At 49.1% G+C, this 56372-nt stretch carries 58 protein-coding genes and 1 riboswitch (2 of these 59 running past the window's edge); of the genes, 36 read left to right on the top strand and 22 right to left on the bottom strand.

The genetic code is table 11. From position 1 onward, the window contains the following. The 12 genes from LEUMU_RS0107425 to LEUMU_RS0107480 form a co-directional block, all read left to right on the top strand. A protein-coding gene (locus LEUMU_RS0107425) for a YiiX/YebB-like N1pC/P60 family cysteine hydrolase (protein WP_022951651.1) crosses the window boundary here: on the top strand, nt 1–425 show its 3' portion. It extends 274 nt beyond the left edge of the window; 425 of the gene's 699 nt are visible here — the last part of the coding sequence; the start codon falls outside the window, past its left edge; its stop codon occupies nt 423–425. 32 nt (nt 426–457) lie between these two features. Then, on the top strand, nt 458–1339 hold the full coding sequence (locus LEUMU_RS0107430; RefSeq protein ID WP_022951652.1) for a PPK2 family polyphosphate kinase: 882 nt from the start codon (nt 458–460) through the stop codon (nt 1337–1339). Between the two features lie 91 nt (nt 1340–1430). After that, entirely contained in the window at nt 1431–2918 is a 1488-nt protein-coding gene (locus LEUMU_RS0107435; protein ID WP_022951653.1) for a B12-binding domain-containing radical SAM protein, read from the top strand. Nucleotides 2919–3066: 148 nt separating this feature from the next. Further along, nucleotides 3067–4308: a serine hydroxymethyltransferase gene (gene glyA, locus LEUMU_RS0107440; protein WP_022951654.1), complete on the top strand. Its 1242-nt coding sequence runs from the start codon at nt 3067–3069 to the stop codon at nt 4306–4308. Nucleotides 4309–4317: 9 nt separating this feature from the next. Then, nucleotides 4318–4791, top strand: coding sequence for a transcriptional regulator NrdR (gene nrdR, locus LEUMU_RS0107445; protein ID WP_022951655.1), 474 nt, complete (start codon nt 4318–4320; stop codon nt 4789–4791). A gap of 10 nt (nt 4792–4801) precedes the next feature. Then, the gene (gene ribD / locus LEUMU_RS0107450) at nt 4802–5953 is read left to right on the top strand and encodes a bifunctional diaminohydroxyphosphoribosylaminopyrimidine deaminase/5-amino-6-(5-phosphoribosylamino)uracil reductase RibD (RefSeq protein WP_022951656.1); all 1152 of its coding nucleotides are present in this window, start codon (nt 4802–4804) and stop codon (nt 5951–5953) included. After that, nucleotides 5954–6613 carry a riboflavin synthase gene (locus LEUMU_RS0107455; protein ID WP_022951657.1) on the top strand — a complete coding sequence of 220 codons (660 nt, stop codon included), beginning with the start codon at nt 5954–5956 and terminating at the stop codon, nt 6611–6613. 17 nt (nt 6614–6630) lie between these two features. After that, nucleotides 6631–7749 carry a bifunctional 3,4-dihydroxy-2-butanone-4-phosphate synthase/GTP cyclohydrolase II gene (gene ribBA, locus LEUMU_RS0107460; RefSeq protein WP_022951658.1) on the top strand — a complete coding sequence of 373 codons (1119 nt, stop codon included), beginning with the start codon at nt 6631–6633 and terminating at the stop codon, nt 7747–7749. A gap of 7 nt (nt 7750–7756) precedes the next feature. Then, nucleotides 7757–8233: a 6,7-dimethyl-8-ribityllumazine synthase gene (ribH, locus tag LEUMU_RS0107465; protein WP_022951659.1), complete on the top strand. Its 477-nt coding sequence runs from the start codon at nt 7757–7759 to the stop codon at nt 8231–8233. After that, the gene (gene nusB / locus LEUMU_RS0107470; RefSeq protein WP_022951660.1) at nt 8226–8690 is read left to right on the top strand and encodes a transcription antitermination factor NusB; all 465 of its coding nucleotides are present in this window, start codon (nt 8226–8228) and stop codon (nt 8688–8690) included. Before ribH ends, nusB begins: the two co-directional genes overlap by 8 nt. Before the next feature lie 20 nt (nt 8691–8710). Beyond that, complete coding sequence (thiL, locus tag LEUMU_RS0107475) at nt 8711–9661, top strand: thiamine-phosphate kinase (protein ID WP_026744576.1); 951 nt, start codon at nt 8711–8713, stop codon at nt 9659–9661. Next, nucleotides 9661–10176: a phosphatidylglycerophosphatase A family protein gene (locus tag LEUMU_RS0107480; RefSeq protein WP_245570689.1), complete on the top strand. Its 516-nt coding sequence runs from the start codon at nt 9661–9663 to the stop codon at nt 10174–10176. The genes thiL and LEUMU_RS0107480 overlap by 1 nt, the downstream gene beginning before the upstream one ends. A gap of 56 nt (nt 10177–10232) precedes the next feature. Here LEUMU_RS0107480 and LEUMU_RS25105 read toward each other — a convergent pair whose 3' ends face one another. Then, a complete protein-coding gene (locus tag LEUMU_RS25105; protein WP_022951662.1) occupies nt 10233–11231 on the bottom strand; it encodes a uroporphyrinogen decarboxylase/cobalamine-independent methonine synthase family protein in 999 nt (332 codons plus the stop codon). 107 nt (nt 11232–11338) lie between these two features. Here LEUMU_RS25105 and LEUMU_RS0107490 point away from each other — a divergent pair, with 107 nt between their 5' ends. After that, complete coding sequence (locus tag LEUMU_RS0107490) at nt 11339–12226, top strand: LysR family transcriptional regulator (RefSeq protein WP_022951663.1); 888 nt, start codon at nt 11339–11341, stop codon at nt 12224–12226. A gap of 39 nt (nt 12227–12265) precedes the next feature. On the opposite strand, the gene LEUMU_RS0107495 is transcribed toward LEUMU_RS0107490, so the two are convergent. The 3 genes from LEUMU_RS0107495 to LEUMU_RS0107505 are packed head-to-tail and all read right to left on the bottom strand — an operon-like array spanning nt 12266 to nt 15050. Further along, nucleotides 12266–13537 (bottom strand): bifunctional alpha/beta hydrolase/OsmC family protein, encoded by a 1272-nt coding sequence (locus LEUMU_RS0107495; protein ID WP_022951664.1) that lies wholly within the window; start codon nt 13535–13537, stop codon nt 12266–12268. Nucleotides 13538–13595: 58 nt separating this feature from the next. Then, on the bottom strand, nt 13596–14534 hold the full coding sequence (locus tag LEUMU_RS0107500) for a nucleoside recognition domain-containing protein (protein ID WP_022951665.1): 939 nt from the start codon (nt 14532–14534) through the stop codon (nt 13596–13598). A gap of 36 nt (nt 14535–14570) precedes the next feature. Continuing rightward, a complete protein-coding gene (locus tag LEUMU_RS0107505) occupies nt 14571–15050 on the bottom strand; it encodes a low molecular weight protein-tyrosine-phosphatase (protein ID WP_022951666.1) in 480 nt (159 codons plus the stop codon). 81 nt (nt 15051–15131) lie between these two features. Between LEUMU_RS0107505 and LEUMU_RS0107510 the strand changes: the two genes are divergently transcribed. The 5 genes from LEUMU_RS0107510 to LEUMU_RS0107525 all read left to right on the top strand — a co-directional run bounded on the left by LEUMU_RS0107510 (nt 15132) and on the right by LEUMU_RS0107525 (nt 20620). After that, nucleotides 15132–16112: a phosphotransferase gene (locus LEUMU_RS0107510; RefSeq protein WP_022951667.1), complete on the top strand. Its 981-nt coding sequence runs from the start codon at nt 15132–15134 to the stop codon at nt 16110–16112. After that, nucleotides 16109–16465: an aldo/keto reductase gene (locus tag LEUMU_RS29140; protein ID WP_051155984.1), complete on the top strand. Its 357-nt coding sequence runs from the start codon at nt 16109–16111 to the stop codon at nt 16463–16465. The genes LEUMU_RS0107510 and LEUMU_RS29140 overlap by 4 nt, the downstream gene beginning before the upstream one ends. Beyond that, entirely contained in the window at nt 16444–16809 is a 366-nt protein-coding gene (locus LEUMU_RS29145; protein WP_051155986.1) for an aldo/keto reductase, read from the top strand. Before LEUMU_RS29140 ends, LEUMU_RS29145 begins: the two co-directional genes overlap by 22 nt. 214 nt (nt 16810–17023) lie before the next feature. After that, entirely contained in the window at nt 17024–19807 is a 2784-nt protein-coding gene (locus tag LEUMU_RS0107520; RefSeq protein ID WP_022951668.1) for an aminotransferase class I/II-fold pyridoxal phosphate-dependent enzyme, read from the top strand. Between the two features lie 150 nt (nt 19808–19957). Beyond that, entirely contained in the window at nt 19958–20620 is a 663-nt protein-coding gene (locus tag LEUMU_RS0107525; RefSeq protein ID WP_022951669.1) for a GntR family transcriptional regulator, read from the top strand. 9 nt (nt 20621–20629) lie between these two features. On the opposite strand, the gene LEUMU_RS0107530 is transcribed toward LEUMU_RS0107525, so the two are convergent. Continuing rightward, complete coding sequence (locus LEUMU_RS0107530) at nt 20630–22012, bottom strand: NAD(P)/FAD-dependent oxidoreductase (RefSeq protein WP_022951670.1); 1383 nt, start codon at nt 22010–22012, stop codon at nt 20630–20632. Between the two features lie 213 nt (nt 22013–22225). On the opposite strand from LEUMU_RS0107530, the gene LEUMU_RS25115 reads away from it, so the two are divergent. Then, nucleotides 22226–23137: a sulfotransferase family protein gene (locus LEUMU_RS25115; protein ID WP_022951671.1), complete on the top strand. Its 912-nt coding sequence runs from the start codon at nt 22226–22228 to the stop codon at nt 23135–23137. Nucleotides 23138–23195: 58 nt separating this feature from the next. Here the strand turns inward: LEUMU_RS25115 and LEUMU_RS25120 are convergent, their stop codons facing one another. After that, entirely contained in the window at nt 23196–23897 is a 702-nt protein-coding gene (locus LEUMU_RS25120; RefSeq protein ID WP_022951672.1) for a hemopexin repeat-containing protein, read from the bottom strand. A 241-nt stretch (nt 23898–24138) separates the two neighbouring features. Here LEUMU_RS25120 and LEUMU_RS0107545 point away from each other — a divergent pair, with 241 nt between their 5' ends. The 3 genes from LEUMU_RS0107545 (at nt 24139) to LEUMU_RS0107555 (ending at nt 26197) form a co-directional block, all read left to right on the top strand. Then, nucleotides 24139–24603: a hypothetical protein gene (locus LEUMU_RS0107545; RefSeq protein WP_022951673.1), complete on the top strand. Its 465-nt coding sequence runs from the start codon at nt 24139–24141 to the stop codon at nt 24601–24603. Nucleotides 24604–24717: 114 nt separating this feature from the next. Then, the gene (locus LEUMU_RS0107550) at nt 24718–25653 is read left to right on the top strand and encodes a hypothetical protein (protein WP_022951674.1); all 936 of its coding nucleotides are present in this window, start codon (nt 24718–24720) and stop codon (nt 25651–25653) included. A 22-nt stretch (nt 25654–25675) separates the two neighbouring features. After that, nucleotides 25676–26197 carry a galactose-binding domain-containing protein gene (locus LEUMU_RS0107555; protein WP_022951675.1) on the top strand — a complete coding sequence of 174 codons (522 nt, stop codon included), beginning with the start codon at nt 25676–25678 and terminating at the stop codon, nt 26195–26197. Between the two features lie 181 nt (nt 26198–26378). On the opposite strand, the gene LEUMU_RS0107560 is transcribed toward LEUMU_RS0107555, so the two are convergent. Next, nucleotides 26379–26723: a RidA family protein gene (locus tag LEUMU_RS0107560; RefSeq protein WP_022951676.1), complete on the bottom strand. Its 345-nt coding sequence runs from the start codon at nt 26721–26723 to the stop codon at nt 26379–26381. A gap of 415 nt (nt 26724–27138) precedes the next feature. Here LEUMU_RS0107560 and LEUMU_RS0107565 point away from each other — a divergent pair, with 415 nt between their 5' ends. Continuing rightward, a complete protein-coding gene (locus LEUMU_RS0107565; protein ID WP_022951677.1) occupies nt 27139–29808 on the top strand; it encodes a cation-translocating P-type ATPase in 2670 nt (889 codons plus the stop codon). 72 nt (nt 29809–29880) lie between these two features. On the opposite strand, the gene LEUMU_RS0107570 is transcribed toward LEUMU_RS0107565, so the two are convergent. From LEUMU_RS0107570 to LEUMU_RS0107615, 10 genes are all read right to left on the bottom strand, one after another. After that, a complete protein-coding gene (locus tag LEUMU_RS0107570) occupies nt 29881–30684 on the bottom strand; it encodes an SdiA-regulated domain-containing protein (RefSeq protein WP_022951678.1) in 804 nt (267 codons plus the stop codon). Between the two features lie 71 nt (nt 30685–30755). Then, nucleotides 30756–32300, bottom strand: coding sequence for an ATP-binding protein (locus LEUMU_RS0107575; RefSeq protein ID WP_022951679.1), 1545 nt, complete (start codon nt 32298–32300; stop codon nt 30756–30758). 70 nt (nt 32301–32370) lie between these two features. Beyond that, nucleotides 32371–33009: a thiamine phosphate synthase gene (gene thiE / locus LEUMU_RS0107580; RefSeq protein WP_022951680.1), complete on the bottom strand. Its 639-nt coding sequence runs from the start codon at nt 33007–33009 to the stop codon at nt 32371–32373. A gap of 114 nt (nt 33010–33123) precedes the next feature. Beyond that, a complete protein-coding gene (thiM, locus tag LEUMU_RS0107585; RefSeq protein WP_022951681.1) occupies nt 33124–33939 on the bottom strand; it encodes a hydroxyethylthiazole kinase in 816 nt (271 codons plus the stop codon). Continuing rightward, nucleotides 33939–34613: a thiaminase II gene (gene tenA / locus LEUMU_RS0107590; protein ID WP_022951682.1), complete on the bottom strand. Its 675-nt coding sequence runs from the start codon at nt 34611–34613 to the stop codon at nt 33939–33941. Before tenA ends, thiM begins: the two co-directional genes overlap by 1 nt. A gap of 9 nt (nt 34614–34622) precedes the next feature. Continuing rightward, complete coding sequence (locus LEUMU_RS0107595) at nt 34623–35567, bottom strand: ABC transporter substrate-binding protein (protein ID WP_022951683.1); 945 nt, start codon at nt 35565–35567, stop codon at nt 34623–34625. A gap of 37 nt (nt 35568–35604) precedes the next feature. After that, nucleotides 35605–36402: an ABC transporter permease gene (locus tag LEUMU_RS0107600; protein WP_022951684.1), complete on the bottom strand. Its 798-nt coding sequence runs from the start codon at nt 36400–36402 to the stop codon at nt 35605–35607. Beyond that, nucleotides 36395–37150 (bottom strand): ABC transporter ATP-binding protein, encoded by a 756-nt coding sequence (locus LEUMU_RS0107605; RefSeq protein WP_022951685.1) that lies wholly within the window; start codon nt 37148–37150, stop codon nt 36395–36397. The genes LEUMU_RS0107600 and LEUMU_RS0107605 overlap by 8 nt, the downstream gene beginning before the upstream one ends. Then, nucleotides 37137–38057: a bifunctional hydroxymethylpyrimidine kinase/phosphomethylpyrimidine kinase gene (gene thiD, locus LEUMU_RS25125; protein ID WP_022951686.1), complete on the bottom strand. Its 921-nt coding sequence runs from the start codon at nt 38055–38057 to the stop codon at nt 37137–37139. The genes LEUMU_RS0107605 and thiD overlap by 14 nt, the downstream gene beginning before the upstream one ends. 75 nt (nt 38058–38132) lie before the next feature. Then, nucleotides 38133–38234: riboswitch (TPP riboswitch) on the bottom strand. Between the two features lie 82 nt (nt 38235–38316). Beyond that, nucleotides 38317–39165 carry an alpha/beta hydrolase gene (locus tag LEUMU_RS0107615; protein ID WP_026744580.1) on the bottom strand — a complete coding sequence of 283 codons (849 nt, stop codon included), beginning with the start codon at nt 39163–39165 and terminating at the stop codon, nt 38317–38319. A gap of 223 nt (nt 39166–39388) precedes the next feature. On the opposite strand from LEUMU_RS0107615, the gene LEUMU_RS0107620 reads away from it, so the two are divergent. Further along, the gene (locus LEUMU_RS0107620; protein ID WP_022951688.1) at nt 39389–39826 is read left to right on the top strand and encodes a T6SS immunity protein Tdi1 domain-containing protein; all 438 of its coding nucleotides are present in this window, start codon (nt 39389–39391) and stop codon (nt 39824–39826) included. A 129-nt stretch (nt 39827–39955) separates the two neighbouring features. Then, a complete protein-coding gene (locus tag LEUMU_RS0107625; protein ID WP_022951689.1) occupies nt 39956–41668 on the top strand; it encodes a hypothetical protein in 1713 nt (570 codons plus the stop codon). 94 nt (nt 41669–41762) lie between these two features. On the opposite strand, the gene LEUMU_RS0107635 is transcribed toward LEUMU_RS0107625, so the two are convergent. Both LEUMU_RS0107635 and LEUMU_RS0107640 read right to left on the bottom strand, forming a co-directional pair. Next, nucleotides 41763–42446, bottom strand: a complete 684-nt coding sequence (locus tag LEUMU_RS0107635; RefSeq protein WP_022951691.1) for a zinc metallopeptidase — start codon at nt 42444–42446, stop codon at nt 41763–41765. 84 nt (nt 42447–42530) lie between these two features. Then, entirely contained in the window at nt 42531–43133 is a 603-nt protein-coding gene (locus LEUMU_RS0107640) for a LysE family translocator (RefSeq protein ID WP_022951692.1), read from the bottom strand. 135 nt (nt 43134–43268) lie between these two features. On the opposite strand from LEUMU_RS0107640, the gene LEUMU_RS0107645 reads away from it, so the two are divergent. The 8 genes from LEUMU_RS0107645 (at nt 43269) to LEUMU_RS0107685 (ending at nt 51533) form a co-directional block, all read left to right on the top strand. Next, a complete protein-coding gene (locus LEUMU_RS0107645) occupies nt 43269–44654 on the top strand; it encodes an aminotransferase-like domain-containing protein (protein ID WP_022951693.1) in 1386 nt (461 codons plus the stop codon). 69 nt (nt 44655–44723) lie between these two features. Further along, nucleotides 44724–45347 carry a fumarylacetoacetate hydrolase family protein gene (locus LEUMU_RS0107650; protein WP_022951694.1) on the top strand — a complete coding sequence of 208 codons (624 nt, stop codon included), beginning with the start codon at nt 44724–44726 and terminating at the stop codon, nt 45345–45347. An 83-nt stretch (nt 45348–45430) separates the two neighbouring features. Beyond that, on the top strand, nt 45431–45763 hold the full coding sequence (locus LEUMU_RS25130) for a DUF3144 domain-containing protein (protein WP_022951695.1): 333 nt from the start codon (nt 45431–45433) through the stop codon (nt 45761–45763). Next, entirely contained in the window at nt 45760–47367 is a 1608-nt protein-coding gene (locus LEUMU_RS0107660; protein WP_022951696.1) for an NAD(P)/FAD-dependent oxidoreductase, read from the top strand. The genes LEUMU_RS25130 and LEUMU_RS0107660 overlap by 4 nt, the downstream gene beginning before the upstream one ends. A 21-nt stretch (nt 47368–47388) precedes the next feature. Next, a complete protein-coding gene (locus LEUMU_RS0107665) occupies nt 47389–48681 on the top strand; it encodes an NAD(P)/FAD-dependent oxidoreductase (RefSeq protein ID WP_022951697.1) in 1293 nt (430 codons plus the stop codon). 33 nt (nt 48682–48714) lie between these two features. Continuing rightward, on the top strand, nt 48715–49563 hold the full coding sequence (locus LEUMU_RS0107670) for a DMT family transporter (protein ID WP_022951698.1): 849 nt from the start codon (nt 48715–48717) through the stop codon (nt 49561–49563). Between the two features lie 167 nt (nt 49564–49730). Beyond that, nucleotides 49731–50327 carry a cysteine dioxygenase family protein gene (locus tag LEUMU_RS0107680; RefSeq protein WP_022951700.1) on the top strand — a complete coding sequence of 199 codons (597 nt, stop codon included), beginning with the start codon at nt 49731–49733 and terminating at the stop codon, nt 50325–50327. 45 nt (nt 50328–50372) lie between these two features. Then, on the top strand, nt 50373–51533 hold the full coding sequence (locus tag LEUMU_RS0107685) for a YbfB/YjiJ family MFS transporter (RefSeq protein ID WP_022951701.1): 1161 nt from the start codon (nt 50373–50375) through the stop codon (nt 51531–51533). Between the two features lie 166 nt (nt 51534–51699). Here the strand turns inward: LEUMU_RS0107685 and LEUMU_RS25135 are convergent, their stop codons facing one another. Further along, nucleotides 51700–53544 (bottom strand): ExeM/NucH family extracellular endonuclease, encoded by a 1845-nt coding sequence (locus tag LEUMU_RS25135; protein WP_022951702.1) that lies wholly within the window; start codon nt 53542–53544, stop codon nt 51700–51702. Nucleotides 53545–54046: 502 nt separating this feature from the next. On the opposite strand from LEUMU_RS25135, the gene LEUMU_RS0107700 reads away from it, so the two are divergent. The 3 genes from LEUMU_RS0107700 (at nt 54047) to upp (ending at nt 55828) form a co-directional block, all read left to right on the top strand. Beyond that, nucleotides 54047–54595, top strand: coding sequence for a GNAT family N-acetyltransferase (locus LEUMU_RS0107700; protein WP_022951704.1), 549 nt, complete (start codon nt 54047–54049; stop codon nt 54593–54595). 12 nt (nt 54596–54607) lie between these two features. Further along, complete coding sequence (gloA2, locus tag LEUMU_RS0107705; protein WP_022951705.1) at nt 54608–54991, top strand: SMU1112c/YaeR family gloxylase I-like metalloprotein; 384 nt, start codon at nt 54608–54610, stop codon at nt 54989–54991. 204 nt (nt 54992–55195) lie between these two features. Next, nucleotides 55196–55828 carry a uracil phosphoribosyltransferase gene (upp, locus tag LEUMU_RS0107710; protein WP_022951706.1) on the top strand — a complete coding sequence of 211 codons (633 nt, stop codon included), beginning with the start codon at nt 55196–55198 and terminating at the stop codon, nt 55826–55828. Nucleotides 55829–55913: 85 nt separating this feature from the next. Here upp and LEUMU_RS0107715 read toward each other — a convergent pair whose 3' ends face one another. Further along, complete coding sequence (locus LEUMU_RS0107715) at nt 55914–56219, bottom strand: chaperone modulator CbpM (RefSeq protein ID WP_022951707.1); 306 nt, start codon at nt 56217–56219, stop codon at nt 55914–55916. Beyond that, nucleotides 56216–56372, bottom strand: the 3' portion of a protein-coding gene (locus LEUMU_RS0107720) for a DnaJ C-terminal domain-containing protein (RefSeq protein WP_022951708.1). The gene runs 788 nt beyond the window's last position; the window shows 157 of its 945 coding nt (coding positions 789–945); its start codon lies off the right edge, out of view — the gene reads right to left on this strand; it ends in the stop codon at nt 56216–56218. The genes LEUMU_RS0107715 and LEUMU_RS0107720 overlap by 4 nt, the downstream gene beginning before the upstream one ends.

A 56372-nucleotide genomic window follows, 5' to 3' on the forward strand; every position in this document is an offset into this window, starting at 1 on the left:
CAGCGAAAACGGAATTTTATGCCGAAGGCGAGCAAATTATGATCCATGCCATGGCGGAAGGCGTGTTTATGGAAGACTTGCTCAACTTCTGTCGCTGTGATTACATACTGATACTGCGCTCAAAACACGTGACACAAGATAACGTCAACGAAATCTATAATCGTGCGCTCATGCGTCTTGGCACGCCTTACGATTTCAAATTCGACTTTGCGCAATACAATAATTTATCCTGTACCGAATTTGTGTATTTATGTCTGGAAGATATTCTGGAGCAGGAAGGTGTTAAGTTGCGAGACCGCCGCGCCCCAATAACACCACGCCCAACGTTGATCCCCGATGATTTTATCAATTCATCCCTTCAACAGGTTTGGCGGAGTAAAACAATACCCGATGGCAAGCTTGAAGCCATCCGCAGCAAGCCCTAATAACCGATAATAAATGACCCCAAGGAGCTTTAATGAGTTTTAGCGATCAGTCCAGTCCTTACCGCGTGCCTGCCGATGGCAAGTTTGATTTTTCCGAACTTAAAACCTCGCCAGGCGATGACGTTCCCGAAAAGTCAGCCCTCAAAAAAGCACTGAAAAAAGAAATCCAGAAAATCACCGAGCTGCAACATACTTTGTATGCCGAAGATAAGCGCTCTGTGTTAATGGTATTTCAGGCAATGGATGCGGCGGGCAAAGATAGCACCATCCGCGCCGTCCTCACTGGCGTCAACCCAGCTGGCTTTCAGGTGTTTTCATTTAAGCAGCCGTCCCAGCTGGAACTTGAACATGACTTCCTGTGGCGCACTCACTCACGCATGCCAGAGCGGGGCAGAATAGGGGTGTTTAATCGCAGTTATTATGAAGAAGTGCTGGTCGTTAAAGTGCATCCTGAATACCTGAGTAATGAGCGATTTGATTTGCCGGAGAATATGGATTCCTTCTGGGATGATCGCTATGAGTCAATTAATAACTCTGAAAAGCACTTAGAGAAAAATGGCACGGTCATTCTTAAGTTCTTTTTAAATGTGTCTAAGGATGAACAGAAACAACGTTTTCTCTCCCGCATTGATGATGAACATAAAAACTGGAAATTCTCCAGCTCAGACCTGAAAGAACGGGCGCTGTGGCCTCAGTATCAACAAGCCTATAAAGACCTGCTGGAAGTGACATCAACCGATATTGCACCGTGGTATGCGATTCCGGCGGATAACAAACCGTATATGCGCTTACAAGTGGCGACCATTCTGCGCAAAACGCTGGAAAATATGAATCCGCAATTCCCGCAGGTTGGTGACAATAAACTTGAACGTTTGCAGGAAGCTGAGCGCGTTTTAAATAACGAGAAAGACTAACAATTGATTGAACACAAAGCACTCGGGTAAATTATTACTAGCTTACTGATAATACTTGTGGGGCGGCTTATTTTAAGGTATTTCTTAAGCCATGAAATCAGCCCCCCATACCCCCGAACTGCTGTTTATCGATCTGAATAATTTTGCTGCGTATCCAACCTTAGCGGTTGGCTACCTGATCAGATCCCTTCGCGATGCTCAATTCAAAGTCAGGCTATTAAGCCCCTTGGCTTTGGGAGTACCTGCATTCACCCGCGACAATCCGGAAGGCTGGAAAGATCAGCTAATCAGGCGACTGTATTTTTCCGGTAATCCCATTATGAGTCGCAGCCGGGACTTCTTGCGAGAACAAGTCTCGCGCTGGAACTCAAGGCCGCACCCTGCGATGATTGCGGAGGTGGAACGCGCCATTGCAGCCAAACCTGCCGCCATCCTTATTTCTTCCTATTTAGATCACTATGAAATGTGCCGGTTTATTGGCGAACGCGCTAAAGCTGAAGGCATTCCCGTGTTATTGGGCGGGCCATTCTTCAACCTCAATCGCGTCACCGAGCAGTGGTTATCATTACCCGGCATTGCCGCCATTGTCGGTGGCGAAGTAGAGTTTGAGCTACCGCAAATGGTCAAGGCGCTATTAGCCGGTGATTCACTAAAAGGTCGCGCAGGCGTATTTACTCAAGACTCCGATGAAACCGTCAAACCACTACTACCTCTGCAAAACCTACAACGCTTACCCGTACCAGACTTTACGGACTTCCCATGGGAAAAGTACCCACACAAAATTATCCCACTGATGTCCGGTCGTGGCTGTGGCTGGGGTGCTTGTACCTTCTGCGGGGATGTCGTCTCAGCAAACGGTAGAACCTTCCGCTCACGTGGATTAGATGCTGTCTTACAAGAACTCAAGCAACAATCCGAAACCCATCAAAGCACCGACTTTATTTTTCTGGATATCAAACTCAACTCAGACCTTGAGCTCTGGTACGGCTTAATCGAAAACATACAACGCGTCGTGCTGGGTGCTCGCTGGATTGCCACCGTTCACGTTAACCACCTCGGTGATAATGGCTTAGACAAGGACACCTTATTAGCCGCCAGCAAAGCCGGCTTAACCCGTATCTCTTTCGGTTTAGAGTCTGGCAGCCAACGCCTGCTGGATACCATGAAAAAGGGCACCAAGGTCGAAGAAGCCGGTGACTTCTTAAAACATGCTTACGATGCTGGAATTAGCGTGCGTACTTCCATGATGCAGGGCTTCCCCGGCGAGACAGCGGATGACTTGCGGCTCACCGTGGAGTTCATAGATCAACACGAGCAATACCTGGATCGAATTCGCCTGTCACGCTTTAAACCCTTACCCGATACGCCGTTTGACCGCCTCTATCAAAAGCAACCCGAACGTTTCCCCTACATGAAGCATTTCAGCTGGGACTACAAACTCGCCCGCGGTTTATATCAGTACATGCCACCACGCGATAAGGAATACCGACAGCAGAAAAACCGCTTACTCAAACAGGTTTATCAAATTAATTGTAAGGCGCTAAGAGACGATGCCAGCAAGTTCAACGGGATGATGTAGTTTTACTATCGGCAATCTATTATATTTTTTGCTGGCTATGAAATTCCGCTTTCCGATAAACTGCCCGCTCTGTAACGATTACAGCCTAATCAATCCGTTTTAGTAATAGCAGTAAAATGTCAGGAGTAGTGACGTGTTTTCCATCAATATGAATATCGAAGATTACGATCAGGAACTGTATAACGCTTTGGCTGACGAAGCCCAGCGTCAGGAAGATCATATCGAATTGATCGCCTCTGAAAACTATACCAGCCCCCGCGTTATGGAAGCACAAGGTTCTGTGCTGACTAACAAGTATGCGGAAGGCTACCCTTCGAAGCGTTATTACGGCGGTTGTGAGTTCGTCGATGTCGCTGAAGATTTAGCTATTTCACGCGTTAAAGAATTGTTCGGTGCGGACTATGCCAATGTGCAGCCTCACTCCGGCTCTTCAGCTAACTTGTCTGTGTTTATGGCACTGCTTCAGCCAGGCGATACGGTTCTGGGTATGAGCTTGTCAGACGGTGGTCACTTGACTCACGGTTCTCACGTTAGTTTCTCTGGTAAAGTTTACAATGCGGTTCAGTACGGCCTGAAAGCTGAGACTGGCGAAGTTGATTACGATCAAGTTGAAGCACTGGCTAAAGAACACAAGCCAAAAATGATTATTGCTGGTTTCTCAGCATACTCTCGCATTATGGATTGGCAGCGTTTCCGCGATATTGCGGATGAAGTGGGTGCCATTCTGTTTGTGGATATGGCTCACGTTGCAGGTTTGGTTGCAGCGGGTATCTACCCATCACCAGTACAGATTGCTGATGTGACGACTTCAACGACTCACAAAACATTGCGCGGCCCACGTGGCGGTATCATTCTGGCTAAAGCTAATCCTGAAATCGAGAAGAAGCTGAACTCAGCGGTATTCCCGGGTACTCAGGGTGGCCCTCTAATGCACGTGATTGCAGCGAAAGCCGTTGCATTCAAAGAAGCAATGGAGCCTGGCTTTAAAGATTACCAAGTGCAAGTTGTGAAGAACGCACAAGCGATGGCCAATACCTTTATTGAGCGCGGCTTCAATATCGTGTCTGGCGGTACTGACAATCACTTATTCCTGCTGGATCTGATCGATAAGGGTCTGACGGGTAAGCAAGCTGACGCAGCACTGGGTAATGCCCACATCACGGTAAACAAAAACTCCGTACCAAACGATCCACAGTCGCCATTCGTGACCAGTGGTATCCGTATCGGTACGCCAGCGGTCACCACACGCGGCTTTAAAGAGCAGGATTGTGTTGATTTGACTAACTGGATCTGTGATATATTGGAAAACATTGAAGATCAATCTGTCAGCGACGGCGTTACAGCCAAAGTCAGTGAGATCTGCCAACGTCTTCCGGTTTACGCAGAGTAATAGTTTGTCATGCATTGTCCGTTTTGCAGTGCCACCGACACCCGAGTTGTGGATTCACGACTGGGTGCCGAGGGAGATCAGGTTCGCCGCCGCCGCAAATGCGGAAGCTGTGGTGAACGATTCACTACCTATGAAGTAGCCGACCTCAATATGCCGCGTGTGCTGAAAAGCGACGGGGTAGGGGAAGCCTTCAATGTGGAAAAGCTGCGAGCGGGTATGATGCTTGCGCTGGAAAAGCGTCCGGTCAGTATGAGTAGTATTGACCGGGCGATTCAGCAGATTAAGAAAAAAATTCTCAGCAGCGGCCTGCGCGAAGTCAAATCCCATTGGATTGGCGAGCGGGTCATGCACGAGCTGCGGGAGCTGGATGGCGTGGCGTATATTCGCTTTGCGTCGGTGTATCGCAGCTTTAACGACATCGATGAGTTTGTGGAAACCATCAACCTGATGGAACAAAAAGCGGCGACACAATCCGACAACTGAAGATTCTGCCATGCACTCTGACCAATATTCTCTGAACGCTACCACGCACCTGTCATTTATGGCACGCGCGATTACGCTTGCCCGCAAAGGTCAGTACACTACGCACCCCAATCCTCGGGTTGGTTGTGTCTTGGTTAAAGATGAGCAGGTCATTGCAGAAGGCTATCATCAGCGCGCTGGTGGCCCACATGCCGAAGTCGTGGCCTTACGCGCGGCTGGCGATGCGGCTAAAGGCGCAACCGCCTATGTCACTTTAGAGCCTTGCTCCCATACCGGTAGAACGCCGCCTTGTGCCGATGCATTGGTCCGTGCTGGCGTCAGTATTGTCGTGATTGCAATGCAAGACCCTAATCCTTGTGTTGCCGGTAGTGGCATTGCTCGCTTAAAAGCCGCTGGCATCCAAGTCATTTATGGCGTGATGGAAGCCGAAGCCCGCGCACTCAATCCGGGATTCATCCGGCGTATGGAGCATGGCTTGCCATTTGTTCGTCTAAAAATGGCGACCAGCCTAGATGGCCGTACTGCCTTAGCCTCTGGAGAAAGCAAATGGATTACGGGCGCCGCTGCGCGACGTGATGTGCAATTCTGGCGTGCCCGTAGCGATGCGATTCTAACCGGTATCAATACCGTTCTAGCCGATGACCCATCTTTGAATGTGCGCCTAAGCGCTCAAGAGCTTGGGATTGAAGGCGAAGTCATTCAACCGATTCGCGTGATTATGGATTCACAATTGCGCTGCCCGCCTGACATTAAACTCTTAAGCTTGCCCGGTGAAACGCTGATCTACACCAAGCGCTATAACTCCGATAAGGTTTATGAGTTAGAGCAGGCTGGCGCTACCGTCGTGGTATTGGAAAGTGCCGACCCAACCGCGCGTTTATCACTGGAAGCTGTGCTGCGCGACTTGGCAAAGCGCGAAGTGAATGAAATCCATATTGAAGCAGGCTCCATCCTTGCAGGCCAGTTACTGGAAACCGGCATGGCGAGTGAGCTATTATTATACATGGCGCCGAATATACTCGGCAGCGATGCCATGGGGGCCTTCCGATTACCCAACTTGCAGCAGATGCAGGACAGAATTAACCTGAAAATTCAGGATATTCGTGCAATTGGTGAAGATTGGCGTATCATAGCCGCCCTTGAACAAACACAGGTTGTATAGATGTTTACCGGGATTATTCAAGCCGTAGGTACCATACGCACACTCCGCGAAAAAGGCGGCGATGTCGCGCTACATGTGGGCACTGGCAAGCTCAAAATGAGCAATGTCGCACTGGGCGATAGTATCGCAGTGAATGGCGTTTGCCTGACTGCTGTGCAGTTAAGTGACGATGGCTTTGTCGCTGATGTCTCGCGCGAAACCTTATCGCTAACCTCCTTAGGCCAGCTCAGTACCGGCTCTTCTGTGAACCTCGAAAAAGCCCTGACCCTGCAAGACCATTTAGGTGGTCATTTGGTGAGTGGCCATGTCGATGGCTTAGGCATTGTCGAAGCGCGCCGTCACGATGCACGCTCCGAGTGGTTCCGCTTACAAGTCCCTGCTGAATTAGCAAAATACATTGCGGCCAAAGGCTCCATCACGATTGATGGCGTGAGCCTGACCGTCAACCGCGTGGATGGCTGCGCGTTTGAAATCAATATCGTTCCCCATACCTTGCAGGAAACCGTTATCGGCACCTATCAAGCGGGTACGAAAGTCAATCTTGAGGTCGATCTGGTAGCGCGTTATCTTGAACGCTTGCTGCAGGGCGACCAAGCTGCAATCAGCAGTTCAGGCCAAGGTGGAATCACCGAGGCATTTCTCGCCGAACACGGCTTCTAAAAAGCGTTAAAATCACTATGTTCAATTCCATAGAAGAAATCATCGAAGACCTCGCCAATGGCAAAATGGTCATTATTGTTGATGATGAAGACAGAGAGAACGAAGGCGACTTCCTGATGGTGTCCTCAAAGGTACGCCCGCAGGACATCAACTTTATGGTGACCCACGGTCGTGGCTTGGTGTGTATGACCATGCGCCGTGAGCGCTGCAAGCAGTTAGATCTGCCACTGATGGTATCTGCCACTAATGATGTTCATGGCACTAATTTTACGGTGTCGATTGAAGCCTCAGAAGGTGTAACGACGGGTATCTCTGCCTATGATCGCTCGCTGACCGTACACGCGGCAGTAGCACCGGATGCAACGCCGGCGTCGATCGTACAGCCTGGCCATATTTTCCCGATTATGGCGCAGCCTGGTGGCGTACTGACTCGTGCGGGCCATACGGAAGCGGGTTGTGATTTAGCGGCATTGGCAGGCTACGAGCCTTCTGCCGTGATTGTCGAAATCCTGAACGAAGATGGCACCATGGCTCGCCGTGATGATTTGGTTGGCATTGCTGAAAAGCACCAGCTGAAGATCGGCACCATTGAAGATCTGATTCGCTACCGTCTGGATAACGAGACAACGGTAAACCGTGTGTATGAAAAGACCATTGACACGGCACACGGCGAATTCAATCTGATTGCTTATCAGGATATTGCCAGCAACCAAACGCATCTGGCGTTGGTCAAAGGCGAGATCAGCGAAGATGATGAGGTGCTGACACGGGTGCATCTGGAAGATTCTGTGTGTGACTTGCTGTCGATGCGTGGCCCCGGAATGGGCTGGCCGCTGCAAGACGCAATGAAAACAATCAATGAAGCCGGCAAAGGCGTGGTTGTAATTTTACGCGAAGAGCGCACAAAGGTTGATATACTGGCACGCTTAGAGCAACTGGATGTGATTGCCGAAAGTCAGTCAGAAAAGCAACCAGAAGACAAAAAAGGCACGCCAGCAGAGCTACGTACCTACGGAATTGGTGCACAGATCTTATTGGATTTGGGCGTTCGCAAAATGTGCGTAATGAGTGCGCCGATGCACTTAAGCGGCATCGCCGGATTCGGGCTTGAGATAACCGGTTACAGACAGGAATAATTGAAATATGAGTAATGTTAAAGAATACGTTGGTGACTTCACACCCAATAAAGCGAAGTACGGCATCGCGGTCGCTCGCTTCAATGGCTTTGTGGTTGAAAGCTTGGTAGCAGGCGCAATTGACGCCTTAGTTCGTCACGGCGTTGATGAAAAAGACATTGAAATCACTCGGGTACCGGGCGCATTTGAATTGCCATTGATTGCTCAGCACATGGCTCAAAGCAAAAAGTACGATGCAGTGATTGCCTTAGGCGCAGTGATTCGTGGCAGCACGCCACATTTTGATATCGTTGCAAATGAGTCGGCTAAAGGCCTGTCGGCGGTTGGCTTACAGTCTGGCCTGCCAGTGGTTAATGGCATCCTGACAACTGACTCTATTGAGCAAGCTATTGAGCGTTGCGGCACTAAAGCCGGTAACAAAGGTGCGGAAGCGGCTCTGACAGCGCTTGAAATGGTATCTCTGATTAAGAAATTCAATGACTGAAATAACTCCCAATATGCAGCTGGTCACCCAGCGGCAGTTAGCCCGTAAGCTGGCGATGATCGCGGTTTACCAATGGCAAATGACCAACAATACGTATCAGGATATCTATCTGGCAATTCAGGACGATCGTGATTTGTCCAAAGATTTCCGTCGCTGTGACCCAGTCTATTTTCAGTCTTTGGTTCGCCATGTGATTGATAATACCGAAACTGTTGATGCGCATTTCTTGCCATTGCTGGATCGTGGTGTTGATCAGCTGGATCAGATTGAACTGGCGGCTTTACGCATTGGTATTACTGAACTTCAGCACCACCTTGAAGTGCCTTACAAGGTCGTAGTGAATGAAGCGGTAAACCTAACCAAGAAATTTGGTGCGGATCAGGCGCATAAGTTTGTAAACGGTGTACTGGATAAGCTGTCGAAGACACTTCGCGCAGCGGAAACCGGTCAATCGTGATCTGCGATTTAGGTATTTAAATGGCGGGCGAGTTTGATTTAATCGCCCGCTATTTTAGCTGGCCTGCGCACTCAGATAGCGTCAACCTCAGTGTTGGCGACGATGCTGCCTTATTGGATATATCCCCCAACCACCAACTGACCGTTTCGGTCGACACTTTGGTTCCCGGTGTACATTTTCCTGTTGATACCTCGCCTTATGATATTGGCCACAAAGCGCTCAGCGTAAATGTGAGCGATATCGCCGCAATGGGTGGTGAGCCTCGCTGGTTTACACTGGCACTGACATTACCCACTTATGATACTGCTTGGCTAGAAGGCTTTTCCGCCGGCTTACGCGCTGCTGCAGAAAGCTATGGCGTAGATTTAATTGGTGGCGACACCACCCGTGGCCCACAAACCATTAGTATCCAAATCATGGGTGAAACACCCGTCAGCCAAGCCTTACGCCGTAGTGCAGGTCAGATGGGCGATATTCTGTATACCACGGCAACCACAGGCGATGCAGCAGCAGGATTGGCTATTTATCTGGAACAACTTTCGGAATTATCAGCGCCGCAACAATACTGCCTGGATCGACTCAATCGACCTACAGCACGTGTTGCAGAGAGTCGTGTGATTCGTGACTATGCCAATGCCTGTATTGATGTGTCGGATGGTTTGTTACAGGATTTATCGCATATCCTGAAAGTTTCGGACTGCGGTGCGACCATTTACACCGATCAAATAAAATTCTCCCCAGCCTTAAAGCCGTTATACAATCACCAACAATGCCTGAGCTTTGCACTCACCGGCGGCGATGATTACGAGCTGCTATTTAGCGTGCCACAGGTAAAAAGCAAAGCATTTGAACAAGCCATGCAGCAATCCGGCTATACTTATCAGGCGATTGGTAAGCTGACTGCAAACAGTGGCTTGATTCGCGACCGACAAGGCAACCCATTAACCGCAACCGGCTTTCAGCATTTCTAATGACTCATTCAAATACACCAGCGCCACAAAAACCGACGCAAGCCGAGCTAGCCAGTATGGTTATGCGCAACCCCATTCACATTTTAGCGTTTGGTTTTGGTAGCGGCTTAGCGCCTTTTGCACCGGGTACTTTTGGAACAGTCGCAGCTGTCTTGCTATATCTGATGTTTCAATCGTTAGATGTGGTGACTTACTGCTTGCTAACGGCTGTAGTGTGTGTGGTTGGAATTTGGATTTGTGGACGCTCATCGGAGATGCTGGGCGTGCATGATCATTCTGGGATTGTATGGGATGAGTTTGCAGGCTACTTCATTACGATGATCGCTGCGCCCGCGGGCTGGGTCTGGATTATTATCGGATTTGCCTTGTTCAGGCTGTTTGATATTTTAAAGCCATGGCCCATCAAATGGGTCGACCAGAAAGTGCATGGCGGTTTAGGCATCATGCTGGATGACATTCTGGCTGGCTTTATTTCTTTGGCGATTTTACAGGTGCTGGCTTACTTTTTCGCTTAAGACCTTACCCATGACAAGCCTTGATTCGAATGGTGTATCAAGGCCTGACTCAACGCTTAAGCCACTTGCTTGGCAGGGCGCTTTACATCATCCGGACGGTTAGAGCGTGGCAAACGTACCGGCTGAGAGAACCCAGCTTCAGTTAGCGCCTTAGCCAAGGTATTTAACTCACGGATTTTCTGCAACACAAAGGCATTCTCAGCTGTTGCCGTGCCGGCAACTTCCGCATCCATATCTTCAACCGGCAAGTGCTGGAATGACAGATTAGTCGCTAACCATAAACGCTCTTTCAAGCGCTTAGCGAATGGTTGCAGGCGAGCTAATAAATCGCCCAAATCTGCTTTTACCAAAGACTCTGCACTGACTACGCCTAGCGATAAAATCTTATGGCGTGGCAACCAATCAATCACGCGCAATACTTGCTCTGGCGCACGACAAGCATCAATGTGCAGCGCCTGTACGGGCAACTGAGCGGCCAGCTGTAAATTCTTATTCAATGCACCAAAGCTACTAGCCACCATGATTTTAACCGGCGCACGCTGTAATCTGAAATAGCTGCTGCGGTAAGCATGCGTCCATTCACGGCTCAGCGGCTGCGATAACATTGGCTCATCCAACTGCAACCAAGGCAGTTTTGTTTCGCCTAGTTTGCTTAGCAATTTAGCGTATAAAGGCAGAACTTTATCTAGCAGCGCTAAACGCTGTGAATCATCCGTACACTCAACAGACCAGACCAAGCTAACCGGACCAAGGATAACCGCTTTGCACTGGTAGCCGGCTTTCGCCACGCGCTCAACCTGTGCCACTAACTCGCTGGCATCTAATGTCAGTGCTGCGTCATTAGTCATTACTGGCGCATTGTAATACTGCGTGCTATCGAACCACTCACGGCTCTTAGTTGCAGTCTGCTCCAAACCAAACAGGTGGTGATTAAACGCCAGCTGCTCGGTTACACTGCCAGCTTGCAAGGTTAACCAATCAGTGTGCACACGCTCATTAGCCGGGGCGAGTGTAGCGGCGGTATAAACCTGGCCTAATGTGTGTGTGGTAATCATAAATGGTCCTTAAATTTGCTGTCTGTTAGTCTATGATTGCAGTTTACAGCGATAGATTGATGATGAATAATGATAGTTACACAACTATCCATGAGCAGAACTAATCAATGATAGAGCGCATTCACTTACAGATCATTCTCGCTTTGCATCAGTACAAGACACTGACCGCCGCCGCCAGCTCACTAAATCTCTCGCAATCCGCGCTATCACACCAGATCAAACACTTAGAAGAGCGCTTAGGCGCTAAATTGTGGCAAAAAGAAGGGCGTCTATTGCGCTTAACCCAGCCCGGCGAGCAATTACTTAGCTGTGCGCAAAGCGTGATACCGGTATTGCAGCGGACCGAGCAGACTCTGCAAGCCTACGCAGAAGGGCGTCAGGGGAACTTGCGTATAGGCGTGGAGTGTTATCCCTGCTATGAGTGGCTAACGCGGGTAATTGCGGACTTTTTACAAGCCTCGCCAGATGTCGATGTGGATATTGTGCAGAAGTTTCAGTTTTCCGGTGTTGAGGGCTTACTGAATCACTCGGTCGACTTACTGATTACGCCTGACCCCTTTGAAAACCCATCGCTGATTTTTGAAGATTTGTTTGATTATGAATTGGTGCTGATGGTGGCTAAAGATCATCCGCTGGCTGATGTGGAGTATTGCACCCCGCCAATGCTATCTGATCAAACCTTGATATTATTTCCAGTGCCAATTGATCGATTGGATATTTACACCGAGTTTTTGATACCTGCGCACGTCAGTCCAAAAGCGCAGAAATTCACAGAGTCGATTGAAATGATGTTGCAGTTGACCGTCTGCCAGCGCGGTGTGTTTACGCTACCGCGCTGGCTGGCAAATCATTACTGTGAGCAATATCCACTTAAGCCCGTAAAACTGGGTAAAGAGGGCGTCTATAAAACGCTGTTTGCTGCCTTCAAAAAGATCGATATTGAAACACCGTATATCCATAGCTTTTTAGAGCTGGGAAAGCAAAAACAGCTTTAAGCCTATGGCTCTGTGCCTGCAAAGAAGCAACTTTAACAATTATTCCCAAGGCTGCTCGCGAGTACGAACCACCAAATCATTCTCCAACGTACGATGCACCGGACAACGATCTGCAATCTCAATCAACCGCTTGCGCTGCGCCTCGGTCAAATCGCCTTTAAGCTCAATATCGCGAGTAATGCGTTCGATTTTTCCGCTTTGGCCTTCACAGTCGGCGCAATCATCGGTATGAATACGCTCATGCTTTAGGCGCACATTGATATCTTCCAACGGGATTTTCTTGTGATTGGCATACATGCGAATCGTCATCGACGTGCAGGAGCCTAATGCCATTAACAGCAAATCATAAGGACTTGGGCCAAGGTTGCGACCACCAAAACTGACCGGCTCATCGGATAACACATGATGGTCTTCGGTATACAAACCACGCAGGAACTTTTGGTCCTTTTCAGTCACCAGTACTTCGCCATGCTCCAAGGTTTTCACCAAGGCTGGAACATTTTCAGACATGGTCAGCTGTACAGCCTCATCCGAATCCAGCGGCGCTTCATCTAAATAACGATCAGCCCAGCTAGCCAGCGTCTGTGCCACAAACTCAGCGTCAGCGGCTTTGGATAACATATGATCTGCATGATCCAGCGAAATAAAGCTCTTTGGATGCTTGGCCGCCTTGTAAATTCTAGCTGCTTCATCAACCGATACAATGTTATCAATCGGTGAATGAAATACCATCAGCGGGCGGCGTAGGTGGCCAATATGCTCAACATCAGCATGAGCGCGTAAATCATCCAGCAGCTGCTTTTGAACGTTAAATTTGCGTCCGCCAATATTGACTTCTGCTTTGCCATTGGCCTCCAGTTCACTCTGTGAGCCGGTAAACAAATGTTGTACGTGATCAGCGGTTGCTGGTGCGCCAATCGTCGCTAACGCTTTAATTGATGGCATACGATCAACTGCGCTTAGGATCGCGGCTCCACCTAGACTGTGCCCAATCAATAATTGCGGTGCTTTAAAGTCGCGCTCCATCATGGCAGTGGCAGCCAGCAAATCATCCACATTGGAGGAGAAGTTGGTGTTGCCAAAATCCCCGTCGCTATTGCCTAAGCCCGTGAAGTCAAAGCGAAATACCGCAATGCCATGCTTGGTTAATGCGCGTGAAATTCGTGAGGCAGCAGCGATATCCTTACCGCAAGTAAAGCAGTGGGCAAACAGCGCGTAGCTGCGAATGGCAGAACCTTCTGCGGGCGTTTCCATTAAGCCAGCTAATTGCTGACCTTGGGCGTTATCAAACGTGACTTTTTGGCGGGGCATAATAATTCCACTAGCTATTCGTGAGTGTTAATACGGTCGGCGGCTTATTTTAGATCAATTAGGCTGCAAGATAGTGTAATAGGGTGCGCAGTGCAATGGCAACCAATGCGCCATAAGCGGCAGGGCGGACCACGGATGCAACGCGTGGGCCAGCGCTCATTAGTATCGCCACGCCAGCTACATCAAATGGGGTAATCAACAAGCCCGCACTGATATGAAATTCTCGCAAACTAATAATATCTTGCTGCAAGTACTCGGTCATCACTCCCATCATGGCGGTACCGCCGGCAATCGCTTTGGTAATCAGTGGCAACAGCATTTCGGGAGATAAATCCAGCGCATTGAAGGTTGGGGTCAGCAGGGTTTCTATCCCGCTAATCATGCCGGACGAACGCAGAATATTAACCAGCAATAATGCCAGTACCAGCATTGGTAAGGAGCTTACTGCCAGATTAAACGCTTCGCGGCCGGCGCTATTAATTAACTCTAGTAAGCCGCGAGTGTCATTTGCGACCGGATGCTCAGGCAACTCAACAAAGGGTGCCTCGGCATCATTTAACCCACGACCAAACAGATAATAAGTGGAGGCCGCTCCAGCCAACGCACCAATCACCGAGATACCAATAATCAGCATGGTATTGGCACCAAACGCCGCCATCGGAAAGGTGACATTAGCTTGCGCTGCGCCAAATACCATCGCTAGCGTAGCTGCAATTTGCCGACGAGGAATCACGCTTTTATCCATCATTGCCAACGTGGCTAAGGGCGCAGCCACACCCACAAACAGCACTTGTATTAAGGCAAATAAACCCAAGCCCGGAATTCCAAATACACGTACGACTGGCGTCGAGTGCCTAACAATCCAATCCAAAATGCCGCGCGCTTCTAAAATGCGCATAATGGTTAGCATTACAATCATAATGGGCATCAATACAAACAATGCCAGCTCGACACCGGAACGCCCGGAGAGCAGTATTAAATCAGCAATTTCAGTCATGGTGTATCCGAAGCGGGATAGGTAAGAGGGCGGCTGTTAATCCGTTTGAGACAGGATATGATCCAACAAACCCTGCGAGGCTACTTCTACCATATCCAACACAGTTTCAAAACCCTGCGGACCACCATAGTAAGGATCAGGAACTTCGGTCTCCGGTCGCTGTGGCGCATACGACATCAGCAGGTGAACGCGTTGGCGCAGTGCCGGTGGCGTTAATTTTCGAAGTGCGCTCATATTGGCCTGATCCATCGCAATGACATAATCGAAGCGCTCAAAATCATCCACCGTAACCTGCCGTGCCCGTTGAGCAGACAAGTTATAGCCTTGCTTCAGTGCGGTGGATTGCGCACGTTTATCGGGCGGCTCGCCAACGTGATAGGCATGGGTTCCAGCAGAATCCACATGAATTTTATCACTCAGCTTATTGCGCTTAACCAATGCCTGAAATACGCCATGGGCGGTGGGTGAGCGGCAAATATTGCCCATGCAGACGAAGAGTACGTTTGTTTTACTCATGAATTGATACCCGAAAATAGCCTATGAAGAGTGCCGAACTTTGACATAATAAACGGCACCACTCAATGCAGGAATCCAAGCTTGAATCCAAACATAGACCCGCACTTAGCCACCATTATCCTTAACGCGACCGGCGCTAGTGAGTTATCGCTGGCTGGCACCATTCAAAACTTGTGGAGTGGTTATGGCAGTATCGACCGCTATCGTTTAACCGGCGGCGAACAAGCATCGGTAATCGTGAAGCACGTACGCCTACCCAAGCGCAGCGAGCACCCACGCGGCTGGAATACCAATCTCTCCCATCAACGCAAACTGCGCTCCTACCAAGTGGAAACTGCTTGGTATGCACAGTGGGCAGCCCGCTGCAATGAAGATTGCCGTGTACCGCATTGCTTATCGCTAGAGCAACGCGATGATGAGTTTCTAATGGTGATGGAAGATCTCGATGATAGCGGCTATCCCGCCCGCAGGGAGCAAGCCTCCCTAGCTGAAATCAATGTGTGCCTACATTGGCTAGCTAATTTTCATGCCACGTTTTTAGGTGAGAAGCCGCAAGGGCTTTGGGAGACCGGTACTTACTGGCATTTAGAAACTCGGCCTGATGAGCTAGCTGCTTTGCCTGAAGGCGCTTTAAAGCAAGCCGCCGCGAGCTTTGATCAACGCTTAAAAGACGCCTCCTTTCAAACCTTAGTCCATGGCGATGCCAAGCTGGCTAACTTCTGTTTTTCTGAAGATGGCACTGAAGTAGCCGCGGTTGATTTTCAATATGTTGGCGGTGGTTGCGGCATGAAAGATGTGGCGTACTTTATTGGCAGCTGCCTCGATGAACACGATTGCGAGCGGTTGGAAGGGCAGTTACTCGATACTTACTTTGCGGCGTTAAACACGGCCTTAGCCAAGCACCAGTCAACCATTAATCCACAAGCGGTTGAAGCGGCATGGCGACCATTATACGCCGTAGCATGGTCTGATTTTTACCGATTCCTGCAGGGCTGGAGCCCCGGCCATTGGAAAATTCACAGCTATAGCGAGCGACTCGCTAATGAGGTTATCTCAACATGACCACACACTCCCCAAATCCCGCGTACCTTGCCGACGATAAGCGCTACACGCAAATGACTTACCAGCGTTGTGGCCAGTCCGGCCTTAAGCTGCCTCGCTTATCCCTTGGCTTATGGCAAAACTTTGGCGCCGTTGATAACACCGTCAACTCACGAGATTTACTGCGCTGCGCCTTTGATAATGGCATTAACCATTTTGACTTAGCCAATAATTACGGCCCACCGTATGGCTCGGCAGAAGCTAATTTCGGCAAGTTGTTTCAAGCTGACTTCAAACTCATCAACCACGTTACAATCTGTTTGATCGCCGGATTGAAGAGGGCTTGTGTGAAGTGCTGGATGAGAGCGGAGTAGGTGCCATTGCATTTTCACCCTTGGCGCAAGGCGTACTGACTAACAAGTACTTAAACGGCATCCCTGAAGATTCACGCGCCGCCAACAAAGCCATTGTGCATTTAAGTGAGAATGATATTAGTGCCGAGAAAATTCGCAAAGCGCAAGCATTAAATCAAATTGCCGAAGCGCGAGGTCAGAACCTTGCACAAATGGCGGTGGCTTGGGTACTGCATAATCCGGCGATTACCTCCTGCCTGATTGGCGCCAGCAAAACCGCGCAGATTTTGGATTCGATCAAGGCGTTGGAGAATCTGACCTTTAGCGATGAAGAGCTTCACTCAATCCGTGAAATTATTAGCTAAATTGAGCCATCACAGGTCAAATACCTATAATTTTACGATAGCGTGGAATAGCACTACACAGAACGCCGTAGAAGTGATAGAAATAAGTGTGTTATTCGAAAACGAACCAATTCGCCAGATTTAGTGCTAATCCGGACGTTCATGTTCCGGCTGAAAACCCTCGCCGTCATAGCATAACCCCTGCTAAACGGTAAAAATGGAGTGAAGAATCTACATGGAAAAAAACAAAAGTCACAACAAGCTAAGCACACTGAAACGAACCAAACTTGATCATTACCACAGCCCGACAAAGTTTCGATTTGATACCTGGTACGCGCTGGAAGAATCTACTCAGCGCTTGCGTGACAAATACCGTCGGGGTGACAATACGGCGAAGGAGTTGGAGGCCACTCGCCAAGGGCTGGAAACCTTAAGCATTATCGAAGAATACACCGCGTTTCCATCGCAGGATGATTGCCAATATTTAAAGACCTTATTTGATGGCGAGGACTATTCCTTACTGGCGCAAACGGTCTCGTATATCGTGCGGGCTTTATCCAGTGAGCTGTACCGCACTCGCACTATCGACCTTGGCAATACCAAAGAACTGAACTCGCTGGATGCCATGAATGAGGCATCACGCCGTAATGATGATAACGTCAATAATCGTCACTATTTTGAAGTGCTGATTGTCGATGATGGCTCCGAGGAAGACACGGCGTCATTGCGCGACAGCCTGCGTCAGGTACGCCGTCCGGAAGATAATTTCATCTACGATGTGGTCATCGTACCGAGCTTGGAAGATGCACTGATTGCGGTGATGTTTAACTACAATATCCAAGCCTGCGTGATTCGCTATGGCTTCCCGCTGCACTCCAAAAATCATCTGGAGTTATTGCAGCAATACCTCACCAATATTGATGACAGCAGCTATGAAGACACGCCGGAGAAAGAACGTGGTCCGCTACTGGCTGATCTGATTCGCACTTTGCGCCCAGAGCTGGATTTATATCTGGTCACCAATACGGCAGTGGAAGATCTGGCCAGCCGCGTAAGTCGCCGTTTCCGACGCATATTCTATCGCCAAAAAGATCATCTGGAGCTGCATTTAAATATTCTGCGCGGCATACAGGACCGCTACCAGACGCCATTTTTCACCGCACTGCGTGAATACAGTCGCCAGCCAACCGGCGTCTTCCACGCCATGCCGATTTCGCGCGGTAAGTCGATTACCAAGTCGCACTGGATTCAGGACATGCTGCACTTTTATGGCATGAATATTTTCCTCGCGGAAACCTCTACCACGTCCGGTGGACTCGACTCCTTGCTGCAGCCACATGGGCCCATTAAAAAAGCTCAAGAGCTCGCCGCACGCGCGTTTGGCGCTAAGTGGACCTTCTTTGTCACCAACGGCACCTCGACCTCGAATAAAATCGTTGTGCAAGCACTGGTACGCCCGGATGACATTGTACTGATTGACCGCGACTGTCATAAATCGCATCACTACGGCATGGTGCTATCCGGTGCGCGAGTTAGCTATCTGGACTCTTATCCGCTACATGATTACTCCATGTACGGCGCAGTGCCGATTCGCGAAATGAAGGAACGCTTGCTGCAATATCGCGAAGCTGGCTTGCTCGATAAAGTGCGTATGCTATTGCTCACTAACTGTACCTTCGATGGCGTGGTGTATAACGTTGAACGCATTATGGAAGAGTGTTTGGCGATTAAGCCTGACCTGATTTTCCTATGGGATGAGGCCTGGTTTGCCTTTGCCGGTTGTGTGCCGACTTACCGTAAACGTACCGCCATGGCGACCGCAGCGCGCTTACTGAAAAAATACCGCACTGACGAGTACCGCGCGGAGTACGAAGCCTTTACCGAGCGCACCAAGGATATGAGCGATGAGGAGCTGCTCCATGAGCGCCTGATGCCCGATCCGGATAAGGTCCGCATTCGCGTTTATGCTACGCAATCCACTCATAAATCGCTGACCTCTTTACGTCAGGGTTCGATGATTCATGTCTACGATCAGGATTTCAAGCACAAGGTACGCCCATCGTTTACCGAAGCCTTTATGACGCATACCTCTACCTCCCCCAACTACCAGATTTTGGCCAGCTTGGATGTGGGTCGTCGGCAAGTAGAGTTGGAAGGCTTTGAGATGGTGCAGCATCAGCTGGAGCTGGCCATGGCCTTGCGCGAGCGGGTGGCAAAGAATCCATTAATCAGCAAATATTTCCGCTTCTTAGTCGCTAAGGATTTGATTCCGGCAGAGTATCGCCAATCGGGCATTGAGTCGTATTACAGTGTGGAAACCGGCTGGGCTAACAGCAGCATGGAGCAAGCTTGGGATCAGGATGATTTTGTCATCGACCCCACGCGCCTCACGCTGTACTTAGGTAAAACCGGCATCGACGGGGATACCTTTAAAAACGAATACCTGATGGATAAATACGGGATTCAGATCAATAAAACCTCCCGTAATACCGTGTTGTTTATGACCAATATCGGTACCACACGAAGCTCAGTCGCCTTCCTGTTGGAAGTGTTGGTACAGATTGCCACCGAGCTGGATCGGGACGCGGAGGATGCCAGTCAGGCAGAGCGCTTGATCAACCAGCGTCGGATTAAATCACTCTCTGAAGACTTGCCGCCGCTGCCAGACTTTAGCCGCTTTAGTCCGCAGTTTTTACGCGGTAAAGATGCCACTACGCCGGACGGTAAAATTCGTGATGCTTACTTCTTAGCCGCCGAACCTGATCAGTCGGAGTATTTCTTGCTGGATGATGGCAGTATCGAAGCGGAGATGGCAAAAGGGCGGGATTTGGTATCCGCGACTTTTGTGATTCCGTATCCACCAGGCTTCCCGATCTTGGTGCCGGGGCAGGTGATCAGTAAGGAGATACTGGACTTTATGCGCGCGCTGGATGTGAAGGAAATTCACGGCTATCAAGTAGAGCTTGGTTTGCAGGTGCTGACTGAAGAAGTGTTAGCAATACAAGCTAAGAAGCAGTAATCGCCTCAGCTTATCAGCCCGGTATTGGCATTTCGCCTTGCCGGGCTTTTTTAATGCAGACTGTAAAGGCTACAATTGCCCAAAAAATAGTATTTTATTGATAAGCATGCTATACAAAATAGACTATAAGCGCGGGAGAGCGTCGAAAAGATGCCAAAGCAAACTCTAGATAAATCATCGACCTCATTGTCGAAGCCAATCTATGACGCCTTAAAAGAGGACATCATTACCGGCAAGCTGGCGGCGGGGAAACCACTACGTCAGGACGAAATCGCCAAAGAGCATGGCGTGAGCAAAGTGCCGGTGCGTGAAGCATTGCTTAAGCTGGAGTCGGATGGCTTTGTGGTATTTCGCAAAAACTGCGGTGCGACGGTGCGTGAATTATCGATTGCTGAAATTTTGCATCTGATGGATATCCGCGTGGCGCTGGAGTGCAAAGCGCTGGAGCTGGCGATTCCGAACTTAATTCAAGCCGACTTGGTTGAGGCTAAAAGAATCTTAGACGAGTATACGGATGAGGATAGCCTGAGCTATTGGAGTAAGATGAATCAGCGTTTCCACCACCTGCTGTATGAGCCTTGTGGCAATGTGCAGTTGCTGGAGATGATCGCTGAAGTGCAGCGTAAAATGGGGCCAACCATTCGCTTACTGGTGACTGAAACAACCGGATTAACCAGACCGCAAGCAGAGCATCGGGACATTCTAAGCGCCTGCGAAGCTAATAATGTGGCTTTGGGCGTGGAGTTGCTCAAGCAGCACATTGAAACCACTAAAAAAGAAACCGCCGCCATGTTACGGCGACGGGATCAATAGACTGACCTACTACAAAACGCCTTTTGCACTCTCCAAAAGGCTTGTCATTAGCGCTGCATTCTCATAGCGTTGGAATGAGAAATCTGCCGCATACTCTGGCAACTCACCACCAGCTACCCAAGCCGCACACAGCTCGCCACCTGCGCAAGATGCCATCGTACCAAAGCCAGAATGGGCACAATTCATAAAGCTGCCTTCAGGGCCCATGGGGCCAATCAGCGGCCAATTCTCATCTGTCATTGTGTACCAGCCGCCGTAATGATGCATGCTGCGAGGCAGTTTGCCATAGTAGGCTTTAAGCGCAGGGTTAAGCCGTGCCGCACCGCGCAATACAATCTCAGGGAAGTTGTCGTTTAGCGGCGACTCCCACGTTGCTTGTTCTGGCTTTTCATTAAAGGCCCAGCCCATCTTTATCCAATTACCATGATCGCCACCATCAGGGCGACAATGAATAGAGCCAGGCATCACCTCTGCTAGCCAGCGGTATTCCGGGTCTTGCAGCATCATTTCGCGCTCATCATCAGCCCAGTCAATCAGCTGGCCATCCAAGTCGATAGAGAAAGGCATATTGCGCGGAATGGCTTTTTCCCGATCTTCAAACGCGATCTTTTGCTGGAAGGTGTTGTACAGCGGTAGTTTGACATCCAGCATGGCGGCGATTTTATCGGCAAACGGGCCAGCGGCATTCACCACTTTAAGCGCGTTTAGCTTTGTGGTTCCCGCCGTATTATTTGAAGCGCTGCTAATCTCTAATTGATAGCATTCGTCGGTCTTATTAATCGACTCCACCGAGCCGATGATGCGAGTAGCACCGTTTGCTTTTAGGTACTCAAGCATGTGCATACCCAACTGCTGACCGCTGATATCGCCACCCCGACGAATATGGATAATGGTTTGAATATCATCGGCGTAAGAGGGGAATGTCTTTCTAATCAGCGCTTGGTTACGCAGGATATCGACGCCGCGAGGGGCTGTTTCCCAGTCGGGCGCGATAGGTGGCTGATAGCTCGCTGAGCTGGCACTTTCATGATAACGAATTTCGTGCTCTACTTGCTCGCCAAGTCCATTATGCAGCTCCTGAACAATTTGATCGATATTGGTTTCCCGAGTCGCCAGGGAGTAGCCACGTCGATTCATATTGATGCGATTACCACTCTCGCGGGCAACGGCTTCGAGCAAATCAATTGAGCGATTAGTCAGCGCCACCATCGAAGGGTGCGGCCACCAGTTTCGGTAGTTTTCTCCAGATTGGGCAGAGGTGAAGTACATCGGCTGATCACGGTCGATCAATACAATATTGCGCACACCGTGGTTTTTAGTCAAGTAGTAAGCGGCTGCTATTCCGACGATACCAGTACCGATAATTGCAACATCGGTTGTCTTGTTTGCCATCTGAAACTCTCCTGATTGACGACCTGTTTGAGCGGGATAATGGATGAAAATATTATTGTATTCCATATATTTTAAATAGTATACGAAATGAAGTACTGGATACTGCTAAGCGCTGCGCTCACGGTCGCAAGACTTCAATTCAGCTTGCGATAAATCAAAACGCGCTTACAAAAAAGGCTAAGATGTGGAGTTTTAGTGGTAGTGATTTGCGCAATGGAAAAACCAAGTATTCAATTTGCCAATGAGCTGGCGGAACTGTTAGCGCCTTTTGAGCAGCCACTCAAGCTCATCATCCATGTTGGCACGCCCAAAACTGGCACCACCAGCTTACAAACCTACCTCGACAAACGACAACGCAAATTGCGAGGGAAGGGGATTCTCTACCCGCATAATTTTAAGAATATTAAAAACCCCAGCGCCCCCAAACACCAGTGGTTTGAGAAAAACCTAGTCTCAACACACTTGGAGAACTTCTTAGAAAACTTTAAGAATATTATCGCGCAAGTTAAGGAAGACACTCACACCCTTATCCTGTCATCAGAGGGGATTTATAATTATTGGTGGGATTTTCCGGGTGACTCCAAAGACTTGTTAAAAGCGCTAAGTAAGCTTTTCGATGTCGAGGTTTGGGTATGGTTTCGCGAGCCGCTGGCGTTTATTGAAAGTTATTACAAGCAATGCATTCGCAACCCGCAGCTTGAGAGTAACCCCTGTTACGGCAAGGACCTATCTTTTGCTGAGATGTTGGATATTGACTGGTTTGCTCAGCACTTGGACTATCAGGGCTTTGTTAATGAGTGCCAAGCGCTGTTTGGCGAAGATAAGGTTTCAGCGTTTAAGTATGAGGGAGATGTGGTGCAGGAAGTCATCCAGAAACTCGGGCTGGCAACGCCGCATGACAATCCAACTCCGAGACAGAATAGAAGCTTAAATACGGCCTCGATCGCCTTACTCCGAACGATCAATCGCTATGATATGACGGCTAAGGACAAGGAGCTGTTGATTCCCCATTTAAAAGCGATGAACGAGGTGCTTGAGGATTATGCGGAGGATACGGTGATTGATGAGGAGTCTCGGAAGCGGGTATTGCAGCTTGCGACTAGCATAGAAACAAAAATTAAGTGAGTGCCTCGCGAGGGTAATTGTAACAATTAATCGCGGGCACTCTTCTAATACCGGCTGCTCATTTCATCAACGGTAAGAAATAAGCTTTCCCATTTCCCCAGTTGGTTACGGCATCAACACCACGACTCCACACACCCGGCCATGTTTTTGAGTTAATTGGTTTTGGGTAGCCGGGGTCGGCTTTGTCAGTTTTTATGTCATAACGGATGTACTCAGCTCCCTTAAAGAAATAAGCCTTACCGTTTCCCCAGTTGATTGCTGCATCAACACCGTTTCGCCATACCCCAGGCCACGTTTTTGAGTTAATCGACTTTGGATAGCCTGAGTCAGCTTTGTCATCTTTTATGTTATAACGAATGTATTCAGATCCCTTGAAGAAATAGGCCTTTCCATTTCCCCAGTTGATTGCCGCATCAACACCATTACTCCATAGCCCAGGCCATGTTTTTTGGTTGATTAATTTTGGATAGCCAGAATCGGCTTTGTCGGATTTTATATCATAGCGGATATAACTGGATCCTTTAAAGAAATAGGCCTTACCATTCCCCCAATTAATTGTTGCATCGATACCGCTATTCCATACCCCAGGCCATGTTTTTTGGTTTATCAATTTTGGGTAACCCTGATCGGATTCATCAGATTTTATGTCATACCGGATGTATGAGTCAGCCGCCTGTACAGTGCTATATGTGAGAAAAATTGTGAAAACCATGACAATTGACGCAAGTAATTTCGATTGAACTGTATTTTTATACATCATTTTACATTTCCTCTCTGATGAAACTGGACTTCTTATTTTACTTAATTCTCATAATGCGCACATTGATATATATCAAAAAAATAGCAAGCCACTCATGAAAAACTTACAAATAATATTTAATATGAATTAAATTAAAATTTATTGATATTTAACGATTTAGGAATATTCTATAGATAAGTAATGAAGAAATTTACAAACAGTTTTTAAGTAGATAACCACTATTTTAACTAGGAGTCACATTGTGAATGGCCATATCAAAATTTACTCGGCAGTTCTTTTATCTATGTTTTTACTAACTGCTTGCGCCTCAAAAGAACTAGTTGATGAGAATCCAAGCAATGTCGTTAAAACTATCTCAACCAGCGAGAGCAATGTAAGCCTTCCTTATGGAAATACCACGACGATTAAGCTGAGTGACGATTTGGGCTTAAACAAGGTCATAAAAGGCCCTAAAGGGGATACGGTGGTTAATAAAACGGTAAAAATCAGTCAGTCACAGTTTGATGATCTAATCAAAAAAATTAAAAATATTGATATATCAACACTCAAGCCAATTGACCATCCTCCGCTTGTTGGTGGTCGGAGTGTTACTTTACTCATCGTAACTGACAAAGGCTCGTACAGCTTCCACGATAGCTACAGATCAGACTTTCCTCGCATTATTGCTCAGTTATATAGTGATATTGATCGACTGATACCTGACTAAACTGTGATGACTTTTCAGTGATTCAAAGCATTGACGAATGCCTACGGATAGAGTGATTTTATAGCCAATTACTGAACTGGCTTTAACGCATGTTAAAAACAGGGAAATGATAAAATGACCAAAATATCAGCGCCTCCTACACAATGGGAAGTCAATATTTCTATATTAAACAACCCGCTGCTCTGGTTTCAGTTATTTATGGTTGCTTTAATTTCCTCCTCTTACCTTGCTCTGCTACTGGTCGGGTTTAATCTATTTGAGCATGCTTGGGACGATATTCCAGTATCACTTAGTATTGGCTTACTGATGGCGGGAGGCTTATTTGTAGCCTTTAGCTTAATTCTATTCTTAATGTATTGGCGAGGCGTACCAACTCGATATGTGCTGCATGATGGCTATATTGAGCAACATACGCTTGCAGTTGGAAAGAAAACCTCAACCCTTTTGAGTCTCTTCGGATTACTCTCTGGAAAAAGTACTGGATATGCAGCGGCTGGTGCTACTTTACTGGCACGCTCCAGGGAGCAAATAGCGGTTAACTGGAAAGAGGCTACAAGTATAAAAGTATTTCCTAGGCGTCATGAAATACAGCTTTACAATGAGTGGCAAACCATTATGCAAGTCGTTTGCCCTGAAGATCAATTTGACAACATTCTTAACTTTATTCAACAACAAACCGAAAATAAACAACCTACTGGGAATTTTAGCAACAGTAGAGAAATGCCTTTTTCTAAAAAAATCATTATTAGTTTATTTTCACTAATCTTTGGTTTTTTCTTATTTCCACGATTACCCATTCACTATGTAGGTATCTTCTCCATTGCCACAATAGGCTTTGCTTTTATGGCTTTGTGGTCAAGTGGACTAAAACAAAGAATTTTTGGAGGGATTCTTACAGTACTACCAATACTAGGCAGTGCACTTGCTTATTTTTATGGCGAGATAGATATGTCTCAACAAGGGGCAACTTATGCCTTGCTCATTGAGCTATTTATATTTTTATATTTCACACTATTAGGAGTTACAGTTGCATTAAGACTTATTCGATAACACCAAATCATGGAGAACTAACATGAAAAAGCATCTTATTTTCATTTCATTAATGGTACTTTTATTTACCAATACATTCAGTAGTGCAGCAGGTACTTCGGCATCGGGAATAAATATAGCTAAAGGCAAACCAGCTAAACAATCTTCGACTGGATGGGGTGGTAGCGCAAGCCGTGGGGTCGATGGCAATCCAAATGGACAATACAATGCCAACTCCGTCACGCACACCAATCAAGATCAAAATGCGTGGTGGGAAGTCGACCTGCAATCAGTTCATGTTCTGAATTCAATCAATGTCTACAATCGCACAGATTGCTGTGGTGAGCGTTTAAATGGCTTTCGGGTTATTACTTCCATCAACCCGCTACCCAACAAGCCGTTAAGTAATAGCGAAGTCAATGCACTTAGGCATTGGGATGTAAAAACAGCGGGGAAGGTCAGTCGTATTAATCTTGGCAATGTTTCAGGGCGTTATGTTCGAATACAGCTGATCGGCCGAAACTACCTGTCTCTGGCAGAAGTTGAAGTGTTTGGACAGCCCTAATAATCTTAAAGGTAGGAGGCTGTAAACCCTATTAAATACCTATTAAGACGCGGCTTATAAATGTCATCCAGATTATACGACAGTCAGCCTTAGCAACTAACAGGAGCTCTACATCATCCGTTTGATTAAAAACGGGGTACCAATCAGATGTAGAAGCTCCTGTTAGGCCTTATTGCCGGCTTTATTTAGCGGCAATAATAATAACTTCTACCTTATAATCCGGTGTTGCCAGCTTCGCTTCACCGCATGCTCTGCCAGGTGTATGGCCTTGAGGTACCCAGCTATCCCACACCGCATTCATCGTTGCAAAGTCAGCCATATCCGCAACCCAAATAGTCGCTTGCAGAATCTTAGTTTTGTCGCTGCCAGCTTCAGCCAGTAGGTGGTCAACTTTTGCCAGCATCGTGCGCGTTTGCTCGGTGATGTCGCCCGTAGGGTCGCCAACTTGGCCAGCAAGGTAAATCGTTTCGTTGTGTATGACCATCTGGCTCATGCGTGGGCCAGTTTCGAATCGTTGAATTGTCATGTGCTTGTCCGGTTAGGGTTGAATGTAAATTTACTGATAATGGTTAATGCTGCTTAAGGCCAGCAGACCTTGCCCCGCATACTACGCCCACATGCATCAATAAAACATGCTCAGATACATCAACGAGGGAATACCTTTCTCCGACGCCGTACCATCAAACGACTTATCTGCAAAGAATGCCGTAACTACTGAGTCTCAGCATTAATTGGAGGGCAGTTTGTTATTGCACAGCCATGGGCCAAGTTTCTCCTAGTGAATAATCACTTGATTTGAATCAAGAAACAGCAAACAGAGGAGATATAGACTGTGAAGCATCTAAGTTGTTATTGGCCTATACCCTGAACCTTGCCAACTTCAACAAAAACTCTGCAGCACGACCTCGCCTAAAATGGATCTTACTCAAACCAAAATCACTATGAAAAAACCATCAGAGAATAATCAGCATAGCGATTGGCACCGTATTGATATTGATTTAACGGCTCAACAGATCGATGTCGACGTTGCTTCTGGTTTGAGTGGACAAGAGGCTAAGGCGCGACTTGAAAGTCATGGCCCGAATGAAATCTCCAGCACCAGCAAGCGGAGTCCATTTGCCTTATTACTATCGCAGTTTAGTGATTTTATGATTCTGGTGCTCATTGCTGCCGCTGCCATTTCCGGTTTCCTCGGTGAGCCGACTGATGCACTAGTCATCCTGGTCATTCTCATTCTTAATGCAGTCATTGGTTTCGCACAGGACTTTCGGGCAGAAAAGGCGCTGGAAGCATTAAGCCAAATGGCTGCCAGCCATGCGCTGGTGCGTCGCGATGGTGAGTATCAGGAAGTCCCTGCCGCTGAGTTGGTGCCGGGTGATGTGGTGCTGGTTGAAGCGGGCAATATTATCCCTGCTGATCTCAGGCTGATAGAAGCCGCTAACTTACAAGTGAACGAGGCATCGCTCACGGGGGAGTCCTATACGGTCGAAAAGCAGTCCGCTACCCTCGAAACGGACACTCATGCCTTGGGAGACCGCACCAATATGGCCTACAAAGGCTGTGTAGTGAGTAATGGGCGAGGGGAAGGCATCTGTGTGGCGACGGGCATGGATACCGAGTTTGGTAAAGTTGCCAAGCTTTTGGATAACAGCGATAACAATAAAACGCCACTTCAACAGCGCTTGGGACGCTTTGGTAAACGACTTTCCTTAATCATTCTGAGTGTCTGTGGCCTGATCTTTGGTCTCAGCTTATTGCGGGGTGAAGACCCGGGATTAATGTTTCTGACGGCGGTCAGTCTAGCCGTCGCCGCGATTCCCGAAGCCTTACCCGCCATTGTCACTGTTTCGCTGGCGCTGGGTGCTAAGCGCATGGTTCAGTCGAACGCACTGATTCGACGCTTGCCGGCGGTTGAAGCATTGGGCTCGGTCACTTTTATCTGCTCGGATAAAACGGGCACCTTGACTCAAAATCGCATGTCGCTTGAAGCAATACAGGCCGGTGGCACACGCTATGAATCGCTCCCACCAGCGGATGAGTCGGAATTTTGGCAGACCTTCGGGCAAGCTCTGGCACTGAATAATGATGTCCAGACGGGTGCTCAAGGTCAGTTACTGGGTGATCCCACTGAAGTTGCGCTGTATGAGGCAGCTACTGCTGCTGGCTATAACAAGCTAAAACTAGAGCAAGCCATGCCACGGGTTGGGGAAGTCGCGTTCTCATCTGAGCGTAAATGTATGACGACAATGCATACTCACGCCAACGCCATCATTGCCTTCACCAAAGGTGCGCCAGAAGCCATTCTGGAACGCTGCTCTAAACAAATGTCAGTTGATGGCAGCAAAGTGCCACTAGATCAGCAAGCGATACATCTGGCCGCTGAAGACATGGCAAAACAAGGCTATCGCGTATTGGCTATGGCCTCTAGGCACTGGGATAGCAACCCCGCTAACCAAACGGAAGATCAGATAGAAAGTGAGCTGTGTTTTCTGGGACTGATTGCCCTGATTGACCCACCACGTGACAGTGCCAAAGAGGCGGTTGCCCAGTGTCATGATGCCGGTATAAAAGTGGTGATGATTACTGGTGACCATCCTGCAACCGCATTGGCGATTGCTCAACGACTCGGCATAGCCAGTGAGCACGATAAGGTGATTAGTGGCGAGGACTTGGAAGCCTTGTCGGATGAAACGCTAAAAGCATCGATTCTGGATACAACTGTTTACGCACGCGTGAATCCTGAGCAGAAGATTCGTATCGTCGAATCACTGCAATCCCATCAACAGTTTGTTGCCATGACAGGCGACGGGGTTAACGATGCTCCGGCTCTCAAGCGTGCCGATGTGGGCGTGGCTATGGGGAAAATTGGTACGGAAGTTGCACGCGAAGCCTCTCAGCTGGTGTTGCTGGATGATGAGTTCAAAACAATTGTGACGGCCGTGAAGGAGGGCCGACGCATCTTTGACAATATTCGCAAATTTATCAAATACACCATGACCAGTAATACGGGGGAGATTCTGACTTTGCTCCTTGCTCCATTGTTAGGAATGCCTATCCCGTTGCTACCGATTCATATTTTATGGATCAACCTCGTCACCGATGGCTTGCCGGGCCTCGCCTTGTCGGTAGAGCCTGCGGAGAAAGAGGTGATGAAGCGTCCACCCAGACCTTCCACTGAAAGCATTTTCGCCCACGGCATGTGGCAGCATATGCTGTGGGTTGGCTTTCTGATTGCCGCACTATCATTGTCACCGCTTGTTTGGGCCGACTTACAAAGCTCTGAGCACTGGCAAACGATGGTGTTTACAACGCTGACTTTTTGCCAACTGGTTCATGTGATCGCTATTCGTTCGGAAAGGGAATCGCTATTCTCAATTGGGTTTACTTCTAATCCCATCTTGTTGATTACCGTTGTGCTGACCGTCGGTTTACAGTTAATTGTTATCTACACGCCTTGGCTGCAATCCATATTCAAAACGCAGCCGCTTAGCCTGCAAGAGCTCGGACTGTGTATGCTATTGTCATCCGTGATCTTTTTTGCCGTGGAAATCGAAAAATGGTTAGCAAGGCGAGGTCTTATCTACGCGACTGTTAAAGCGTCCGTAAATTAGATTTACGCAATGAGCCGATAGTCTCTTTTGAATTGGATAAACGATCGGATGCCTTACGTCTGTTTATCAGGACTAACGAATACGCCACTGATAGAGACTAGCCTCGCTATCGCTAACCACATATAAGTGATTACCATCGGGGCTGACAACCACACCTTCCGCCTTATCGATCGCTTTGCGCTTGCCTTTACGAGTGAGCCGGTAAAGTGGCAGGCTTTGGGTGACTTTGCCAGCCTCAAGATCGTAGAGAAAAACTCGTGCAGCCTGATCACTTACAATCCAGAATCGCTTGCGTGTCGCATCATAGCTCAGGCCAGAAAAATCAACAGCAGCCTTGGGCTTGTCTGAATCAACAAAGCCTTGATCGGCGGTTAACTGTGTTGATGACAGAATGCGCTTTAAGTCAGCCGAGATTTCTACGAGCAGACCCGGTGGACCTTCAAGCAGGGCAAACAGGCTTTGGCGCTCCGGATGCCAGGCAATTCCTTCAAAACCATTGTTGTTGCCGGCGGCTTTGACGGTATCGCGGATTGCTGAATAGCCTTCCATGTCCTGAATTTTTTCGCGCTCAAGTCGCTTGCCATCCGCCATTGAGAAGCTGGCGATGCGCCCCTTGCTTTCATTGATGGTGTAAAAGGTTCCGGCTGTTTCGGCTAGGGTAATCGCCTCCATTTCGGACTCTTTGATGGACAGGGTGGTAATCGCTTCCGGGTCGGTTGGAGAAAATCGGAAGACTGCGGAAGTATCATCGCTGATCGCCCATAGCTCACCGGTGCTTGCTGAGATTGTTAGGCCTGATGGCTCGTCTAAATCCTTGGCGATATCGTTGAGCTTGGTGCTGCTGATGTAGTCCAGGGAGAGGGTGGGCTCTGCCATTAGTGGACATCCGGAGAGTTGTAGGCAAATGATCAGAGACAGCCCGCTAAGCATTGGTAATTTTATTTGCCTCATAAAGAGCTAACCTCAAACGCCACCACATTGCGAGTCTCTTTACTAAACTCCACGCCAATCAAGTGTATCGCCTGACCTGTTTCCTTAAATTTATCAGCATAGCCCTTATCTTTAATCTGCTGCAGGGCTTGGCCTTCTGGTGCTAACTCCACCACTTTAAATTCAAAAATATAGACCTGATCATTGAACAATAGCGTCATATCAATACGGCCAAGATTGGTTGCATCCTCCACCGTTACCTGTAAGCCTAACGAGGCAAAGTACGAGTAAAACACGCTGGCGTAAAAACCTTCAAACCGTTGAATGTCGTTATTGGTATACCAGTTGTAAGGAATGCTGGAGAAGAAGCGCTGAAATAGGGCTTTCAAACCCTCAAAATCATTGGCTAGCAGTAACTGGTAGAGCGCCACGCTGTTGTGGCTTTGCGCACCTTTATCTTCCACCATCAAGGAGAGCAGGCTTTCATTGAGGCTTTGGAGCACTTCCTGATTGGGATAACCCAAGGTGTAGTAGGTTTGCCCGCCGACCCGCTGGCTACTTTTAATGGTCAGGTAGCCGGTTTGGAACAGTAGCGCCTCAGTATCCATACGTCCCACATCGAAGCTGGAAAGCATTGCACTGCTGCTGAGTAGGTTGTCCAGTTTGAGACTCGGTACCTGACGCTTGAACAATATATCGACCAGAAAAGAGGGCGTACCGGTTTCAAACCAGTAGTTACTAAACTCGCGCTGATCAAATAACTGGAGGATATCGAAGGGGTTGTAGACGCCTTCTCCTAGCCAGTTATAGCCGTTATACCAGCGACGAACTTCATCTCGGTCTAAGCCATCAAGCTCGGCGGCAAACACCGTATCAATATCGTGATCGGTGTATCCGCATAGCGTGGAATAGCGACGATCGAGCGTAATGTCTTTGAGGTTGTTAAGACCTGAGAAAAGACTGACTTTTGAAAACTTACTGACGCCCGTTAGAAAGCTAAACTTGATGTGTGCATCGTAATCTTTAATCGCGCCATAAAAGCCACGCAAGAAGTCGCGATTTGCTTTAGCGGTTTCAGGGTCTTGAAGTGCATCGAGGATGGGCTTGTCATATTCATCAACGAGTATCACAACAGGTAGCTGGAATTTTTTATGTAGTTGAACAATCAGATCGGCAAAGCGCCCGCTGGAGTAGTCGAACTGTCTTGTTATCTCAAACTTCTGTTCTAAGTGGCTTAGCTGCGTATCAATAATATTCGCCAAGCCATTAGGGTCGAGAAATTTTTCACTGCCAAAGCTGATTCTCAATACCGGATATTTAATCGACCAGTCCCACTGATCTTGTGCAGCCAAGCCCTGGAATAATGGCTGATTGCCTTCAAATAACTCTTTGATGGTATCCAGAAACAGGCTTTTACCGAAGCGCCGTGGGCGGGAGAGAAAGTAACTCTTTCCGCTATTAATTAGCTCCAGCATCAACCCGGTTTTATCCACGTAGTAGTGATCATCCTTCCGAATTTCACTGAAGGTTTGGATGCCAATCGGTAATTTACGTCGTTCCATAGTGTGTCAAATAGTGGGTGGCCAGAGACTCAAGCTTAGCATGAAATGGTGTTAGGAAAATGCTCCATCATTAGCGCATCGCCTCAACAATCCCCCGCGCCGCCAAACACGGATCATCCGCATGGCAAATCGCTGAAACCAGCGCAATGCCATGCACCCCAGTAGCCGCCACTTCCCGAATATTCCCCTGATTAATCCCACCAATCGCCACCACCGGCAGCGCTGTTTTTTGCAGGGTATCGACCAAGCCATCAAGCCCCCAATGCATTGAGGTATTGGTTTTGGTTGGCGTGGCAAAAATGGCGCTCAAGCCAATGTAATCCAAGTCCAGCTGCTGCGACTCGGCCAATTGCTGCGGCGACTCAATCGACAGGCCCAGAATTTTATCCGGACCAATCAATTGTCGTGCAAGCGCTGCTGGCATATCCGACTGTCCCAAGTGCACACCGTCGGCATCAACGGCAAGCGCCACATCGACCCGATCGTTGATAATGAGCGGAACACCAGTGCCTACCAAAATAGCTTTAAGCGCATTGGCCCGCTCGATAAAGGCACGAATATCGCCGTGCTTTTCCCGCAGCTGAACCATCGTGACGCCACCTTTTACCGCCTCCGCAACCACGTGCATCAGCGTTGCTAAGTCTTGCTGATCATCCGTGACCAAATAGAGTTGGTAAGGGTTGCTTGTTTGCGGTGTTGGTCTTGTCACGATGTAAGCCTCTTTATTTGCTTTAATGCCTGTGCGCCTGTTGGCTATGCGCTAATTGCCTAGCGGTTGATTGGCTAGGTGTTTTATTAGCTGGCCGTTTATTGACTAGCTATTTTAAATGTTGACGACGGATAGTTTTAAACGCTCAGCAAGGGTGTCTACATCTAAAGCATACAGGGTATCCAATAGCGCGACTTGCAAACTGCCAGGGCCATTTGCTTGCTCGGCGGCAATCTCACCCGCTACACCCATCACGGCTGCGGCGGCTAAACCGGTGGTTTCACCGACAGCAGCAAAGGCTCCGGTCAGGGCGGTTAGCGAGCAGCCCATGCCAGTAATCAATGGCATCATCGCGTGGCCATTATCCAAGGCGATAATCGTAACTTCCAGCGTCTCAGGGTCTTTACTAACGATGTAATCCGTCTCACCAGAGACCACAACATTACACTGGTAAGTCTCTACCAACGAAGCCGCCGCGGTTAACGCGGCCGAGCTGCTATCCTGTGCATCGACGCCTTTGCTTTGTGAAACCTCACCGGCTAACGCAATAATCTCCGAGGCATTGCCCCGAATGATTAAGCGCTTGGCCAATGCCGCAAAGCGACGCGAGGTATCGGTTCTCAAGCTGCTAGCACCACAGCCAACCGGGTCCAGAATCACCATCTTCTGATTTTCATTAGCCTGCTCAATGGCAAAGGCCATGCGCTCAATCCAGACACTATCCAACGTGCCAATATTGATTACCAGCGCTCCGGCAAAGCTCATCATCTCTGCCATTTCCAAACGTGAGTGCGCCATAATCGGCGATGCGCCCACGGCTAACAGGGCATTAGCGGAGTTATTCATGACCACGTAATTGGTGATATTCACTACCAACGGCTTTTGCTCACGTAAGGTCGTCAGCGCATCGGTTATCAGTTTAGTGTGCATTATGCGTTCTCCGTTGAAGCATTGAGGCCTTGCTGCCAAAAGGCAACTTCCATGCGGGTTGCTGTGCGAAACACGTCGATTAAGCGTTGTCCGCGTGGGCTGTTGATCTCAATGTCTTTAAGTAGTTGGTTAAAGTATTCCGCACTGTCCGCTGCGCCACGTTGGAATTCATCGCCGCCGTATAACTGCACCCAACTGGCGAAGGGGTTGCCGTCAGTCACGGTATCGGGCGCAGTAAGGAGCTGCTTGCCAATCACCGCATAGCCAATGGAGCAGGGGGCCAACGCGGCATATAAATCCACCAGATCGCCACTCATTCCGGCATCTAATACATAGCGGGTGTAAGCGACGGTGCCGAAATCTTCGGTTTCCGCTTCCATGCTTTGCTCGCTGATTCCCCACTGCTGGCAGTAGGCAATATGGTGACCCATTTCGTGAGTCAGTAGCGCTTGCACATGGGGCAAAGCTTGGCGCATACCTTCCAGCGTTTGTGCTTTGTAAATCGCTAGCGCATAGGCACGGGCGTATTGCTTTAGAAACAGAAAATCCTGCTTTAGATAATGCAAAAAGCAGTCTTGATTGAGTGTGCCAACGGCTAACTGCTGTACAAACTCATGCTCGGTATAGGCCTGCCACTCGGTCTCGCACGCGGCAATTAAGTCTTGAAACTGCATGTTATCGCCTCAGTTTAGGGTCGGAATGTAATCTTTAGCCGCAGGTACGGTGGAGATAATACCGTGATCCAGCATGAACTGGCCGTAGTCGTCATAACGCTTAAGATCAATCGCGGATGGGCGCAGGGCAAAGCGGTTTAAAGTATCTCTCCATGCGCGTTTGTTTAGTTCATTATCCAGCGTATCCGGTGCGTATTTGATAAACTCTTCCCACGCATCGGCGGGGTGATTGGTGATGTACGTGGTGGCTTTTTCAATGGCGGCGTTAAAGCTATTAATGGCGGCCTTTTCGTAGGTTTTTGCATTAGCTACAAACACCAATTCATCATAGGCTGGCACGCCATTTTCTTCCGGGAAAAAGGCCTTGGCTTCAAAGCCTTCCAGCGCTAATTGGTTGGTTTCAAAGTTGCGCAAGCCGCCCCAAATCGCATCCACCTTGCCAGAGGCCAGCGATGAAGACAGCGCCCAACCCACATTAACAATACTCACGTCGGAGTACTTGAGATCGACTTGTTTTAGCATGGTGCTGATAATAGCTTCTTCATTACCTGCAATCGCGATGCCGATCTTTTTACCTTTTAAATCAGCCAGCGTTTTGACCTTGCCGTCTTTTAACACCATTAAGGTATTGAGTGGGGTAGCAATCAATGTCGCTGAGCGAATCAATGGCAAGCCAGCGGCTACCGAGATGGTGAGGCTGGGCTGGTAAGAAATCGCTAAATCAACCTTGCCAGTGGCGACCAACTTAGGTGGCATATTCGGGTCGGCTGGCTCTTGAATATCGACCTCTAAACCTTGGTCTTTAAAGTAGCCACGTTGCTTAGCGATCACAATTGGGCCGTGGTTTGGGTTTACAAACCAATCCAGCATTAGGGTTAGTTTTTTGGTTTCAGCCTGTGCAGGTAGCAAGCCTGACAACAGGGTAAGCAATAACGCGGCAATGACTTTTTTCATGGGGTTCCTTTTGGGGGGGTAGGTAAAAAATTAGGGATTACAAATCCCAGGGGATGAGTTTTTTAAGCAGATAGTCCGTCATGAAATACAAAACGACGGAGAGCATGGAGAGCAGAAATAGGGCGGCGAACATTTCATCGATCATCATGCGCGCATTGGCTTGCAACATGAGATAGCCCAAGCCTTCGCTGGAGCCCACCCATTCACCGGCTACTGCGCCGATCGGGGCTACGACCACTGCCACCCGAATGCCGGAGGCCAGCGCGGGCAATGCAGCAGGGAGTTGAATGTGCCGTAACCGTTGCCAGCGACTGGCTTGCATGGTTTGCGCTAGATCGAGAAAGCCTCTGGGCGTATTGCGCAGCCCGTCATAGCAACAGGTCGTCACCGGAAAGAAAATAATGATGGCCGCCATCGCCACTTTGGAGGCCATGCCATAGTCCAGCCAGAGCATTAGCACCGGCGCAATGGCAAATACTGGCACGGCCTGACTGGCGATCAGCACCGGTAGCAGCCAACGTTTAACCGGTTTAAACAGCAGCATTTGCAGGGCAAACATCAGCCCTAAGCTCAGGCCCAACACAATCCCTAGAATAATTTCCTGCCCCGTGACCCAGCCGTGATAGAGCAGTACGTCGTAGCGCAGTATCAAGCGCTCCAGCACGGCCAGCGGCGTTGGCAAAATAAACGGCTGCAAATCGAACAGCAGAATTAAGCCCTGCCAAACACCCAGCAATACGGCAACCGTAATAGCTAAGCGCAGTAGGGTTTGTGGCAGCGAGCTACGCTGCTTTAGCTTGAGGCTTGGCTGCGCCAGTTGAGTAAGCTCAGTCATAATCGTCCTCCAATAGCTGAAAGATCTGCTGTTGAATGGCGGCGGACTCTGCGGATAACTCACGCGGCGGCAAACTCTCCGGCAGCGCGATGGACTCCGCCTGTGCGGGACTGCCTTTTAAAATATATAAGCAATCGGCTAAGCGAACAGCTTCTTGTGGGTCGTGCGTAATCAGCACTACCGTTTTGTCTTTAAGCAGTTCAAACGACAGGGTTTGTAGCTTGTGACGCGTCACGGCATCGAGCGCGGAAAATGGCTCATCCATTAATACCAGCGGTTTATCCTGCATTAGCGTTCTGGCTAGAGCGACGCGCTGACGCATACCGCCGGATAAGGTTTGCGGCAGGGATTGGCTATGCTCTGAAAGCCTGACTTGCTGCAGTAATTGTTGTGCTTTTTGCTTAATTGCTGGGGTGATGGCTTGGCCGCTGAGTCGATAACTTAGGCACACATTTTCCTCAACCGTTAGCCATGGCAGTAGCAAATCCTGCTGCGCCATATAAGCAATGCGGCCCGCTAGCGATTGCCCACCACTGACTTGTAGCTCACCTTGCCAATGCACTTGCTCATCCAATAAGCCGGCCAAATAGCGCAGTAGGGTGGTTTTACCGCTACCGCTGCGACCGAGTAATACTGTCCACTGCTTCGCTGGAATCGCCATGGAAAAGTCTTGCAAGGTTGGACTGGTGGCTTGCTGGTATTGCAGCGTTGCGTGGTTAATGGCGATGCTGATATCAGCGTGGGGCATGAGTGGCTTCCAACTCAGCATCTAGGGCATGTTCAGGCAGATTATTGACTGCAATATCCGCGCAATTGTCTTGGGAGCTTTCCACAGAATTTCCAAGCGCAAAGAAGTGGTGCACCGGGCCATGGCCTTGGCCAATATTTAAAGTATCAGCCTGAGCGAGCGCCGCATGCAGATACGCTTTAGCTTTTGCTACGGCATCAGTCAGGGATTCGCCTTGCGCCAGATAAGAGGCAATCGCGGAAGATAAAGTACAGCCTGTGCCATGCGTATTTTGGGTATCAATGCGTGTAGCACTTAGCCGCTCCACCTTATTCGCCGTAATCAACAGATCAACACTCTCCGGAGAGTCGCTTAAATGGCCGCCTTTTAGTAGCACTGTACGCGCACCCAGTTGGCGTAAGTCATTCACCATTTGCATCATTTCGGCTTCATTGCGCGGTACAGGGCGGCCAATTAGCAGGGCGGCTTCAGGCAAGTTCGGCGTAATCACATCAGCCAGACCAAGCAACTCACTTTTAAGGCTGCTAATGGCGGATTTCTCAAGCAGGGGATCACCGCTGGTGGCGACCATTACAGGGTCTAGTACAAGAAACTTGGGTTGGTACTGGCGTATTTTAGCGGCCACCACCCGAATAATATCGGCATCGGCCAACATGCCAATTTTAACGGCGCTGACGTGAATATCGCTAAACACCGCATCCAGCTGCTTTTCAACATGCTCCAGTGGTATCGGGAAAATGGCGGACACGCCAAGGGTATTTTGTGCGGTAATCGCGGTGATTACCGAGCAGGCATAGCTACCGGTTGCCGAGATGGCTTTGATATCGGCCTGTATACCGGCACCGCCGCCGCTATCGGAGCCTGCGATGGTTAAAACAATGGGAGTGGAAATGGGCTGGTGTAACATGTGCGCTCCTCGACTGATGCGGGAACGACAATTATCGAGTGGGCAGACCCCATGGGGAGTCTGGGGCTAATGACCGCGTCGATAGTGCTAGTTCCCTACGTCAGTATTAACTGAATCAGGTTCAACGGGTCTCGCAATGCGCGATCTCAGCAAATGAATGCTCCCCGACTATGTGGTGCAGTATAGCCAAACTTCAGTGTGATGAGCAATGCTCTATATTACTCATCTTCACCCACTGGCTATGTCTACTAAAAAGCAATCAATACCGACTTAGAAACGCCTGAACATCATTATAGCTACTACTTAAACGACGCAGCGGTGCCGCCAGACTCGCCACAATTCTCACATGATCAATCCCAGGATAAAAACGAGTCGTTACCGGATTACCCGCATTCTGCAATGCCTGAGTAAAGCGCTGCGTGTGAAATGGCAATACCCGCGTATCAGCTTGCCCATGTAGCAATAAGGTTGGTGGCATACCCGAATACACATTGGCGGTCGGCTTGGCTTTTTGTGCAGTAGCGCCTGCAAAAATCGGCTTCACTTCGGCATCATTCAGCGGTAAATCATAAGGCCCTGCCATGGCAATCAGCCCCACCGAGCGCGCTCGAACACCACGCTGATTCAGATAGCTGCGATCAGTCGCTAACAAAGCGGCGGTGTGCGCGCCCGAAGAATGCCCCATCAAAATAAAGGCGTTCATCGGCTTACCCAATACGCGGGTAGCATTGGTTTCGGTATAGCGAATGGCATCGGCCACATCATTCACAAACGCCGGAAAGCGCACTGCAGGATATAGGCGATAGTTCGGCACAATCACGGTATGGCCTAAGCCGGTTAAGGCATGAGCAACAAACTCATAATCTCGCTTATCACCTTGCTTCCACGCGCCGCCATACACAAACACAATGGGCGGTTTATTGCTCGCTTGCTTGGGCTGGTAGACATCGAGTGACTGGCGCTGATCGCTGCCATAAGTGAAAGTATTAAGCGTGTAGCTATCGGATGGAATCATTGAATTCAACACGGCAGCAGGCTTTAAACTGCTGCAACCAACCGCAAATACCAGTAGCACGATTGGCAATATAATCCATAGTAACTTATTCATAGTTTTCCCCTGCAAACACGTTTTGTGTGAACCAGCCCAGTGCGATAAGCATAAGCCTTCTGATGCCGGCATCCAGCATCCACACATTCTCTATGTCTACGCAGGGGAGGCGCTAAGTGGATTCTATGGGGCACATTTACGGCTGAAACACACCCAAAACAATGACCTTGAAACCTTAAAGCGCGTTACCATAGTTCATATTTTAATTAATTTAGGTAAAACAATGGATATTTTAAAGGAAGTCAAAGATGCGTGGGGATGGACCGGTGTTGAGCCAGTGGAAGTCGTCACCGAAAATGACTTTGGCAATCTAATCCTAAAAGATGCGAATAACCACTTTTGGAGGCTGTGCCCGGAAGATGTGTATTGTGATGTCATTGCAAAATCCATTGAAGAGTACAATGCATTGATCGAAGACCAAGAGTTTGTTGATGATTGGTTTATGGACCCGATGGTTGCCGAGGCAAAGAAAAAGCTGGGTGATTTAAGTGCGAATAGAAAGTACTACCTGGTGACGCCTGGGATACTGGGTGGTGACTATGACGCGAGCAATATTAAGATTTCAACGCTAGCAAAAATCATCCGTTTCTCCGGAGAGTTGGGGAAACAGGTGAGCGATTTACCGGATGGCGCAGAAGTGGAGATCAACGATATTCGCTAGCCATTACCATCGGCGCACAGATACAGCCATCCAAAAAATTAGTCAGATACCCAGATCGCTTTAATCAGATTGTCATCTGACTACTTTATGCTCACGCTTTTGGCATACGTCTGGCGGCGAGGATTTGATGTGCAACTGTTTCTGATTGATGGGATTGGTCCGTTTTTCAAAGGCTATCGTCGTAAGAAAATTAATTGGTCGAAAATTCCGTTTGCGCATATCAAAACCGAAGGGCCCGAACGTCACGAGCAGTTCGCTGAGATTCGCAAAGATCTCACAGAGTTTGCCGAGCGGGTAAGCCAGCAAGGTTATAATGCGGTTTCACTGGATGATGTCACGCATCTGGTACCGCACCTTTGGTACGAGCCTGAGCTTAATGCGCGCATTGAGGTACTGCGTGAGGAGTACCTCGCCTTATTTGAGATTCTTAGCGCGCGGGGCTTGGCTATTTATCTCACCATGGATATGTTTTCCACCACACCTGCTGTTCGCCAAAAATTGGGCAATTCGCCGCAAGCCATTAATGATTTTGTAAAGCAATTGCTGGATCGCTTTTTGCGTGATTTCCCGCAAGTGGCCGGCGTGATTGTGCGCATTGGCGAGTCCGATGGCTTGGATGTGGCCGGCGAGTTTCGCAGTGAGTTACAAATTCGCACCCCCAAAATGCTTAACCGCTTTTTGCATCGCGTGCTGCCGGTCTTCGAGGCGCATGGCAAAAAAATGATTCTGCGCACGTGGACAGTGGGCGCATATCCGGTGGGCGACCTAATCTGGCATCGCGGCACCTTAGCTAAAGCCATTGAGGGAATCGACACCGACGCCTTTATTCTCTCCATGAAATATGGCGAGTCGGATTTCTTCCGATATTTACCGCTCAATAAAAGCTTCTTCCGCACCAAGGTTCAAAAGCTGATCGAGCTGCAAGCACGTCGCGAATACGAAGGTGCAGGGGAGTTTCCCGCCTTTATTGGCGAGGATTACGCACACTACGCTCAGGAGCTACAAGGCGCTGAGAATATGGTTGGCATTAGCGTGTGGTGTCAAACTGGTGGCTGGCTGCCATTTCGACGCTTGGCTTTTATTGGTGACGGCTCGATCTGGACGGAAATCAATGCGGCGGTGACATTGCGCCTGTTTCGAGACAATTGCACCGTCGCCCAAGCGCTCAAGCAAAGCTATCCTGACTTAAATACTGCTGAGTTAGGCAAGCTGCTGCGCTTATCCGAAGAGGTGATTCACGAGCTGTATTATCAGGAGGAATTTGCCCGTCAGAAATTGTTTTTCCGGCGGGTACGCATTCCACCATTGGCAGGGGTGTATTGGAATACGATTTTTATTAATCATTCGCTGCGTAAGGTGTTGCGCTATTTTGTGCACGACCCTGAGGCTAGTGTAAAAGCAGGTTATGCGGCGCTAGGGAAAATGAGTGAGATGCGCAACTTAGCCCAGCGCTTAAATTTGCCCGACGATGATATTGAATACATGCAACACACGCTCGGCATTTTGGCGCTAGCTCGGGAGTACTTTTTCCAGCCTTTCGAGCCAGAGGTGTGTGAGCGCATTAAAAAAGCCAAAAAGCGCTATAAAAAACGGTACCCCAAAGGCACGCGCTATCGCTATGCCATACGAACTAATTTCGAGCCGTTTAAACTGCGGCGAAGGTTTTTAAATTGGAGTCTGGCGATATTGTTACGCCGCAAACGTGGCTATCGCTTGGTTGATCAGATATTTACGATTCATTTGTTATCGCTGGGGTATCGGCTGATCAAAACCCATCGCACGCGCTTTATTCCGAAATTTGCCAGAAAAAGTGCAATGGGCGTTGATGCGATATTGAAATGATCTTAGCGCTAACCGTTGCTACGACTTTGGAAAGATTTAGTGTAAGCCCGCCGCCAGTTACCAGTGGCGAGCAGTTCGGTTATCCGAATGGTTATTAACGGCGCAGCAATAACATCAAATAACCAATGTTCAACATACTGGAAAGCGCTGCGGCAAAATAAGTAAACGCAGCAGCAGTCAGTATTTTTCGCACGGCGGGCATTTGCTCTGGGGTCACATAGCCTTCTTCCAAAATCGGCAGGGCTTTACCAAAGCTGGCATCCCATTCTTCTGGCAATACGATGAGATAGGTCAGGGCGGCAATTAGCTGCATCACTACGCTAATAATAATGGGCAAGGCCATTGCGATGGGGGTACGCAAAAAGATCGCCACCACAGGCGAGGCCCACAATACATAGATCCCATATTGGCGTAGCTTAATCGCTTGTGGAATATACTTTTCACGAAGTTTGAAGACTTCTTCTTTACGGGAAAATTGAATGGCATGGCCAACTTCATGCGTGGCAACCGCAATGGCTTTCAGCGAGCGGCCATTATAATTAGTCGGGCTTAAGCGCACCATTTTGTCGGTCGGGTCAAAGTGATCACCATTTTCTTCAGTGACTTCCACCCCAATGCCGCTAAGCCCAAAACGTTCGATCAGGTGTTTGGCCAGCTCGCCGCCGGTGCCTTCGATGCCCGGTAGATCCTGCGAGTGTTCGCGCATCACTTTGCGAATCCACATTTGCGGTAGATAGCTCAGGATTATCAGTAGGCCAAAAATTACGATCAGGATCATGCGGGGCGGTCTCTGCGAGGGTTGGTGCTTAGTATAAGGCTAAATCCGCCGCCGCGTGGAAATAGCCTCATACTTCTCAACGGATTAGTCCATCCAGATAAAGCCCACACACAGCGCAGTTAGCACTGCCATGGTGATATTAAACAGCCGCAGAACATTCTGCTGGCCTAAAAACTGGCGCATATATTGCCCAAACCCCGCCCAAACCATAATGGATGGCGTGCCCACTACCGCATAGATCGTGGTAATCATCAGCACCGACCACCAATAGCCATCACCCATTAACGAGAAGCTGGCATTGGCTGAGATCACCATAATCCACGCTTTCGGGTTGATGTATTGAAAGGCCGCCGCTTGTACCAGCGAGAAGGGCTTACCTTCGGCTTTCTTATCACTAATCGCGGAGAAGGACAGCAGTTTGTAGGCCAGCCATAACAGATAAGCACTCCCGACAATGCGCAGCACCTGCTGTAGTACTGGGAACTGGGTAAATAGCGCGCCTAAACCCAAGCCCACTGAGACATTCAACAAACCCATACCGGTAATAATGCCGGCAATGTGTGGCAGCGTGCGTTTAAAGCCGAAGTTAGCGCCCGAGGCGGTCAGCATAATATTATTGGGGCCCGGTGTAACAGAGGTTACAAAGGCGAACAGAGTGACTGCGAGTATCAGTTCCAGAGAAATCATAATGGGTGTTTCCATAGCGTAGCAATGACAGTTATACGAAATTGTCATGGTGACAATTATTGTTTTACACCGCTTTAATCGGTACAATTTATTCTGTAATGCCCTGATATTTTAGTCAATAAGAGTATTGTACCCATGACAATGTGGACGCCGGACCTATCCAATTATAAGAATGCACGCTATCAGGCGATCGCCGATGAAATAGAGCGTGGGATAAAACAAGGCAGCTTAAATGCCGGTGATAAGCTGCCGACGCATCGTGCGTTGGCGGATCAATTAAGCGTTACCATTGGCACCGTCACGCGGGGTTATGCCGAAGCTGAAAAGCGTGGTGTGGTGACTGCAAGGGTCGGACGCGGCACCTTTATTCGCTCCGATGAGCAAGATCGCGGCTTTGCGATTTTGGCCCGCGAGCAGCGCAACCGTATCGACTTCACTCAGAACTTACCCATACCAATGGATACCGATCGCTACTTGCAAATGGCCCTACGCGAGGTCGCCGAGGATGTCCCCAATCTCGATCTGGTGGGTTACCAACCAGAGAAAGGCGTAAACCATCAACGCGAATGGGCGGCGCAGTGGCTGCAAGGTTTGGGCGTTAATTGTGTTGCCGAAGACTTAACCATTACTTGTGGTGGGCAACATGGCATTTCATTGGCACTGGCCGCCACCTTACGGCCTGGCGAACATTTGTTATGCGAAGGACTGACTTACCCCGGCTTAAGCGCCATCGCTGCGCAAATGGGTGTGAAGCTCACGGGTGTCGAGCAAGATGAGCAGGGGATTATTCCCGAGTCACTGGAAGAGCATTGCAAAGCCGGTCATTTTCGGGCGCTGTATTGTACACCAGTGGCGCAGAATCCAACCAATAGCTGCATTACCGCCGCGCGTCAGGCGGCAATTGCTGAGATTGCCGAGCGCTATCATTTGTGGATTATTGAAGATGCGGTGTCGGCGTATTACTGCGATGACAAACCACCCAGCTTCTACAATCTGAATCCTGAGATTAGCCTGTACATTAATAGCCATTCTAAAATGTTGGCCGGTGGTTTACGTGTGGGCTATCTGGTCACGCCGCCACGGCTTAAACAGCAAGTCGCGGCGGCCATTCGCTCGCATTGCTGGTTTACCTCACCCATTACGGTCGAGGTGGCGCAGCGCTGGATTAGCAGTGAGCATTATGCTCGTTGTGAAACTAATATCCGGGCAGAGCTAGCCTCTCGAATCGCCGCTGCACGACGCATTTTAGCAGGCTGTAACTGCCGGATACTGGATGGCAGTTTTCATGTTTGGCTGGCCTTACCAGAGCCATGGCGGGCGGCAGACTTTGAAGCAAGGCTTAATGAAAAAGGCGTTGGATTACTCAGTTCAGAGCCATTTGCGGTTGGCCGATTTGCGGCGCCGCAAAGTGTGCGGATTTGCCTGAGTGCGCCGGTCACACTGGCCGATGTCGAGAACGGTTTGGAGATAATCCGTGAAGAATTAGACAGCGGTGTGAGCAACAAACTTTATGTATTTTGATGGATAGCATTTGTTAGCACCTCAGGCCTGCATTAGAATAGGGGGTATTTCCCAGCCTTTGGTATCCCCATGCAGACCTTGTTTGTTAACGATAACGCCATCACTCCCTCCAAAGTAGTCTGCGTTGGCAGAAACTACGCCGACCATATTGCTGAGCTGAATAATGAAGTGCCCAGCGAGCCGGTGATATTCGTTAAACCAAACTCTGCGATCGCTACCGAGCTAAGCGCCGGTAACGAGCAGGGCGACGGTGAAGCGATCCATTATGAAGGCGAGATCTCCTTTTTAGTGACAGATGGCAAACTATCCGCCGTGGGCTTTGGTTTGGATTTAACCAAGCGCGCTGTGCAATCACGCTTAAAAGCTAAAGGTTTGCCATGGGAGCGCGCCAAAAGCTTTGATGGCTCTGCGGTGTTTAGTGGCTTTGCCGCCTTTGAAGGCGATAGCAGCGAGCTCAGCCTTGAGCTTTATATCAATGATGCTTTGATTCAGGAAGGTGGCTACCCGCTAATGCTGCATAAGCCTGAAGCTTTGCTAGAAGAAGTGCAGAGCTTTATGAGCTTTGAGAATGGCGATGTACTGATGACCGGCACGCCAGCAGGTGTGGGCATTGTGAATCGTGGCGATGTATTTCACGGGAAAATTCTGCAACAAGGCAAGTTGATTGTCGAAGCGCGCTGGACAGCCGCCTAAGCTTAAGCCGTGTAATTAGAGCGGGCATCGGTTACTCTACCGCTGTTTAAACCCAATCAATTGACTTAAGACCAGAGGACCAGATGGCAAGCAAAGATAATAACTCCGAAGCGCAGAATAAAGAGCAGCCGGACGCGGCATTTTTCAAGCGTGCCGATGCGCATATTGATCTCTCAAATTCGCAAATGGGCAAAGATGCCAACAGCGGCCAAGTGAGTGCTTCAATGATGTTTTCACTGGCTCGCTTCAATGCCTGGCTCACCGCTGCCAGCAGTGGCAATGTGATCCAGATGCTGGACAGTAAAGAAGATGCAATCGAGTATTTTGTGGCGGAATACAAGCAGATGCTAGAGCAAAACCTCGACGAGTATATTGAAAATTTCGACAAATATATGGGTACCCGGGACAAAGAATGATCCGTTTAACCAATATAAAATTACCGCTTGATCATAACGAGCAGGCACTGCGCCAAGCTGTCTTGGCTGAGCTAAAAATCGACGATACTGAGCTGCTCAGCGTTGAGGTGTTTCGTCGTGGCTACGATGCGCGCAAGAACAGTAATATTTTCCTGATCTATACGCTGGATGTCACGACCACTCACGACGAGGCGCTTCTGGCGCAGTTTGCGGATAACCCGTTGATCAAGCAGACCCCGGATATGAGCTACAAATTTGTCGCTCAGGCCCCGACTGATCTGCAAGAGCGGCCGGTGGTGATTGGCTTTGGCCCTTGTGGTTTGCTGGCCGGTTTGGTGCTGGCGCAAATGGGTTATAAGCCACTAATACTGGAACGCGGTAAAGCGGTTCGTGAGCGTACCAAAGATACCTTTGGCTTTTGGCGTAAGCGCGAGCTCAACACCGAATCGAATGTGCAATTTGGTGAGGGCGGCGCGGGGACTTTCTCCGATGGCAAGCTGTATAGCCAAGTGAAAGACCCGAAGCATTACTCGCGTAAAGTGCTGAATGAATTTGTTGAAGCCGGTGCGCCGGATGAGATTTTATTTGTCAGCAAACCGCATATCGGTACCTTTAAATTGGTAACGATGGTCGAGAAAATGCGTGCCAAGATTATCGAGCTGGGCGGCGAAATTCGCTTTAATGCACGGGTCGATGATCTGGATATTGAGAATGGCCAAATCACCGGCCTGACCTTATCGACTGGCGAGCACATTAAGTCCAAGCACATTGCCTTGGCCGTTGGCCACAGTGCGCGCGATACCTTTGAAATGCTGCTGAAAAAAGATGTGTATATCGAAGCAAAGCCGTTCTCGGTGGGCTTCCGTATTGAGCACCCGCAGTCACTGATCGATGCCGCGCGCTTTGGTAAAAATGCCGGTAATGAGATTTTGGGCGCCGCCGATTATAAGCTGGTACACCATTGTAAAAATGGCCGTTCGGTTTACAGCTTTTGCATGTGCCCCGGTGGTACCGTGGTGGCCGCGACCTCTGAAGAGAAGCGCGTAGTAACTAATGGCATGAGCCAGTATTCGCGGAATGAGCGCAACGCTAACAGCGCAATCGTGGTGGGCATTGACCCGTCTGATTATCCAGGCGGCCCATTGGCAGGGATTGATTTTCAGCGCGATTTGGAAAGCAAAGCCTATATCCTGGGTGGCGAGACTTACGATGCGCCCGCACAGCGCGTGGGCGACTTTATGCGTGGCCAATCCTCTGAAAAATTGGGTGATGTGACGTCATCTTACACTCCGGGAATTAAGCTGACAGACCTCAGCAATATTTTACCGGACTTCTGCACCAAAGCGATTCGTGAAGCCATTCCTGCGTTTAATCGCAAGATCAAAGGTTTTGCGCTGGATGATGCTTTGCTAACCGGTGTTGAAACGCGCACCTCTGCGCCAATCAATATCAAGCGCGATGTCAGCTTCCAGAGCATTAATACCAAAGGGTTGTTTCCAGCGGGTGAAGGCGCAGGGTATGCCGGTGGCATTATGTCGGCCGCAATCGACGGCATCAAAATTGCAGAAGCCATGGCATTGAGTATCAATGCGACCGAATTCTAACCTTTAAAGAGTAACAACCGTATGCAAACTATTGTGATTGTCGGAGGTGGGGCTGGTGGCCTTGAACTAGCCACAAGCTTGGGTAATAAGCTTGGCAAAAAGAAGCAAGCTAAAGTCATTCTGGTGGATAAAAACCGGACCCATATCTGGAAGCCCTTGCTGCATGAATTAGCCACCGGCGCACTGGACCGCAGTACCGATGGCGTGGTGTATCACGCGCACTCCGTTCGACATCACTATCAGTTTCAACTGGGTAATATGATTGGCTTAGATGGCGCAGCCAAGACTATTAGCTTAGCGTCGTTAGACGATGACAAAGGCAATGAAATCCTCCCGGAACGTACCCTAAAGTATGACACGCTGGTGATGGCGGTTGGCAGTGTGAGTAATGACTTTGGCACCAAAGGCGTCGCCGATAACTGCTACTACCTTGACTCTCACAAGCAAGCTGAGCGCTTTCACCATGCCATGCTAGATCAGTTTATGCGAGTCTATCAGCCGGGTGCGGCGGGTAAGCTGAAACTGGCGATTGTGGGCGGTGGTGCGACGGGGGTTGAGCTCTCTGCTGAGCTATATCACGTGTCTGAGTTGATGAAGATGTATGACCTCTCAGATGAGGGAACGACTCAGCGCCCCCAAGTGACATTGCTGGAAGCAGGGCCACGCATTCTGCCAGCACTGCCTGAGAAGATCGCAACCTCTGCACGCCGTGAGCTTGAAAAACTGGGCGTAAAAGTCATGGTCAACACCCGCGTAATTGAGGCGGATAAGAATGGCTTTATTACCGCAGATGACAGCCGGGTGGATGCGCACTTAACGGTGTGGGCTGCCGGTGTTAAAGCGCCAGACTTTATTCCAGAACAGGGCTTTTTCGAAGTTAATCGCATTGGCCAGATTATGGTGAAGCCAAGCTTGCAAAGCACCGTGGACGACTCGGTATTTGTAATCGGTGATTGCTGTGGTTGCAAGCAAGAAGATGGTAGCTGGGTGCCACCTCGCGCACAATCGGCGCATCAAATGGCTAGCCAAGTGTATAAAAACATTATGCTACAACGCCAAAACAAGCCGCTTAAAGATTACGTTTACAGCGACTATGGCTCACTGGTTAACCTCAGTAACTACAGCACCGTCGGTAGCTTAATGGGTAACTTATCTAAGGGCTCGATGTTTATTGAAGGGCACTTGGCTCGTATGGTGTATGTCTCCTTATACCGCATGCATCAGATCGCCATTCATGGCTGGTTTGGTGGCGCAGCGGTGTGGATGGCGCATAAAATCGGTAACACCGTAAAACCAAAAATGAAGCTGCACTAAACTGTAGTGGCATAACACTCGGGGGAACACATCATGCAGGCCATTCTCTGGATGTCTGGCGCACTGGCATCGTTTTGCGGCATGGCAATCGGCGCACGTGAGCTCAGCGGCGAGATCAATACCTTTGAAACGCTGTTCTTCCGAAGCTTGATTGGCCTGCTGGTGGTGACGACTGTCATCTTCTCCAGCGGGCAACTCTCCCTATTTAAAACCCAACGCATTAAGCTACATACTCTGCGCAATGTCTTTCACTTTGGCGGCCAGTACGGCTGGTTTCTGGGGATTGGATTATTGCCGCTGGCTGAAGTGTTTGCCATTGAGTTTACCGTGCCATTTTGGACAGCAATTCTGGCGGCAGTGTTTCTAGGGGAGTCGTTTACCTGGCGGAAATCGCTGGCAGTCCTATTAGGGCTGTTGGGTGTGTTAGTGATCGTGAAGCCCGGTACGGAAATCTTCAATAGCGCCTCGCTGATTGTACTGGCTGCGGCGGTCGCTTATGCCGTTTCACATACCGCTACCAAGGGGCTGGCGTCCACTGAAAAGCCGCTGACCATTTTGTTTTATATGTGCTTAATCCAGCTGCCAGTGAGTTTGATATTGGCCATTCCTAACTGGACGGTGCCGGAATGGGTGCATTGGCCGTGGTTGCTGCTGGTAGGCATCACCGCGCTAACGGCGCACTTTTGCATGACCAAGGCAATGCAGTCTGCCGAGGTGAGTGTCGTGGTCACGCTGGACTTTATCCGCCTGCCTCTGATCGCAATGATTGGTGTGCTGCTCTATGGCGAAAGTGTCAATCTGTCGCTGGCGATTGGCGGCGTGCTCATGTTGCTGGGTAATCTGGTGAATTTCTACAAGCCTAAAGCGGCTAGTAATCAATAAAACGGTGAACAGCAAGCCAAAGAACTATGATAAAATCGATACTTAGCTTAAGGAAGTGAAAATCTACAGGATTCGGCTTGCCCAAGCCCTTGATCAATTGTACTGTCATAACGCGGCACCTCACTCGATGGTATCGCGTTATTGCTGTCTATCTTTTGAGGGAATCTATGTCAAATATCCAACGTTTTCGGCACTTCATTCAGGACTTCACTCGCCTAATTGATGGCGCTGAGGGTAACGAGCCACAGATTCTAGCCACTGGAAAACCCTTGCTAGTCGACCTGATTAACCACGATGATTGGTTACCGTCCCGATTCTCTCAACCCGACCGCAATACCTATCAGCAGTTTTTATTGCACTGCGACCCGCTGGAACGTTTTTCAGTGGCCAGCTTTGTCTGGGGGCCGGGCCAAACCACGCCAATACATGATCATACCGTGTGGGGCATGGTTGGCGTAATGCGTGGCGGTGAACGTTGCGAAGAGTTTAGCCACGATAGCGAAACCGGCGCATTGCAGTGTACCGCTCAGCATGAGCTAGGCGTTGGTGATGTGGATTTAGTCTCACCTACCATCGGTGATGTGCATCGGGTAAGTAATGCCTTGAGCGATCAGGTCTCGGTTAGTATTCACATTTATGGCGCTAATATCGGCGCAGTCAAACGTCATACTTTTGATGAAGCCAGCGGTAAGGCCAACACCTTTATCTCCGGTTACAGCAATAATGTCATGCCCAATCTTTGGGACCGCTCGCTGGAGGCTTAAGCCTTCGGCAATACCTCAACCCCGATCACATTCTCAGGAATCCCCATGTCTGAATCAACCGAGCGCCTACGGGTGCTCACGGCGGGTATACTCAGCCTTATTTTACTAGTGGGGATTGCCCGCTTTGCCTATACGCCGCTATTACCGATTATGCAGCAGGAAGCAGGATTAGGTATTTACGATGCCGGTCTGCTGGCTACCATCAATTACATCGGTTATCTGTGTGGCGCGATTATCGCCTCACAAATTAGCAGCATGATTTTAAAAGATAAGCTGTATCGATTAGGGCTGGTGGTCGCGGTACTAACGACCATTGGCATGGGCTTAACCACTAATGTTTGGCTTTGGTCGGCGCTGCGTTTTTTGGCGGGATTAAGCAGTGCGGCAGGCTTGTTGCTGGCTTCTGCCTTGATTATGAACTGGCTCATTCGCAATGATCATCGCAGCGAACTGGGTATCCACTTTTCGGGCTTAGGGTTAGGGATTGCCTTTGCTGCGATTGCTGTTGAAATCCTCCATCGTTATTTTGACTGGGATCAGCAGTGGTTTATTTTAAGCGCCATTGGTGTGCTGATTTTGATTCCAGCATGGCGTTGGCTGCCACCACCAGATACCAGCGCGGTAACCCGTAGCGGCAGTGCCATGGTGGACAATCCGCCTGGTCCGGCCTTTATGCGCTTGTTTATGATTTCCTATTTTTGTGCGGGCATTGGTTATGTGGTGAGTGCGACCTTTATTGTCGCGATCGTCAATAAGCTGCCGGGGCTGGAAGGTAAGGGCGCTTGGACATTTATGGTACTGGGTTTAGCGGCGGCACCGGCTTGTATTATCTGGGATTTGATTGCACGGCGAATTGGCGATATTGATGCGCTGATTCTGGCTGGCTTAATCCAGATTGTGGGGATTATGTTGCCGATACTGGTACCAGGGTTTGCCATGGCAATACTTGGTGCAGCGATGTTTGGTGGCACGTTTATTGGGATCGTAAGCTTGGTGCTGACTATGGCTGGGCGCTATTACCCGACACGGCCTGCGAAGATGATGGGAAAAATGACTGTGTCGTATGGCTTGGCGCAGATTGTTGGACCTATGATTGTAGGGCTGATGGCGCAGCAGAGTGGGGATTATAGTAATGGTCTGTATCTGGCGGCTGGGGCGATGGTGGTTTCGGTGTTGGTGATGGTGCCATTGCGGAAGATGGCTTGAGGTAGGGCAATATTGAAGACGTCACAATCGCAAACTCCAGAGCAACTGCCGATGCGATGAGAGGTGCTTTAGTCTAAAGCAACAAACACCAAAAAAACGCCCGCTAAACTCAGCGGGCGTTTTTATTTTGGATAATCGCTTAACAAGCCATTACCTGTTAACTAGCTTAGCTACGACGTAAGCGCACCAAAGCCAATCCAAATAACGAGAACAACATCCACAATGGCGAAATCGCACCACCACCACTCTTAGGCGTGATATTTAGCCCAACAATCACCGGATCATGATCTGAAGAGCGGTAAGCACTATCGCCATAATAGGAAGTCACTTCAGTATCCGCCTTGAAGTTAGTGTTGTAATCAAAGCCAATCGGCTCATCCGCATTGATATGCCACTCAGTTGTATCGCTGACTTTGCCGACCAGTGAAGCGCTGGCAAAGGCATAATCCAAGGTTCCCCATTCACCATCATAGACATACGATGAGGATTCACCGGCTTTAGCACCTAGGTCCACGTAGCCTGCATCTTTCAGGGCAGTGATTGGGTCTTCCATTGCGTAGGAGTTGAAATCGCCCAGCAGTAGGATGTTTTGGTTGTCCATGCTACCCAGTTCAGTCAATAGCATTTCAACCGCACCTAAGCGAGTCAGGTTGCAGTTACCTTGACCATCATCCAGATCAGGATCACCAAGCTCATCACAATCTGAGCCTTTAGATTTCAGGTGATTAACCACCACGGTAAAGGCATCTTCATCATCGCCATCTACGGCTTTAAAGCTTTGGATCAGGCTAGGGCGGTTCTTATCATCGTTATAATCAACCGATGAGTAGTCACCAAACGGAACCACTTTTGCAGGCTTATAAATTAGCGCTTGCTTGATGGCATCATCACCTAGCATGCCGGTCTTGATGTAGTCATAAGTATCGGTACCGACAATGCCATTTAGATTATCAACCAATGTCGCGACGGCGGTATCATCAGCATTATTCTCGATTTCGATCAAGCCAAAAATATCGGCATTGATGGCCGACAGGGCGCTCATTAGCTTGGCATTCTGACGCTCAAATTCCGCGTCATCATCCGCGCCTCGGCAGTTAGTATCGCCGTCGCCACAAATTTCTGAGCCTGCGGACTTGAGTGTTGTGAAGTAGTTAAGCACGTTAAAACCAGCGACTTTAAACTCACCACCAACAGACTCTGGTGTAGCTGAGCGCGCATTGGCTGCTTCGAAAACGACATCCGCTGCCGGAACGAGGGTGTAACTACCATAGCTATAATTCACAACACTCGTGAGGCCAGTTACGGTGTAGCCACCGCGAATGGGGTTGTCATAAGTCAAATCACCAAAGCCCGGATAGCTCACGGTAGGGTTCTGTGCATTACTGCCGTCATCCATTACCACCACATTTAACTCATTAGCGGCTTTTTGCAGATTAGCGTCATCACCCGGTGCAGCGACTTGAGTGGGGTTAGGTAGCTTGCCTGAAGATGATAATGACACCTGTCCATAACGCGCTAATGAGTACGTCTCCGTTACTGTCAACGCTTGCGGGAAGGTGATCAACATCCCCTCGTATTTTTCAAGGTCATCAGCTGCACTAAATGGCAGACTGACGTCTGTTGCGGCTACGGTTGCACCCGTTTCACACACTTCATAGCTACTCAGGCTTTTCAGCTGAGTCAGATCATAATACTCATCAACCACACCTTCGACCGCTACCACGTCGCCCACGGCCGGACTATTGTCGCGATCGTAAACGAACAAACCTTCCGAGCTGGCAGGGTCGCCATCTTCGTCGGCTAGCTCTTCCTGAATCATATAGCCGTTCAGAGCAGGCAGTACCTTAGTAACCACCGCTTGCAGCGTCACAGTCTCATCGACCATGGACGAGTTTGCGCCAGTGCCTTGCACCTCAGAAATGACGTGAGTGGGTAAGTAACATTGGCCGAATGCAGTGCCGCTCAGTGTTAACAACGCTGGTGCGCAGTATAGAAAGGGTTTCAGCTTCATGCAGTATCCTTTTTATGTGATGGTAGGAGTGATCGCTATGGGCGCATAAATGCGCGAGAACGACGTAGCCTATGGGTTGAATGTTAAAGTTTTGTGTATCTGAAGCGTTTTTTCTTAGTTTGCGGATAACTTAGGGTTGGAACGGGTGGATAAAATCTCAAACGCTTAGCTTTGATCGTATATTAATGTGCATGGATATGGCAAACACAAACCGTTAGTATTTAGACATTGATGATTTTCACTAAATGATTGGGATTTTGATAATGTCTAAGATTGAAAACTGGTTTTGGAAGGCCGTTGCGGTGCTGACTGGATTGCTATTAATCGCACTGGGACTGTTTTCACTGTATGAGCTGGTTAGCTGACAAGCAAAAGCCCTGTGCATTGTCCACAGAAACTGTGGATAACAGTGTTAATAGCGAAATGACAACCACCGTAGAGCGAGTCAGAGCCTCGCCTCTAGCTAATTGATTATTAATTAATCAGTGTGTATATAAGTAAAATGATGACCCAACCCATTCTAACTACGGCACGCCTCACACTGCATCCTTTTACGCTGGAAGATGCGGCCATTATCACATTATTGGCGGGCGATAAGCGTGTGTCGGAGATGACGGCCAGCATTCCTCATCCGTACTCTAAAGACTTGGCTCTGCAGTGGATTGCCGGTCGCGAGCCCCAATGGCAATCCGGGCATTATGCTTACTACGCCATTACGTTAACCGACTCAGGCGACTTGATTGGTGCCGTCAGCCTTATGGAATCCGATGAGCCTAATCAACCGCAGCAAGCCGAGTTAGGCTATTGGATTGGCGTGCCATACTGGGGCAAGGGCTATGCGACTGAAGCGGCGCAGGCGCTAATCAATTTTGGATTTGAGTCATTGGATTTTCAGCGCATTGTCGCACGTCACCTAAGCCGCAATCCGGCTTCTGGCAAAGTGCTCACCCGTTGCGGCTTTCAACATTTAAAGAAAACGGAAGGTAGCTGCGGCGAGAAGTTCGAAGCATTGGATTATTATGAGATGATAAAGCCTGATCCCACCCACTAAGCCGGAGCACTCATGTTAAAAGGCATTCACCACGCAGCGATTATTTGTTCGGATTACACGCGCTCCAAACATTTTTACACGCAAGTGTTAGGGCTGGAAATCGCCGCTGAGAATTACCGAGAAGCACGCGACTCCTACAAGTTGGATTTACAATTACCCGATGGCACTCAGGTGGAGTTGTTCTCATTTAATGGCTGCCCCGAGCGACCGAGTTACCCCGAAGCACAGGGCTTGCGGCATCTGGCGTTTGTGGTTGAGGATTTGGATAGGGTAGTTGCCCACCTTGAATCTCATGCCGTAGCAGTTGAGCCGATTCGGGTTGATGAATATACTGGTAAGCGCTTCACCTTTTTCAGCGATCCGGATAATCTGCCGCTTGAGCTGTACGAACGCTAAGGCCATAGTATTGCCTTATGCACATTGTCCACAGAAACTGTGGATAAGATTGTTGATAGCAAAGTCATAAGCCGCACAGAGCGAGACAGAGCAACCGCTCAAGCGGATTGCTTAAAAAACAACCAGTAACTATTGCTGTAAAAAAATGGCCTCAGGCAGTATTATCCGCGCAACCTTATTTCACCCAAACCCGGCACACATTCCATGACTACAAACCTTCATATCATCGACCATCCTCTGATCCAACACAAACTGACGCTGATGCGTCGTCGCGAAACCTCCACTCGTACCTTCCGCCAATTAGTCAACGAAATCGCTATGCTGCTGTGTTACGAAGTGACTCGCGATCTGCCGCTGACCACTGAGCTGATCAATACGCCTATGGAAGAAATGGATGCACCGATTCTGGCTGGTAAGAAGCTGTGCTTCGTGTCAGTGCTGCGCGCGGGTAATGGCTTACTGGATGGCATGCTTAACCTGATCCCATCCGCACGTGTTGGCCATGTGGGCTTGTATCGCGACCACGATACACTGCAAGCGGTTGAGTATTACTACAAAGTACCAAGCGACATTGCTGACCGTTTGGTGATTGCCGTTGACCCAATGCTGGCAACTGCAAACTCTGCGATTGCCGCAGTACAACGCTTAAAAGATGGCGGCGCGAACAACATTCGTTTCTTATGCTTGCTGGCAGCTCCGGAAGGCGTTGAGGCATTTAATAAAGCGCATCCTGATGTGCCGTTATACACGGCAGCGGTTGATCGCCAGTTAAACGAAGCAGGTTACATCCTGCCAGGTTTAGGCGATGCGGGTGACCGTATTTTTGGTACTAAATAAGTCACCGAAGCCTAAGCCATCATTGATTACTCAATGATACACAGCGCCCTGATCGAATGTATTTTGATCAGGGCGCTGTGGATTACTAGCCTTCAATAAACCGCTCTAACTGCAAACGGTAAGCTGCGTTTTCACGCTCCAAGGCTTCTTTTTGCTGCATCAGATCAATCATCATTGATACGGCAACCCAATCGATTTCAAAGTCATTGGCTAAACGTGCTGCCTTTTTGATGACAGGTACGGCACTGGCTTCAAACACCCAGTCCGCAGCCAACTCACCCTGAATCGGCGTGACGATATCATGACTGACGATTTCAACGATCACGTCATGTTCCAGACGCTCCAGATTGCACAATTCGGCAAACGAGATATGTAGTATGGTGGCACTCATTTCGTATTCCTCCAATCTGCTCTGGGGTCAAACTCGGCACTCTCTGCAAGTTGCGCCCACAGCTTCTGAGCCTCCTCATTGCTGTCGGCTGGCATCACAACTTTGACCACCGCATACAAATCACCGGTTTCTTTTTTACCTTGTAAGCCTTTT

This window comes from Leucothrix mucor DSM 2157 (assembly GCF_000419525.1).
Taxonomy (GTDB): Bacteria; Pseudomonadota; Gammaproteobacteria; order Thiotrichales; family Thiotrichaceae; genus Leucothrix; species Leucothrix mucor.

What these genes read in the sequence shown, in the direction of transcription:
- LEUMU_RS0107430 (WP_022951652.1), top strand. Translation starts at nt 458, where the DNA reads ATGAGTTTTAGCGATCAGTCCAGTCCTTACCGCGTGCCTGCCGATGGC.
- LEUMU_RS0107435 (WP_022951653.1), top strand. Translation starts at nt 1,431, where the DNA reads ATGAAATCAGCCCCCCATACCCCCGAACTGCTGTTTATCGATCTGAAT.
- glyA (WP_022951654.1), top strand. Translation starts at nt 3,067, where the DNA reads ATGAATATCGAAGATTACGATCAGGAACTGTATAACGCTTTGGCTGAC.
- nrdR (WP_022951655.1), top strand. Translation starts at nt 4,318, where the DNA reads ATGCATTGTCCGTTTTGCAGTGCCACCGACACCCGAGTTGTGGATTCA.
- ribD (WP_022951656.1), top strand. Translation starts at nt 4,802, where the DNA reads ATGCACTCTGACCAATATTCTCTGAACGCTACCACGCACCTGTCATTT.
- LEUMU_RS0107455 (WP_022951657.1), top strand. Translation starts at nt 5,954, where the DNA reads ATGTTTACCGGGATTATTCAAGCCGTAGGTACCATACGCACACTCCGC.
- ribBA (WP_022951658.1), top strand. Translation starts at nt 6,631, where the DNA reads ATGTTCAATTCCATAGAAGAAATCATCGAAGACCTCGCCAATGGCAAA.
- ribH (WP_022951659.1), top strand. Translation starts at nt 7,757, where the DNA reads ATGAGTAATGTTAAAGAATACGTTGGTGACTTCACACCCAATAAAGCG.
- nusB (WP_022951660.1), top strand. Translation starts at nt 8,226, where the DNA reads ATGACTGAAATAACTCCCAATATGCAGCTGGTCACCCAGCGGCAGTTA.
- thiL (WP_026744576.1), top strand. Translation starts at nt 8,711, where the DNA reads ATGGCGGGCGAGTTTGATTTAATCGCCCGCTATTTTAGCTGGCCTGCG.
- LEUMU_RS0107480 (WP_245570689.1), top strand. Translation starts at nt 9,661, where the DNA reads ATGACTCATTCAAATACACCAGCGCCACAAAAACCGACGCAAGCCGAG.
- LEUMU_RS25105 (WP_022951662.1), bottom strand. Translation starts at nt 11,231, where the DNA reads ATGATTACCACACACACATTAGGCCAGGTTTATACCGCCGCTACACTC.
- LEUMU_RS0107490 (WP_022951663.1), top strand. Translation starts at nt 11,339, where the DNA reads ATGATAGAGCGCATTCACTTACAGATCATTCTCGCTTTGCATCAGTAC.
- LEUMU_RS0107495 (WP_022951664.1), bottom strand. Translation starts at nt 13,537, where the DNA reads ATGCCCCGCCAAAAAGTCACGTTTGATAACGCCCAAGGTCAGCAATTA.
- LEUMU_RS0107500 (WP_022951665.1), bottom strand. Translation starts at nt 14,534, where the DNA reads ATGACTGAAATTGCTGATTTAATACTGCTCTCCGGGCGTTCCGGTGTC.
- LEUMU_RS0107505 (WP_022951666.1), bottom strand. Translation starts at nt 15,050, where the DNA reads ATGAGTAAAACAAACGTACTCTTCGTCTGCATGGGCAATATTTGCCGC.
- LEUMU_RS29140 (WP_051155984.1), top strand. Translation starts at nt 16,109, where the DNA reads ATGACCACACACTCCCCAAATCCCGCGTACCTTGCCGACGATAAGCGC.
- LEUMU_RS0107520 (WP_022951668.1), top strand. Translation starts at nt 17,024, where the DNA reads ATGGAAAAAAACAAAAGTCACAACAAGCTAAGCACACTGAAACGAACC.
- LEUMU_RS0107525 (WP_022951669.1), top strand. Translation starts at nt 19,958, where the DNA reads ATGCCAAAGCAAACTCTAGATAAATCATCGACCTCATTGTCGAAGCCA.
- LEUMU_RS0107530 (WP_022951670.1), bottom strand. Translation starts at nt 22,012, where the DNA reads ATGGCAAACAAGACAACCGATGTTGCAATTATCGGTACTGGTATCGTC.
- LEUMU_RS25115 (WP_022951671.1), top strand. Translation starts at nt 22,226, where the DNA reads ATGGAAAAACCAAGTATTCAATTTGCCAATGAGCTGGCGGAACTGTTA.
- LEUMU_RS25120 (WP_022951672.1), bottom strand. Translation starts at nt 23,897, where the DNA reads ATGATGTATAAAAATACAGTTCAATCGAAATTACTTGCGTCAATTGTC.
- LEUMU_RS0107550 (WP_022951674.1), top strand. Translation starts at nt 24,718, where the DNA reads ATGACCAAAATATCAGCGCCTCCTACACAATGGGAAGTCAATATTTCT.
- LEUMU_RS0107555 (WP_022951675.1), top strand. Translation starts at nt 25,676, where the DNA reads ATGAAAAAGCATCTTATTTTCATTTCATTAATGGTACTTTTATTTACC.
- LEUMU_RS0107560 (WP_022951676.1), bottom strand. Translation starts at nt 26,723, where the DNA reads ATGACAATTCAACGATTCGAAACTGGCCCACGCATGAGCCAGATGGTC.
- LEUMU_RS0107565 (WP_022951677.1), top strand. Translation starts at nt 27,139, where the DNA reads ATGAAAAAACCATCAGAGAATAATCAGCATAGCGATTGGCACCGTATT.
- LEUMU_RS0107570 (WP_022951678.1), bottom strand. Translation starts at nt 30,684, where the DNA reads ATGGCAGAGCCCACCCTCTCCCTGGACTACATCAGCAGCACCAAGCTC.
- LEUMU_RS0107575 (WP_022951679.1), bottom strand. Translation starts at nt 32,300, where the DNA reads ATGGAACGACGTAAATTACCGATTGGCATCCAAACCTTCAGTGAAATT.
- thiM (WP_022951681.1), bottom strand. Translation starts at nt 33,939, where the DNA reads ATGCACACTAAACTGATAACCGATGCGCTGACGACCTTACGTGAGCAA.
- tenA (WP_022951682.1), bottom strand. Translation starts at nt 34,613, where the DNA reads ATGCAGTTTCAAGACTTAATTGCCGCGTGCGAGACCGAGTGGCAGGCC.
- LEUMU_RS0107595 (WP_022951683.1), bottom strand. Translation starts at nt 35,567, where the DNA reads ATGAAAAAAGTCATTGCCGCGTTATTGCTTACCCTGTTGTCAGGCTTG.
- LEUMU_RS0107600 (WP_022951684.1), bottom strand. Translation starts at nt 36,402, where the DNA reads ATGACTGAGCTTACTCAACTGGCGCAGCCAAGCCTCAAGCTAAAGCAG.
- LEUMU_RS0107605 (WP_022951685.1), bottom strand. Translation starts at nt 37,150, where the DNA reads ATGCCCCACGCTGATATCAGCATCGCCATTAACCACGCAACGCTGCAA.
- thiD (WP_022951686.1), bottom strand. Translation starts at nt 38,057, where the DNA reads ATGTTACACCAGCCCATTTCCACTCCCATTGTTTTAACCATCGCAGGC.
- LEUMU_RS0107615 (WP_026744580.1), bottom strand. Translation starts at nt 39,165, where the DNA reads ATGAATAAGTTACTATGGATTATATTGCCAATCGTGCTACTGGTATTT.
- LEUMU_RS0107620 (WP_022951688.1), top strand. Translation starts at nt 39,389, where the DNA reads ATGGATATTTTAAAGGAAGTCAAAGATGCGTGGGGATGGACCGGTGTT.
- LEUMU_RS0107635 (WP_022951691.1), bottom strand. Translation starts at nt 42,446, where the DNA reads ATGATCCTGATCGTAATTTTTGGCCTACTGATAATCCTGAGCTATCTA.
- LEUMU_RS0107640 (WP_022951692.1), bottom strand. Translation starts at nt 43,133, where the DNA reads ATGATTTCTCTGGAACTGATACTCGCAGTCACTCTGTTCGCCTTTGTA.
- LEUMU_RS0107645 (WP_022951693.1), top strand. Translation starts at nt 43,269, where the DNA reads ATGACAATGTGGACGCCGGACCTATCCAATTATAAGAATGCACGCTAT.
- LEUMU_RS0107650 (WP_022951694.1), top strand. Translation starts at nt 44,724, where the DNA reads ATGCAGACCTTGTTTGTTAACGATAACGCCATCACTCCCTCCAAAGTA.
- LEUMU_RS25130 (WP_022951695.1), top strand. Translation starts at nt 45,431, where the DNA reads ATGGCAAGCAAAGATAATAACTCCGAAGCGCAGAATAAAGAGCAGCCG.
- LEUMU_RS0107660 (WP_022951696.1), top strand. Translation starts at nt 45,760, where the DNA reads ATGATCCGTTTAACCAATATAAAATTACCGCTTGATCATAACGAGCAG.
- LEUMU_RS0107665 (WP_022951697.1), top strand. Translation starts at nt 47,389, where the DNA reads ATGCAAACTATTGTGATTGTCGGAGGTGGGGCTGGTGGCCTTGAACTA.
- LEUMU_RS0107670 (WP_022951698.1), top strand. Translation starts at nt 48,715, where the DNA reads ATGCAGGCCATTCTCTGGATGTCTGGCGCACTGGCATCGTTTTGCGGC.
- LEUMU_RS0107680 (WP_022951700.1), top strand. Translation starts at nt 49,731, where the DNA reads ATGTCAAATATCCAACGTTTTCGGCACTTCATTCAGGACTTCACTCGC.
- LEUMU_RS0107685 (WP_022951701.1), top strand. Translation starts at nt 50,373, where the DNA reads ATGTCTGAATCAACCGAGCGCCTACGGGTGCTCACGGCGGGTATACTC.
- LEUMU_RS25135 (WP_022951702.1), bottom strand. Translation starts at nt 53,544, where the DNA reads ATGAAGCTGAAACCCTTTCTATACTGCGCACCAGCGTTGTTAACACTG.
- LEUMU_RS0107700 (WP_022951704.1), top strand. Translation starts at nt 54,047, where the DNA reads ATGATGACCCAACCCATTCTAACTACGGCACGCCTCACACTGCATCCT.
- gloA2 (WP_022951705.1), top strand. Translation starts at nt 54,608, where the DNA reads ATGTTAAAAGGCATTCACCACGCAGCGATTATTTGTTCGGATTACACG.
- upp (WP_022951706.1), top strand. Translation starts at nt 55,196, where the DNA reads ATGACTACAAACCTTCATATCATCGACCATCCTCTGATCCAACACAAA.
- LEUMU_RS0107715 (WP_022951707.1), bottom strand. Translation starts at nt 56,219, where the DNA reads ATGAGTGCCACCATACTACATATCTCGTTTGCCGAATTGTGCAATCTG.